Below are 44,465 nucleotides of genomic sequence, written 5' to 3' on the forward strand. Positions count from 1 at the left end.
TCAAGAATCGCTGTTCCCGGATATAGAGAATCTTCCTGCTGTTGCTGTGGAACTTGTGCAAGCGGAGATTGATCGGAAGGTGGCACTGCAGATCGCCGCTGCGGAGTGGGATTTCGTGACTCCCGAAAAGTTGCCGGTGCCGGGGAGTTATGCCGATTTTCTGGGGTATGTCTGTGAGAAACTTGAAATGTCGGTGGATGCGGCGAGTGTGAAGAATCGTGCGGGGTATATCGTTGAAGCGATCCGTGAGAACTATCAGGATCCGGAGCTCCAAAAGCAACGGCAGATACGCGCCGAAAGAGCCACAGAAAAGGAGTTGGAGGATCTGACGACAGAATTCACCGCCAAGCGGAATACGCTTCTCCGACAAGCTGTCCATGCGGAGCCAAAACTTGTTGAACGCGCCGCGGTGCGTGTCCACTCTTATATTGTCCGTCAACGTCTTGAAGCACACGATACGGCTCTGGCGGCGTATCAGAAAGGTGGTATGGTGACGGCAGAGATCAACGCTATTCTTGCTGCGGAGTTCTGTCAGGAGTTGCTTGCGCCGGTGGTTGCGGCGTATGAAGATGAGAGGGACAGGATATTGGGATAGTTGTCGGAAATCGTCGGTAGTCGGTTCTCCATCAGTTCTATTTTAGACCCCTGGCGTGTGGGTGTATAACCGCGTTAGAGTTTCAGCCACTGACGCACCGCATCCTCAACTGCGGATAACTGTTCAGGCTGAAGATTTCCCAATTTTCTCAAGAACTTCGCTTCCGAGACTGTGACCAGACTTTGTGCATCGAAAGCCCCGGTGTCCAGAAATCTCGTTTTTATAGGGATTTCAAACCTTGAGCCGCGGGTACTCGTTGTATGCGTGACAACGGTGACAAGGGCGCGATCCTGGAGGCGAGCAGGTGTGCTGATGACGAGGCACGGTCTGACTTTGGCTACCATCCCGAGATCAACGAGCCAGACTTCCCCTCGATTTTGTCTCGGCATCCTCTGCCTCCGTTTTGTCGTGTTCACCGAAAAGTGCGTCCGCAATTTCGGTGAGTGCCTCATCTGTCAAGGGTGGAATATCCAGCAGAACGACTTGCTTTATGATTTCAGAGGCGAGGGCATGTTTTTCTATCTCAGGAAGTTGGTTGAATGCTTCCAATATGTTTTGTGGGGTTGCGTGCATCCGGGACCTCCGTGTGGCAAGAAGATAAAGTTATCCAAATTATACGCCATGTTCTGACGAAATTCAAGTTTTTCTTTAGCGGTGTTTAGGATCATCAGATTTTGCTCTTCCGTTTATCCGATTTTGATTATATCCGGTTCGGCTTGAGTTTTGTTATCGCGTAGACTCGGGAGGTTGTACCCGCGGTGTGTGAGTTCGAAAAATAGGGTTTCGTCTGGCGTGTTTTTCAGCGAGTTATACGTTTTCTGACTTCTGTAAGACTCACCATCGAGCGTGATCGCTTCCACCGCAGCACGCGCATCGGCATAGTTGACACCCAAATAGGATTGCGTCGTCGCGACGTTGCGATGTCCGAGTAACTCCTTCACCAGATAGATGTCCCCGCTGTGTTCGTAAACCCGCTGTGCAAACGACTTCCGAAGGCTGTGCGTTGCGATCTTGCCGTTCAAGCCTGCCGCGATAAACGCCTTTTTCAACATCTGGTGAGCAGATTGCCGGTGTAAAGGCACACTCCCCGAATTGTGGCGAGACGGGAACAGCGGACGATCGGATTCAGTGTTTTTATACCGCTCACGATGCCAAGCGATAATCGCATCAATTGCGGCTCTGCCATCGGCGTTCACTGGAACGGCTCTCGATACCTCACCACCTTTGACGATGTTCTTCTCAAAAAGGAGGTCGCTGACCGCAGAGCCATTCTGCCATACATCTCCGATCCGAAGCGATAGCAACTCACTGATACGCCCGCCAGTCGAAACGCCTAACAGGAAAAGCCCGCGGTTGCGGACTTCAAACGTGTTTCCGGTAAAGCAAGCAGAAACAAGTCGTATTTCGTCGTTATCAAGCGGTCTTGTGCCTTTCATTTTTTAATTGTTCCTTGCGGGTCAGTAAAGCCAGTTTGAACTTTGGTATCCTATTCACCTAAAATTCGTGCCTTTTCGTCTTCATAGGCTTCGTAGACGGGGGCGAGCACCTCGGCACAGAAGTCTTCAGCAAGAATGCCTTTCAGGATACCGGCAATCATGCCTCCGGCTTGATACGCGGCTTGGACAGACGCATAGTCGTCAAGCCGTCGGCGTGCGAAGGCTGGCAGGTGGGGTGCGGCTTTTTCGAGAAGTTCTGGGGTCTGACGGACGGCTTGCTGGATCAACACCGCCACTTTCTCATCGCGTTCGGACTTGAGCGTGTTGAGAAGTGCTTGTTGTTCGCGGGCTTTCTCTGCTTGGCGGCGTGCCTCGGCTTCGGGGTCGATATAGTGTGCGCGGATGGCTTCGACGATAAACCCGCCTCGGTTTTTAACATCTCTGGCATGGTGTGAGAGCTGAATTTTTTCAACAACGTAGGTATCAAAGTCGGGGTATGTGCCGGGGGGTGGCACCTTTTCGGGCACAACGAACCCCCAGTCCCGTTCGGCGATGTGGACTGCCATGTTCCGATCAACGCCAGCTTGGACGAGTTCCAAGGCAACCCGTGGTAAATCTTGTATGTCGGGGTAGAGGGACTCTTGGATCGGTTCGGCCCCTGTTATTCGTTTGGGTTTAGAGATTCTGAACTTCAGTTCGCCGACCTTGCGTCCAATGCGTTTGAGTTCAACCTCAACGTGATAGTCTGTGAGTTTATTGATTTCCTGGATGGCGGGTTTGATGACCCATTGGTTCAGAGATTTGAAGGCGGGATATTCATCAGGTGCCATCCCTATGAGGTCCCTGAACTTATCGAGCAGGATGAAGGGGGTTTCACCTCGATTTCGGCTCATATCAAAGTAATCAAAACAGACTTCCCACAAAATCAAGGCGTATTGGCTCCTAAACTTATTTTGGAGACGGAGGTTCAACTTGGCGTAGATGCGGGGGTTGTAGAGTTTATAGCGAAGTTCGGGGGCAAAACTATAGGTACAGATACCGTCCCGTATCTTTGCGTTCGCCAAGAGGCTAGCAACGCCCCATTCCACTTCCTTGTCTTTCTCCAAAATGTTCCATTTCACTGTGCAATCGACGAGTGCTTCTAATACCTCTTTGAGGTACGCAAGGTTTCCGCTATTAAAATCAAGTTTTGCGGCGAGTTCAACCATACTCACACTATGGATGTCCGTGTGTGGAAGTTCATCGTAAGCATTTGCGAGCAGCACATTCCATGTCCGGTGCTGCAAAAGCATCATCTTGCTCTGGATTTGGATGGCCGGACTTGCCTTGATAAATTCTTTGCGTTCCATCAAGTCCACTCGTGTTCTCCTTTCTGGGTCGTTGTCTAAAGGTGTAGGTTTATGGGAAAAAAGGCGCGCGTTTTTGGGAATACCAATCAATATTCGGCTGTCCGAGAAACAAAAGCACAGAAAAATCAGGAATTCTGTCGCGGTTTTTGAGTTTTTTGCACTATTTTTCCATAAAATCAAATTTTATTATAATAAAATTTTCTTTTAATAACAAAAACCGATACCTTTCATACCATAAACCTATAACTTTCATACCATAAACCTATACCTTTAAATCCGAAAACGTAGGTGTGGCGTGGGTTTATAGCCCCCTTAAAACATTTAAAACTCTTAAAAATATTAAAATAGGTAAACAACATAGGCTCAAAGGGCATATTTGGAGAGAGGGCCCCGCTATTTTTGTAGCATAGACTGTTAGTCTGTGCATAAGGAGGGGCAACCATAGGTGTCAATTTATGGTGCATAAGGGTGCGCAACCTAACAAGATACGCTACAAAACCCGCGGATCCTCAACGACTTTCAATGAAAACGGTCTCTACATACCTAAAATCTTATACGCATCAACTCGGGTTATTGATAATTGTTTTGGAAAAAAACGATTTCCGAAATGAGAAACTTACACTATGAAAAGAATTTTATCTCTCACCACTACCTTTCTCCTCCTAATTTCAATAGCGCAAGCTGAACTTTCGATTAGGGAAAAGATCGAAACCAAAAGTATGCCCTCTATTTTTGCTGCATGGGCTAACTGGTTCGTCAACAAACCTAATATGGCATACGCAGAAATGACAGCTGCTCACGATCTTTTTTGGTCACCTTCATTTGGACTCCGTTTCGAGATAATAGATGGGAAGGTTGAACTTCTTGGAGATTTTCAAGAAGCAAAAAGACAACGAGATGAACTCCTTGAACTCAACCCGAATATGATCTTTTTGCTTCAAATAAATATGAGAGGGGCATCTCCAAAATCTTGGCATCTAAAGGGGCTTTATAAAGATGATTTCCCTTGGCTCAGGTCGAGTGATGGAAGTCAGGTGTTGGGCTCGCCTCCAGAGCAGTACGTCGACCTTCTCATAGATTTCACACACCCGAAAGCACAAGATGTCATTGTCGGACAGGTGGTTGCTGTTTATGAACGTGGGTTGTGGGATGGTATCTTCTTCGATTTCTGGACTGAGAAAGGCATCGTTCTTGGAGGGTATCGTACTCACGAAGAAGAACGACAAGCACGTATAGAAATACTCAAACGTATACGTGCTGCTGTCAGTGATGATTTTCTGATACTCGTGAATGGGTCGCCTACCGAAAATACTTTTAGGGCAAATCGTAACATTAAAAATTACAATTATGAAGGTCTCGAGGAACTGGGAAATAAGTTATTATGGGCAGAAGAAAGTCTACGTAAACCTCGAATCAATTGTTTGGAGGCGGAAGGGATAGGTAGCGAACTTCCTACAAGCCCAAATAACTTACGCGACATGAGACTCCTAACAACGCTCAGCCTTACACATTCTGATGGGTTTGTCCTCTACACAATGGGTGTTGGGTGGGATGAATCACATCCACATGATAGCACTTATTTGGATTATCAAGGAGCAGCTTTCCATAGGAATCCTCAGTATTGGATAAGACACAGAGAGCAGCATGATACATTATATCATATTCATCACCATGAGCATTACTGGAATGATTTTTGGGATGCCGAGCTGGGTCGTCCTATTGGTGAAAAAGCACAACTGTATGAGGAGCGAGAAGGTCTGTTTATCCGGGAATTCACCAATGGCTGGGTGGTCTATAACCGAAGGGGTACGGAACAGACAATCGAGTTCCCAGAAGAAATGTCAGGGGTTGCCAATGGTATCACCGCCAGACGACACATCCTCCCAGATTTAGATGGCGAGATCTATTTGAAAGTCCCTGTTGTGGTGGCGGATCTCAATGGTGATGGGGTGGTGAATATCCTTGACTTGATTATCATTGCTGGGGCGTTCGGGGTGGAAAAACACTCCAACGCAGATGTCAATGGCGATGGGGTGGTGAATGTATTAGACTTAATTTTTGTGGCACAGAAAATAGGTGAATAACGATACACAGTGAACAGAGTCGTAAGGAGATAAAGTTATGAGAAAGTTCTGTGCGAAATGTGTTTATATTTTGATATTAGAGTTCGTTTTAGTCGCCGTTGGGCTGGCAAACACTTTAACGCTGGGGGAACACGGCGAAGTTTTCGCGGAGACGGATCGGTATAGTGTCCGCTTTAGAGATGGCGTGCTGATACACTTCCATAATAAACTCACGCAGGAGACGTATACACTCCCACCGCAAGACGATCCAAGATTCCAACTCGAATCAAATGAGCGAAGTGGTATCTCAATACAATATAACGAAGGAGAATATGGAAAGGATATCCTTATAGATGAACATTGGGAAGTAGTAGAATCGAAAAGGTTGACACCTCTGAGTGTAGAAGTTGCGTATTATTCTGATTATAGAGTAGATAAAACGGTTCGGATCCGCATCAGTATAGATGCCGACGGCATTTCAGAGCGTGTTGTAAGCATTATGTGGGGGTGTGGACATTTGGATAGCCGTCAAATTGATGTCATTGTACCGGGCAATTGTGGTGAAATCGTTGATGCCGCCATTGATACCTATAAGAGGGGTTACGAGTATCCAGAGAGATGGGAGGCACAACTCGCCATCCTGCAGGGTGGAGACGGGGGCTTTTTTGTGCGCAGCACCGATACAACTTTTCGGTTCAAAAAACTCAGGTATGTACCGAGTGGCGAACATTTCGGCATCAGTTTTCAGACAGACAATCCCGCCCCCTTCGGCGAGAAAAAAGAGATTACATCTGTTGCTTGGCGGTTGAACGCATACCGAGGCGACTGGCAGGTTCCGGCACACATTTACCGAGACTGGATGGAAAACACTTTCCAACCCAAGCAACCGCCAACATGGGTCAAAGAACTTGAAGTAGTCATTTACCTTAATTTAGACTTAGAGGTTCTAATCCGTCAACGACCTTGATATATCTACTGGGTTGGCGAAATCCAAGTTCTGACGGAAGTGAGACGCTCCCGGATCACACACCCGGACCTGAATTCGGTACTTTTCTCGAAGTCGCGCACAGTTATGGATTTCGAGTCATGCCCTATGCCAATTTTGTAAGCTGTGAACCGAACCATCCACTGTATCCAGAAGTTGAGAAATTTAACCTTCGACATCCAATCAGAGGACACAAACTCGGCTATAGATGGGATGATCCCTCATACCCACATTCAACGGCTTATATTAATCCAGCATCAAGCACTTGGAGAAAATATGTCGTTGGGCAACTAAAAGAGGTGTATGAAACCTATCCGATAGATGGATTCCACTTGGATATCAATACACTTTTTAGAAATGATCCAAATGGGCTTGTAGAAGGATTAACCTTTCCAGAGGGAAACATCCTGATGCATCAGGAATTAAGGGAGGCGATGCCGGGGATTGTGCTCGGTGGTGAAAATGTTCATGAAGGCACATTCTTCAATACGAACTTAGCGCAACGGTGGAGTCATGGTAATAAACAGCCACATCCCATCAGTTCTTTTCTATTTTCACCTTGGATAACCCCCTACGGTTTTCATGTCCCAAACCCAGACGGAGAGCCTGAACTCTATCAAAAATTTCAGGAGGCTTACGTAGTATGGAATGTTTTACCAACCATTCGGATCCGCGCACCTTGGATGCTGAGGGATCCACTCTTGGTTAAAACACACGGTTTCTTAAAAAGCGTCCGAAAGGGACAGAGTTGGGAACAGACGTGGAACATAGATATAGTAGGTATAGAGGTCCTAGCCGATATCAATGTCGATGGCGTTGTGAATGTGCTGGATATGGTGATGGTGGCACAACATATTGGCAGAGAGAAACCCGGCAATCCGAGGGTCGATGTCAATGGCGATGGTGTCATCAACATTTTGGATCTGGTAATCGTCGCACAACATATCCAGTAAACAATGAGAACACTTCTGACACAACACAAAGGAGATAAAGTTATGAGAAAGTTTTGTGCGAAATGTGTTTATATACTGATATTACAGTTTGTCTTAGTGGCTGCTGGGTTGGCAAACACTTTGACGGTTGATGAAGCGGGCAATGTCCTCGCGGAGACGGATCGATATCAGGTGCGCTTTAGAGATGGCGTGCTGATACATTTTCACAACAAACTCACACAGGAAACGTATACGCTACCATCTCAAGGTCCTTCAAATACACGAAGGGGTCTATTAATACAATATGAGGAAGGACGCTATGGAAGGGATGAACCTATAAATGAGCAGTGGGACGTAGAAACCAGAAGATTAGCACCCTTGGCTGTAGAAGTCGCGTATCACTCTGATTATAGAACAGATAAAACCGTGCGCCTGCGTATAGCAATAGATCCAGGGACCCAAGATTTAGTGATCCATCAGACTGGCACCTCGGCGTTTGGTGGGCTTATAGGTGTTATGTGGGGATGTGAATATCTCAATAGCCAGCAGGTTGACGTGATACTACCTGCCCATGGTGGTGAAGTCATTGATGCCTCCACTGAGATTCGTGATTGGGGTTTTAAGTATCCAGGGAAGTGGGAAGCACAACTTGCTATCCTGCAAGGTGGAGATGGTGGGTTCTTTGTGCGCAGCGCGGATACAACATTTCGGTTCAAAGAGGTCCGTTATCGGCGGAGTGCCGAACATTTTGGTGTCAGTTTTCAGACGGACAATTTCGCCCCCTTCCGAGAAAAGAATGAGATCACATCCGTTGAGTGGCAGTTGAACGTCTACCGAGGTGATTGGCATGTCCCGGCAGAGATTTACCGCAAGTGGATGGAAACTACTTTCCACCCCAAGCAGCCGCCGGTATGGGTGAGAGAACTTGAATTGGTTCTTTACCTGAATTTGAACGTAGATATTCTACCGATAGTAGCAGAGCATGTAAATCCTTCAACGACCTTGATATATCTGCTGGATTGGCGGCAGTTAAATCCAGACGGGAGTGAGATTCTCCCTGAGCACACACCCAAACCCGAATTTGGTGATTTTCTGGAAGCGGCGCATAGCTATGGGTTTCGGGTCATGCCCTTTGCAAATCCTGTAAGCTGTGAACCGAATCATCCGCTGTATTCAGAAGTTGAGCAGTTTCACCTTCGAGATCCAATCACAGGAAACAAACTTGGCTATAGATGGAATGATCCCTCATACCCATACTCAATGGCTTATATCAATCCAGCGTCAAGTATCTTCAGAAAGTATGTCGTTCAGCAACTAAAAACGGTGTATGAGACCTATCCTATAGATGGATTCCACTTGGATATCAATACACTTGTTAAAAATGATCCAAATGGGCTTATAGACGGATTAACCTGTGCAGAAGGTAATATCCTAACGCATAAGGAATTAAGGGAAGCAATGCCGGGAATTGTGCTCGGTGGTGAAAATGTTCATGAAGTCACGTTCTTCCATACGAACTTAGCACAACGGTGGAGTCGCCATAATAAACAACCGCACCCCATCAGTTCTTTTCTATTTTCAACTTGGACGATCCCCTACGGCTACCATGTGCCAAACCCAGACGGAGAACCTGAACTCTACCAACCATTTCAGGAGGCTTACATAGTATGGAATGTTTTACCAACCATCCGCATCCGCGCACCTTGGCTGTTGAGGGATCCACATATGGTTAAAACACAGGGTTTCTTGAGAAGTGTCCGAGAAGGGCAGAGTTGGGAACAGACGTGGAACATAGATATAGTAGGTATAGAGGTTCTAACCGATATCAATGTCGATGGCGTTGTGAATGTGCTGGATTTGATAATGGTGGCACAACATATTGGCAGAGAGAAACCCGGCAATCCGAGGGTCGATGTCAATGGCGATGGTGTGGTGAATATTTTGGATCTGGTCGTTGTCGCAAACGCTTTTGACCAGTAAAGGATACAATCATTCACACTGGTATCAGTTTCAGGCTACACACAAGAAACCCCTGAACATCGGTATTGCCCTGCGGTACCTGACACTCACAGATTGCAAGTTGTGCCCTTTACGAATCTTTCAAATTCCCTAATAGGTCGGTTATTTCCTCATGAATCTGTTCTTCAACTGACGGCAACAGTGCTAACCGATAGGGACCACTGAGGGCATGGTTCCGAGGTCCCGCTTCATAACCTGCCTTCAGCCCCAACTCGTAAGCGGCTCTGGTCGCAATATAGACCTCACTGCCGTTCGTGTATCCAAAAACGAAGGTGTGTGAGAACGGTGAGGTTTCGTCCGCAAAAAGTTGATACTCGGAAAAGAGTTCATGCGATACGGATAGGAAACAGAGCGTATCGCCGACAGCAAATGCACTTATTGGGAAGGGTAAGGTGCGTTTGTCGCCACTCTTAGCGACTTCTAACAGGGCAACAAAGCGTTCATCGTCAGGGAATTCTTTGATTAATTGCTCGCATTCCTCAACGGATGGCGGATCCCGGAACGGTAAACTGACCAGTTTTGAACACGCTTTCAGGGGGGCAGCAGGAACTTCCGTTGCTGTCTTTAACGCTTGGTGTGTTGCGAACGCGAGTGTGAATCCGGCGACATCGCACGCATCGAAACCCCCTCGTAACGGATACCCGTTGATGTCTGCGGCGCAGCCTTGTGCGAAGAGTAAAATGCTTTTCGGCTTTAACGCCAAGAAATTGCGCAGATGTTCAACGGCATAGCCGGGAAAATCTGCACCTATCTCCTCGCTCGACCAGTGGACAATCACTGGGTGCGCCGCATGAGAGAACAGCACTGCAATGATGTCTCCATTTGCGTCGTAAGCCCCTAACACGTCAACCCACGGCACAACGGAACCTTCTGGGTTGGGTGCCATGGTAATATAGCCCTCGTCATTCATTATGCGACGGTTATAGCCGACTTGGACAGGCGCACGTCCAACGCGTAAGGTCGCAGGCTCAAGCTTACCCACCGCATCTTTCACCAATTCAGCGAGACAGGTCGCCAACCATGCCTCAGATGCCTCTCTCATCTCCCGTCCGTCAACCCCGGGCGCGTTATGCGTATGGCTACAGTTAATGACAACATGCTCTGGCGGTATGCCTGTGGCACCTTGGATTGCTTCAAGCAGGATTTTGTTGTACTGGAGTGTAAACTGACCGTAGTCCGCCGTTACGATAGCAAGCTGTTTTTCACCATCGGCGAGCACCAGCACGCGCGAATACAACTCTGCGTAAACCTCAGGTCTGTCCTTAATGGAGGTAATGACAGTTTCTGCGGCACCCGCCATTAGGGTAGTCATTAGAAGTCTCCAGGTTCTGGCTGCGACGAGTCGTAAAGGGCAACGGCACGCGGAGTGTGCCTACTACCTTTAAGTTTCACGGCACGCGGAGTGTGCCTGCTACTATGTCAGATCCGCCAATTGCGGCATCACTTCGTTCTTGAGGAGTGTCATTGAGTTCAACCACTGTTCCTTGGGTTCCCACTCGTGTCCCATGGCGAGTAATACTCCAAAACCACCGACTTCGTCGTAGAGTTCACGTAAACGGTTTGCAACGTGATCTGGACTTCCAACAATCCACAAGGTATCTAACAGATGTTCAAGGCTCATGTCGGCGTCGTCCATATCGGGATCCGGTTTGAAGTTTCCTGGGCTAAATAAGTTAAACCAATAGTCCCTAAAATCGCGTCCGAGCGTGCCTTCAAGCGCCTCTTTGCGCGCCTGTTCGGTGGTATCCGCAACGTAGACTTCGCGGGCGATACGCCATGTGGAACGAGACGGCGATAACCCCGCCTTTTCCGCTCCCTCTTCAACCGCATCCCAATGCGTCTTGATAATAGGAACATGTGCGAGATTAATACTCATGGGGATCCAACCGCGTTCGCCAGCAAGCACGAGCGTATCGGATTTAGCAGACGACCCCGCCATTGCGATCGGCGGATGCGGTTTCTGGTAAGGCTTCATGTGGACACTGACAATGTTCGGACGGTCTTGGGGAATTTTAAATTCCCAGAAATCGCTCTTGTAGTGTCCGGGTTCCGGGTCTGTCCAAATCTTGAGTACGGCTTCGATTCCCTCCCGGGTCGACTGCCGTCTGTCCCCGTCCGCCAAGAACATCTCCGCATCGCTGGGTGTTGAACTCGATCCAACGCCCCAATGAAAGCGTCCGTGCGTTTGATGGTCAAGTTGCGCGATGCGATGCGCGACAACTGCAGGATTGTGTATCGGCATACAAGTAATCCCGGTGCCGAAGACGATGTTCTCTGTCATCGCAGCTGCTTTTGCGATAAAAAGGTCTGGAGACGGAATATTCTCCCACGTGAACGTAAAATGCTCACCAACATAAGCTTCTTTATAGCCCAACTCGTCCAGGACCACCATCTGCTCAATATCATGATCAAGCGTCTTGGTTGTATCACTGCCGGGTGGATGCAAAGGCATTGTGAAAAAACCGAGTTCCATTTTTTAATTTTTCCTTGCGGGGCAGTAACGGCATTTTGAACTTTGACGGTTTTCGCGTTAGAGTCGCCTGCGCCGTTGTTGCAGGCTTTCTAATTTTTCCTTGCGGAGGAACAGCGTGCGTTTAGACGTTGACGGTTTTCGAGTTAGAGTTGAAGAAACACCCAAGCAATACGCAGAAATACCTATCAAAAATACCCTGCGCCGTTGTTGCAGGCTACGCGCTTTGGATTACTTTTTCGTATGTTTCTAAATTTGACAAAATTGGTAGTGTCTGTTATTGTTTTTATTGGGTAAGAGATTACCATAAACCCAAATATTTTTCAAATATTTTCTATTTTTTATCAAAAGGAGAAAACCTCAGTATGCATGCGAGAATTTTCGCTTTAACGTCGGTTATTCTATCCGCTCTTCTAAGTATTTATCTATTAGGTTGCGAGCGTATCAGTTTCAACCGAAACGACACTAAAAATTGGCGTAATTCAACCGTCAAACACTTTCACTACTTTCAGTCAAGGTGCTGAAACTGCCCGCGTTCAGATTAATGAAAAAGGTGGCATGCTCGGTATGCAGGTAGAATTCATCAGTCGAAACAACCAACCTGTTGCAACTGAACCACCAACACCGGAAGCAAGCGTTCATGCGGCGAAGGAACTCATTGAGATAGAGAACGTTTTCGCACTCCTCGGTCCGATTTATTCCACGAATTCCGTCGAAGTCGGTCCAATCGCGCAGCAGGCACAGCGGCTTATGCTTCCCGGCTCCAGTGGCGCAAATGTACCAGCCGCAGGAGATCACATCTTTTTAATCACCGTCCCTAACCCATTCCAAGGAAAAGTGATGGCGAGTTTTGCGATGAATCCTGACGAACTCGGTGCCACAACAGCAGCGACAATTTATGAGGAACAGGCGTTTGAGGCGGCTTTTCAGGAAATCGGTGGAAAAATCGTCCACAACGGTGCCTATTCCGTTGGTGCGACCACATATAATGAACTCCTCACAGAGATTCAAGAGGTCTCCCCTGACGTTATCTTCTGTCCGGGTTTTCAGCCAGAAGTTCCACTATTGATAAAGGAAGCGCGAGAGATTGGCATCACAGCGACGTTTCTCGGTGGCAGTGCTTGGGACGATCGGGAACGCTTTCTTAGCATCTTAGATGATAACACTATATTGGACGGCAGTTATTATCCGACGAATTTCTCTGTAGCGACACAAGACGCAGATGTTCAAGAATTTGTAGGAAGTTACACGGCACTGTTCGGAAGTCCACCGGATGGCATCGCAGCGTCAGGTTACGATGCGATGCGACTTTTGGCAGGCGCGATAGAAAAAGCGGGTTCACTCGACCGTGTTGCCGTTCGCGATGCGTTCGCGGCAGTCAGTGGGTACAAAGGTGCTACAACCATTTCACATTACGATGAAAACCGTCACCCTGTCAAAAGCCTCACGATCCAAACAATCAGTGGTGGACAGATAGAGCACTATAAGGTTATAGAACCGTAACGCCTGAAGGATACAATGCCGCAACTGAACCCAACACGCCCAAAGGCTTTTTTGATTGACATGGATGGAACGCTCTATTTTAAGGGAAAACCTTGCCCCGGAGCGATCGAAACCGTCAACTACCTGCGTCAGGAGAAGTATCAACTCCGATTCCTGACGAACACGACCGCTAAAACCCCAAAGATGCTTCACGTCTATGAAGACGAAATTTTTAATGCGACGTACGCGTGTCTCCTCCACCTACGCTCACAGCCTGAAGCAAAGTGCCACTTTATGGTCGATGATGCCGTCAAAGCGTTTTCAAGGAGATTCCTATAGACGACGAGACTCCCGATTTTGTCGTAGTTGGGGACTACGGTGAAGGCTTTGATTTTCACGCCTTAAATCACGCTTTTCGCCTGCTGATGAACGGCGCGGAACTCATAGCACTACAGAAGGGTCTTTATTGGTTCTCTCCCGAAGGGATACGCTTAGACTGTGGGGCGTTCGTGACGCTTCTGGAGGCTGCTGCCGACAAAACAGCGACAATCATGGGCAAGCCGAGTGAAACGTTCTTTAAAACCGCGCTCGGTAATCTGCAACTCATCCCAAAGGATGTAATTGTGGTGGGCGATGACATTACCACCGACATCGTTGGGGCGGAAGGAATGAAGACGCGGAGTGTCCTTGTAAAGACTGGAAAATTTAAACCTGATCATTTGGAAAATCCCACTGCGAAACCGACGTGGGTGCTTGATAGTATCTCAGAGTTGCCGCAACTGTTTTAGCATAGTGTTCATCGCTTATTCCAAAGGTGTATTGAAGGCAGAACTTATGAAGCATCAATGCGTTCTTATCTTTAACCAAAGCACGTAGCCTGTAATGAAATGGAGGGTGGATTTATGGAAAGTACGCCAAATTTGAGACCCACGTTGGGTAACCGCAAGGAAAAATTAAAGTTCATTCAAATCGGACTCGTTGGGTGTGGGTGGGCAGGTTGTCGAGCTATCGAAGCTGCTAATGCGACCTCTCGACTGAATGTTATCGCTATCGCGGACCGTGATCCAACCCGTCGCGAACAAGCAGGTAATGACAACGCCGTGCCACATCGCTATGCTGACTATCGTGAACTCCTTGACAATCCCGACGTTGAAGCCGTCTATCTCGCGACTTCTCCTGATGGTAGGCTGCAGCAAGTTCTGGATACACTCAGTGCTGGTAAACACGTCTTAGTGCAAAAACCGCACGCAATCCGCGCCCCCGAAATATTAGAGATGGAGATGGCAGCACAACACGCAGGGAAAACACTGCAATTCTGCTACTTTATGCGCCACTTCCCGAACAACCGAAAGATTCGGCGCGCTGTGCTGAACGGGACGATCGGAGACTTGTATCACGCTCGCGTCTTCGGGAAATATAACTTCATACCACAGTTCGATGCCAACAGTCGATGGCTACACGTTTACGGACAGAAAGGCGGTTCGTTAGGGCAACACTATTCGCACGAACTCAATCTCACGTGGTGGTGGATGGGATGCCCGAAACCGATGTGGGCGTTTGCTGCGAAGCACGTGCTGTATCCGCAATATGATGGACCGGAGGGAGCGGCAGAGGACTATTTCACCGGCATCCTCGGATGCGAAGGCGGAAAAACCATCCAGATCGATTGTTCTCGGATGAGCCACTCCGACTCCGCCAGTGTCGTTGAACTTTACGGGACCACCGGTGCAATCACAAACGGCGGCATATCCCGATTTAAAGATGGCGAATTCGTTCGAGAAACTGTTGATGAACCGCTTGACATCGATCACGGTGAACTCCCTGAAGAGGTCCACGTCTTCTACTATGAACTCAACCACTTCGCCATGGCGATAGCAGGCGAAGTCGCACCAGATGTCTCAGCACCCGATGCGTACACCTTTATGCAAATCTTGGATGCGTTTTACGACAGTGCGAAAAGTGGCGAGAAAGTTTATATCGTCTCTTAACAGCAATTACGGAAATCGGGGAATCATCAAACTGGGAGGACACCACTATGCTGGAGTTTTCTGCGAATTAGCCTATAGCACTCATCTACAAAACTTACTGTTTCTTTAAATACGCTGTTGCAAAAGGCCGTTAGTTCGGTATTCCCACGAGGGACATTGGCGGGAAAAAATTCAGGATTGAAATGTAACTTGAAACTTGAGCCCTCCAAGGGACCTGAGAGGTCAAAAATAGTCGGAAAATCCACCAGATCGTTTATGTGATCATGTGTTAATTGATTCCTAATTTGCTTCGCAACATTGAAAGAGAAACCTATTTGGTCCGAATTGCCACTCCGGCTCACCAGATGAAAATTGCGTAAATATCGAGTCAGAAAGCCATTTGGTATTTTGTTTCCTAACGCCTGACGTATTTTTGAACCGTCACGATCATTTTTAAGCAGACCATAAACGATGTTAATGACTTTTGCGACACAATCGTCGGAACCAACGATATTAGAAAAGAAACCATGCAGAAGAATAAAAACAACCAACGGAAAAGTGTCAGGGCTCAACAGGTTAATTTGAACATGGAGGTTGTTATCCGAAAAATCAATTAACGGTTTCTGCTCTGTGGATCGAGAAAATCTGCTCATAATATAGGGAGTATAGTCCATACTCGCCATCAGATCCAGATAAAATCTTGCAGCGTTGAGTCGTTGATGGGTTGTTGGAATCAACTTTTGAATTTTGGTTTCGGCATCTTGAGCGGTTAAACCTACCGAGTCTTGGATTTTTCCATTTGTAGCAAGTTCCTCAATTTTTTGAAGGAGACTGGCTTCGTGCGTTAAATTTACCATTCTTCCCCTTCAAGAAATTCTTCATCTTCTTGTGCTAACCACTCAATTTCCCGTTGGGTCATATCTATAAGCCCTTCAGCAAACTGTTTAACAATCGGTGAATCCGTTCTGTCGCGCCACGCCTTGAGGTCGTTGATGCGTTTCACAAGATGTGGTGCTGGTTCGCCGAGATTTCTCGTGGAGACCCCCGAGGAGAGTGCAGTAGTGATTTCACCTCTTACTTGTTCATCTTCGTTACTCTTTATGAGAGCCAACTTCGCGAGAGAATAAAAGACCATATCTGCGTCGAATCCTCTCATCAGATAAGTAGCTTCCCTTATTAGTTCTAGGTCTCCTGAGTCCATCCATTCCTCAAAGAGTTTCCGCATTGCCGGATTAATTTTGACTTTGCTGCTACGCGGATCATCTCCACCGACCATAGATGTAAGCAATCTGGGTGCCTCAAATCTCAGCAGATTTGAGGACGTAAGGACCCAATCTCTTACGCGTTTCAAAGCTGCCAGTGCATTTTGATCACTCCAATCCACACCCTCAAACAGATAGTGTGGGCGATGCGGAACAGCATCATACTTAAACGATTCAGTATTATACTCGAACTTTTCAGAGCGATTAGATGCCGCCACTTTATAAGCAATTCGCTTCTCAAAAAATTTGATAACCCAGATCGGATCGTTCTTGAAGATGGCGTGGAGTGCTTGTTCAGCACCATAATCAATGTGTTCTAAATGCACACAATTAAACATTACCTGCTTGTATTTTTTCAGGTGTTCTTGTGGTGAGAACTTGAATTCTTGGTGGGTGAGCGCGTGGACGACCTGCCTCATAACCATAGGTGATTCATCGCTTGATAGTTTCACCAAAATCTCAAGGACAGTGTTTGCATCAACAGCATAGAAATTCGGAAGACTTTTGGTTATATCCCCCCGCAAGAGTTCATCTGGCGTTTTAGACAATTGATCTAAAATAGACAGATCTTCTTTTCCAACGCATCCGTCTGTTTTAATTCTCGATAGATAACTCCTTGCAACAATGCGTTTACCAAAGATGGTGTCCCGATTCAAGAGACTGTGAGTTGCCTCACTCGCTTTACCTTTGTCGACGTGGCGAATACCGCTGAGCAGTCCAGAGGCACAATGCGATTTTTCTGTCTGCCACTCAACAATGGAGTCCAGTAGATCAGAACCATAGGTAGGGTCGAGTTCACCGATGGACAGAAGCAGCGATGTCGCAGTTCCCGGATCCCACCCTTTTTCTGCCCAGATGCTGTCTCTGGAACTGCGGTGCTCCTTTCCTTTTTCGGCAATCTGTATACATTCCTGCATTAATTTTGAGAGTTGTGCGGGTGTGTATTTCTGAATATATTTTCTCAAGAACGCTTGGTTTTTTTCACGACTTTCACTCAGATCCCAGTCAGGGAATTTTCCAGTAAATTGGCGATAGAAGCAGTACCTTTCGTAATTTTCATGTTCGTGGAATTTCGCACGTAATTCCGCTGCCCGTTCTTTTGGAAATTCATTCACATATCTGTTTTCTGCATATCCCCGGAGACACTGATCCATTGCATTAAGAACAGTAAAATCGGACTCTTCTGAGATCCGATTCGCTAATATGTTGAAGAGTCGCTCTTGTTCTTCTTGTAATAGATCCTGGTCATTTTTTGACATTTCTCGCCGAGATGTGATTTCCAAAGGATTTATCGCTCGATTAATAGAATCTATTGCCTCTACTCTAATGGTACTATGTTGAGATATTCTCAGGCAATGCTCGATTAGGTCGATCGCCTTCGCTCTGAGTTGACTCAATTCAGGTGTATAATTTAAATGGCACCAACCAAACTTCAAAGAACTGCCTTCACTGAAAGTTTCACTGAAGTCCAGCACGAGAAGCGAATCAAGCGCGTTGAGTAGTGCCAAACTTAGCTTCGGGTTATCTTCTGTTTCCCACACCTCAAACACTCCAAGTGCTTTCGTTTGGAATACACTGGGTTTGCTCGTTTGGAAGCCTGTCATCCTTTTTAATAACTCTTGCGGTGAGTCATAATTGGGAACCTCCAAATCATCCATCAGAAGGAGCTTTTGGACTACCTCCAGCGTTTTCATAAACCCAGATAGTGTATTGACTGTTTTCTGCGCTTCTTTGGCAATTTTCCTTACCACGTCTTGATGGGTCCGTGTGGAGGTCCACCCGGTATAATGCTTTACATAGTCTTTCTTAGGATTATCCAAGATAATATTGAAAATTTGAGTCGCATCATCCGGACGAAAGTAACTGATACCTTTCATCTGGTCAAGGATATCCTCTCGAACAGCATTATCACCTTCCTGTGCTCGAATTTTAAGAGAAGCGACATGCTCATCAAGGAGACTTTTTTCACCAGTTATATTTTCCACGCGAGCAAGATTGATCACTACTTTGATGGGAAGAAGAGGCAAAAAATCATCCAACAGACTTTTGTGGAAAGAAGACGGTCTCCCATCGGAGAGAAAACACGCTTTCCGTAAGATATAATCACTGAGCACATCGGGAAAGACACGCTGTTTTCGCCCAAACTGAAGAAGCAAGCCGTATGCTCGCAGATCATCACGGTATTGCTCTATCTCATAAGGCTCCACTTTTAAGATTTCAGCCAATTTATCGCGTATTCGGTTGTCTTCTGTGTCAATGGATGCAATCCCGCTAAGCCAGTCCAGCAATTTTCGGTGCCGCTTGTCGGATCTTGGCAGATGTTTGCTGAAGATATCATTAAGATAGGATTCAAACGTAAGTTCAATCAATTCGTCTTTTGTTAAGTTTCTCAGCTCGACTCCCATATTGAGTAGATCTATCACCATGACAGCAATTAATGGCGTATCCCGTCCAATCCGTGTTAATCCAGCCAAGAGGGATCCGTCGGGTATCTGCGCGTAAGTGCGGATAAATTCCTTGGTTTTCTCCAATGAAAGTTTCGTTATTTTGAGATCTTCAATGGCACCATCTGGTAAGGCAGCCAAGAAATTGCCCTTCAGAGTGGCTTTAAACGGCTCCCGTGTTATGAGAACGACTTTTGATTCGCTGTATTCAGAACTATTCATTACTATTCTGATACCACCGAGGTTATCAAGAAAATCGTGAGCATCATCTACAAAAAAGATGTACTTACGATTGGGCGGAATGTCCGCTAAGGCACTTTCAAAACTGTCCGCAGCCATTTGAACAAAGAGAGGCTCATAATCTATGTGCTCTTGTTCGACTGTCTTTGCAAACTCAATAGCGATCTTGGTTTTTCCAATGCCGCCGCTACCGTATACCATGAATAGTCTTTTCTCTGGATCTTGAACAAAGGTTTGGAATTGACTAATTTCATCCTCTCGTCCGAAAGTTTCATAGTCGTATCTTAACAGTTGATGTTTACCTGCAATTTGACTTCGGAACATGTCCTGCCAAGAAAGAAACACAGGTAGATGGGGATCTCGAAATGAATTTAAGAGGTATGAAAACTCATCGGTCATCGTGATGAGGTCTTCTGCATCCCAACAGATTAACGAAAAGGTGTATCCTTTCTCGTTTTTAATGTCCTCAATTTTACGCTTGTTACCAGCAGTAAGCAAAGTACTGGTCATGAGGACATAGTGATCACACTGCAACGCATCGGCTTTGTCAAGTTCGCCTTTTTTGTATTTGCTACCTTTCATTTGGGAAATGAGTTGGTTACGGGCACGCCCCTTATCCATCGTTGGGTCAAAGAATTTATACTGGAAGATCCAGGTACCATCTTTTTCCTTATAATGCCCAGTATAATCCGCGTCAATGCCACCATCGCGTCCCGGCGCGTCGTAGACTTTTACGAAGGAGGACACTTCCTTTTTCAGGAACAGGTTGCAGAATCGATCAAAGTCTGCTTTTGTTTTTATGTAGTCTGATAACACTTTTTTCATTGGAGTTCCCCCTTGATAGCGGCAGAAGGTTGAACAGCGGGACAAGTATGTTTTCTCAAAATCATTTTAGTACACCAACAATGCTTGATAGCAATATGTTAGCATATTTTATTGCAGAGGTCAAATTGTTTTCGCTGATGAGGTTCAAGAATTTAATAACATTTGACAAAAACGCACCCCTCTGATAATCTATGGCAAAACTGATGATAGATACCACTAATAGGGAACACTCCGATGTATAAAACAGCGATGTTAGGGTGCGGGGGGCGTGCCCGTGGGCACGCAGATGCGTATCGTTTCGTCAAACGCGGGAAACTCGCCGCAATCTGCGATATGGACGCAGAACGACTTAACAATTTTGGGGAGGAATTCGGTATCTCTTCACGCTACACTGACTTCGACGAGATGCTTGAAAAAGAGAAGCCCGATGTCCTCCACATCGTCACAAGCCCCGTGGTTCCAAATGGCAGCGAACGGATCCGGTATCCGTTGATGAAACAGGCATCCGACCACGGTGTTCCTGCGGCGATTATTGAGAAGCCCGTTGCTGTTGAAGGCGAGGATTGGAAACAGATTGCGGGATTAGCGGAAGAGACACAAACGAAATTTGTCGTCAATACACAACTCGACTTCCACCCGAAAAACTTGGAATTGAAACGGGATGTCGCGGAAGGACGTATCGGCGAAATTAAGTTTATTGACGCGAGCGCACGTAGTAGAACTGCCGAGCAAGGAGGACATGTACTACAGTTAGTGTCCTCATACATTGACAACTCCCGCCCCGTCCGTGTTCTCGGACAAGTCGCTGGAAGCGAGGATTTAGATTCTACCGCTGGGCATCCGTCTCCGACACATGCTGTCGGGCATGCTCTGTATGAGAACGGTGTCCACGTCTCTCTTGCATTTGGAACAGGGATGGCACAAAAGGTGTCCGACGATTCGGGTATCTACGGGCACAAACGTGTTTTTGTTGCTGGGACGAAAGGCTTTGTGCATTGGCGGTTCAGCAGTTGGGAACGCTCAACGTTGGAGGGTGGTTATGAGGGCGGTCCGCTTAACTATGGAGAACAAGATGTTGTTGCGCAGGGTAACTTCACCGAAGCCATTTTTGATTGGTTAGCCGATGAGAACAGTGTGCATCCGACGCATCTCAAGCAATCGCTCGCTGAGTCTAACCTTATCTTAGGGATGTACTACAGCGGGATAACAAACGAGATTATCGAACTCCCGTTTGAACCGCCCGATGGACTCATGGACATGCTTCAAGAAAAGTTGTAATTTTGAAATAAATTTGTACTGGATGGGTCGAAGTTTCCGTGCTTTGTCCCGCCTTATGTTTTGGTGCGCTGCTGGCGTGCCATCGTTAAATATTAGAGGAGACAACCTCATGTATAAAACTGCGTTCTTAGGGTGCGGCGGTCGTGCCCGTGCGCACGCGAGTGCTTACCGCTACGTCAAACGCGGCAAAATCGCCGCGATTTGTGATATGAACACAGAGTTGCTCAACAATTTTGGAGACGACTTCGGTGTCTCTTCACGCTACACCGACCTTGACGAAATGCTTGAAAAAGAGAAACCCGATGTTCTCCACATTGTTACGGCACCGGTGTTACGGGGCACCAGCGAACGGATCCGGTATCCACTGATGAAACAAGCCTCGGATGCCAGGGTGCCAGCAGCGATCGTTGAGAAACCGATTGCCGTTGAAAGCGAGGATTGGAAACAGATCGCAGGTTTGGCAGAAGAGACAGAAACCAAATTCGTCGTCAATACACAACTCAACTTCCATCCACAAAACCTCGAATTAAAAGCGGATGTCTCGGCAGGTCGTATTGGTGAAATTAAATTTATTGATGCCAGCGCACGCAGCACGCCGGTCGACCAAGCACCCCACGTGCTTCAGTTGGTATCCTCATATATCGACAATTCGCGCCCCGTCCGCGTCCTTGGACAGATCGCAGGGAAAGAGCAGTTAGATTCGGCACAACCTTCTCCGATGCATGCCGCTGGCCACGTTTTGTATGAAAACGGGTTGCATGTCTCTGTTGCGTTTGGCACGGGTATGGGCACATTAGCGTCCGACAGTGAGAGCACTGTCGCACACAAACGGGTCTTCGTCGTAGGAACGAAAGGATTTGTGCATTGGCGGTTCAGCAGTTGGGAACGCGCAACACCGGAAGGTGGTTATGAAGGCGGTCCACTCAACTACGGAGAACAGGACATCGCCGCACAAGGGAACCTCACCGAAGCCGTTTTCGACTGGCTTGCTGATGAGAATAAGGTGCATCCGACGCATCTCCAGCAATCCCTTGCGGAATTCAATCTGCTTCTGGGTATTTACTATAGCGGAATAACAAACGAAATTATCGATCTACCTTTTGAACCCCCCGACGGATTAATGGATTCCCTCCGGGAAAAATTGTAAACCCACTCCGAATTCAGACGGAATCTTTAGAGGAGACCTTTCCATGTATAAAACTGCAATGTTAGGCTGCGGCGGTCGTGCCCGTGCGCATGCAGATGCCTATCGCTTCGTCAAAAACGGCAAACTCGCCGCAATCTGTGATATGAACACAGAGTTGCTCAACAGTTTCGGTGAGGATTTCGGTATCCCTTCACGCTACACCGACCTCGATGAGATGCTTGCAAAAGAGAAACCCGATGTCCTCCATATCGTCACGGCACCGGTGTTACGGGGCACCAATCAACGGATTCGGTACTCGCTGATGAAACAAGCCTCGGATGCCGGGGTGCCAGCGGCGATCGTCGAAAAACCGATTGCTGTCGAAAGCGAGGATTGGAAGCAGCTTGCAGGCTTAGCAGAGGAGACAGAAACCAAATTCGTCGTTAACACACAACTTAACTTCCATCCGAAAAACTTGGAGTTGAAACGGGATGTCGCAGAAGGTAGAATCGGCGACATCAAATTCATTGATGCCAGCGCACGCAGCACGCCGGTCGACCAAGCACCGCATGTATTGCAACTCGTCTCTTCCTATATCGACAATTCGCGTCCGGTGCGGGTACTCGGACAGGTTTCTGGTGCTCAGGATTTAGACTCTACTCAGCCTTCACCTATGCACGCTGCTGCTCAGGCACTCTATGCAAACGGTCTTCACGTCTCTCTCGCATTCGGGACAGGTGTAGGGCAGAAAGTGCCGAAAGAGCCGGATGCGGGGAATCACACCCACAAACGGGTCTTTGTCGTCGGCACGAAAGGCTTCGTGCATTGGAGATTTAGCAGTTGGGAACGCGCAACACCAGCCGGTGGTTACGAAAGCGGTCCATTGGAGTACGGGGAACAGGATGTCGTCGCACAGGGTAACCTCACCGAAGCCGTTTTTGATTGGCTCGATGATGAGAACAATGTGCATCCGACGCATCTCAAGCAATCCCTTGCAGAGTTCAACCTACTTTTGGGAATTTACTACAGCGGGGTAACGAACCAGATTATTGACCTCCCGTTTGAACCGCCCGATGGGTTGATTGATATACTCCGAGAGAAACTATAATCAGATGATTAAAATTTCATTTATCTTGAGTTGACTTTAGAATATTAAAGGAGACATTTTTGTGTATAAAACCGCAATGTTAGGGTGTGGTGGCCGTGCGCGCGCACACGCAGATGCCTATCGCTTCGTCAAAAACGGCAAACTCGCCGCAATCTGTGATATGAACACAGAGTTACTCAACAAATTCGGGGATGACTTCGGCATATCATCTCGTTACACCGACTTGGACGAGATGCTCGAAAAAGAGAAGCCCGATGTCCTTCATATCGTCACTGCGCCAGTGCTACGGGGTAGCAACGAGCGTATCCGCTATCCGTTGATGAAACAAGCCTCGGATGCTGGGGTACCAGCGGCGATCATCGAAAAACCGATTGCCGTCGAAAGCGAGGACTGGAAGCAAATTTCGGGGCTTTCCAAAGAAACGAAAACGAAATTCGTTGTCAACACGCAACTCAACTTCCATCCACAAAATCTGGAATTAAAGCGGGATGTTTCAGATGGTCGCATCGGCGATATCAAGCTCATTGATGCGAGTGCAAGGAGCACCCCTGTCGATCAGGGGCCGCATGTGCTGCAGTTGGTATCTTCCTATATCGATAACTCCCGTCCGGTGCGAGTTCTCGGACAAATCTCCGGTGCCGAACACTTAGATTCAGCGCAACCCTCTCCGCAATATGCGAGTGCGCGTGTCCAGTACGAGAACGGACTTCATGTCTCCGTTGCGTTCGGGACTGCCATCGCACCGACTGCCTCCGACGATCCGGTTGTCTTTTTCCACAAACGCGTCTTTGTCGTTGGAACAAAAGGTTTCGTGCATTGGCGGTTTAGCAGTTGGGAACGCTCAACTCCAGAAAATGGTTATGAAGGGGGTCCACTTAGCTACGGAGAACAGGATGTCGTCGCACAGGGCAATCTTACAGAGGCAGTCTTTGATTGGCTCGACGACGAGAGCAAGGTGCATCCGACCCATCTTGAGCAATCCCTTGCAGAGTTCAATCTGCTTTTGGGAATTTACTACAGTGGTATCACGAACGAAGTGATTGAGCTTCCCTTCGATCCACCGGATGGGCTCATGGATAAACTGAGAGCCAAACTATAAGGCAGATTTTGTCCTTTTTGGCACCTCATGCTCCTTTCCACGCGAAGGCGAGGCTTTGTGCCTCGCCATACACTCGCTAAACGGAGGCATAACCATGTCCCTTTCAAAAATTGTGTGTCTAACCTATCTCCTGTTTGGCATCGTCAATCTCACAGCAAATGCCGAATTGGTAGCCTACTGGTCTTTTGACAAGGCAGACGGTGTAGATGACCTAACCGGAAACGGTCACGACGGCAACATCCACGGGAATCCGAAGGCAGTCGCCGGAAAGTTCGGTGAAGCGTTAGCGTTTAACGGTAGTACCGACTACGTTGAGATTCCCGACGCGCCAGCAATCTCCGAACTCGAAGCGTTGTCTATGGCTGCGTGGATTCAGCCACTAAAACTCGGTTCATGGGTCGCGGTTGCTGAGAAGGGTATTCACCTTAACTGGAGTTACGGATTCTTCATTGAACCCGACGGGACACTCTCCTTTGAAGTCTCTACCGGTCCCGGCAACAATCTCGTCTGTTGCGTCGGCAATGTCGCCCTTGAAATTGGAAAATGGCACCACATCTTCGGTTCATACGACGGCAAATCCGTAAAGGCTTACGTTGACGGAAAACTGGAAGGTGAGATGCCGGGTGCTGATGCCGTCCATATGACTGAAGGGTTGCCTTTCACCATTGGCAGTCGCAACGGTCAGAACCATTTTGGCGGTGCCGTTGATGAAGTGGCATTCTGGGACGAAGCCATCTCTGTTGAGGACTCTATGGACCCGCTCCCTGTGAAACCGGGACGCAAACTCACAACGACTTGGGGAGTAATAAAAAGACTCCGTTAAAAACAATGGAAACGAATCCTGAAAAATTTGCGGAACAGGGTTACCTTGTTGTTGAATCAGCACTACCTGAATCAGACCTTGCTCCGTTAATCACTGCTGTCTCTGAAGTCGTCAATACACGAGCCATCGAACTCTATAAAGAAGGGGTTATCTCGGATACTTATGAAGAGATGCCTTTTGAACGTCGTTGGCATGCTGTTCTAAAGGCGTGCGGCAGAGAAAATGAGGTATTTGGTTGGCATACACTCGTTTTTAGCGAAGCACTCTTCAATCTGATAACCCATCAGAAAGTACTGGATGTCTTGGAATCGCTCATCGGAAGTGATATTCAGTTCAACGGCGATTTTTGGGTGCGTCCGAAACTCCCGAACGAAAAACTGACGACGCTCCCTTGGCATCAGGACAGCGCGTATATGCCCGATACCGAAAACGACACACATTTGACTGTTTGGCTCCCGCTCGTGGATGTTAAATTGGAGAATGGTCCCCTACAATTCCTACCGGGAAGCCATAAGTCAGGCTTACAAACCTATCACAGGGTGCCGGGCGAGACATTTGCTGTCCCAGTCCTCTCTCCCACCTCATCTGATACCGACATCGATACCTTAGAGATGCAGAGAGGTGATCTGCTCGTTTTTAACAATCTGGTCTTCCATCGGTCATTAGTCAATCATAGCGACAGCATCCGCTGGTCGACAGATTTTCGGTTCAGCCGCACTGGTACTCCGCTAAACGGACTCTGGCACGAAGCGATAGCCTGTTCAGTTCGCGAGCGTGAAAGCAGACAGTGCCCTACGTCATGGCAGATGTGGCGCGCCCAATGGGTAGTCAGTCCCCACAAAGACAGATTCGTTTAATTCTCCGATCAAGATTTCCAGTCTTAAAAAAATGAGGTTGTTTCTCCAGATTTTTTATGCTATAATTTAAAGTATACACAGAGTAAGAAATGTCTTGGAAGAATCGGGAATACCTAAGGCTTATCGGTTCTTCTGGCAACACATAGGAGGTTGCTTTGTTCAATCCAAGAGTTATTACAGTTATCCTCAGTGCGCTGCTCATATTGGGTAGCAGCATGCTGAGTTACGCAGAAATCACCGAAGATATGATTGCGGCAGCATGGCTGTTTGAGGGCGATGCCGCAGATGTGTCTGGAAACGGGTTTGATGGTGAGGTAGAAGGTGGAAACTTTGTCGGCGGGAAATTCGGTGACGCAATCGAACTCGACGGCGCAGGCGACTGGGTCGAAATCCCGAAACGGATCGGTGAATTTGAAGAAATTACCTTCGCACATTGGGTCAAATCTACTGGACGTGAGGGAGCATGGCGTGTTTTCTTCAACGTCAACGGTTGGAAAGCCGGGGACATCCACTACCAGATGCACCCGAATAATAAAGTCGAGTTCTCGATTCACAGTAATCCGGGTGGGAACGATACCTTTGCAAACTATATGTTAGCAGGCGATGAGATGGACAAATGGGTCCATATCGCAACCGCCTACAGTGCAAAGGAAAAGAAAATCCGCTTTTTCGTTAACGGCGAACTCGATATTGAAAACGATTGGGGTGGAAACCCGGGTGTACTCGATCCTGCCCGAATCGGCGACTGGAACCAATCCCGGCAATGGGAAGGGCTGCTCGACGAGTTCATCATCTTCAATACTTTCCTTGACGAAGATGACGTTCAAGCGGTCATGAATGATGGATTTGAAACGACGCTCGCCGTAGATGCCAAACAGAAGTTGGCTATCACGTGGGGCAGTCTGAAAAAGTAGGGGAGAAGCGATCACTGAATCGCGCCTCCTAAAAGGAAATAAATATGTTTATGGCAAAACGGTATCTGAATTACACACTCACTGCAATTATTGCCATAACGCTCAGCTTCGCGATGACAACAGCAAGCTATGCGGCGTTTGATGAAGGCGATATTGCGGGGATGTGGACCTTTGAAGAAGGTAAAGGTAAAGAGGTAAAAGATCTTTCCGGTAACGACACCCACGGTGAATTTGTCGGCGATCTGAAATGGGTGGATGGCAAATTCGGCGGTGGATTGGAATTTGACGGGGCAGACACTTGGGTTAAACTCGGCACGAAGGGCGAAGATAAAACATTAGCCGCCTTGGATTTCAAAGACTCCGATGGGTTCTCAATCCATTCTTGGGTCTACGCAGCAGAGGACCCGACTGGCAAATGTGTGGTATGGAAAGGGCTTGGTTGTTCAACCTGGTCGCAGTTTTTACTTGGAACAGGTGCCCATGAAAACGGTGAAAATAGCACGCAGGCAGCGTTCCACATCCGTGTTGCCAACGGTGGCGCGAAACTTGAAGTCCTCGGAGATAAACTTCAAGGTAGAGAGTGGATCCACCTTGTGGGTACATGGGACGGATCGCAACTGCATGTCTACGTCAACGGTAAACTACAGAACTCCGAAGATGCAAAAGGACCGCCGTGGGCATCTCCCGAAGAGGTCTACATCGGTGCGGACCCGGGCTGTGGCAAACGCTGTCAGTGGAACGGTATCATTGACGAAGTTGTTATCTTCGACACGGTGCTCTCTGATGATGACGTGACAAAACTCGGTGAAGGCATTGAAGGTGCGTTAGCCGTTGATGCCGCTGGAAAAATAGCGACGACTTGGGGTTCACTCAAATCCTCCCAATAGATACGCCTCGAAAAGCGCACTATACACAGTAGATTGAACATGAGATGTCCACCAAGCTGAGGTGGGCATCTCCTCCTTCGTTATATCCCGAAGGAGAATCTCAATCTGAAACCCTCATTGACGATGTGGAAGTCTTTGATACAGGTGGTTCAAGTCTCGCCATCGAACCACGCGACAAGCTTACGATCACATGGGGAAGGTTGAAAGCACCATAGTAGTTTCCCATACCCCATTAAAAAACCAGAGACAGCGTAAAGGACGCACGAAACATGGATTTAGGATTGCGTGGCAAACGTGCAATCGTTACCGGCGGTAGCCGAGGCATAGGTAGGCAGTGTGCCCTCGCACTCGCACGAGAAGGCGTTCACGTCTGCATTGCTGCCCGAACTCACGACGCACTCAATCAAACACTCTCGGCACTTGAGCAGGCTGGATCCGAGGGACATGCTGTCGCAGGCGATCTAAATATACCCGCGAATTGTGAGAAGGTGGTGCAGGAGACAGTGGATCGCTTTGGCGGTATTGACATCCTCGTCAATAATGTCGGTGCCGCTCGGAATGCCGATATTTTGGAACTGACACCTAACCTGATTGATGAAGCTCTTTCACTGAAAACCTATAGTTACCTTCGAATGTCTCAATTGGTTATTCCTTACATGAAGGAAAACCGATGGGGACGCATCATCAATGTCGCAGGTTCAGCCGGTACAAGCCCGACTCGTGGCAACATACCGACTGGGGCTGCTAACATCACTATTCTTAACATTACACGTGCGCTCTCTGATGCTGTCGCAGGTGACGGCATTTTGGTAAATACCGTTTGTCCGGGATTGACGAACACCGGTCGAGCACGCACGCAGCAAGGTGTAAGAGCGGAGCGTGAGGGACGCGATGTTGAAGCGTTGTTGGCGGAACTCGGACAAGAACTCCCTGCGGGGCGGATTGCAGAACCCGAAGAGGTTGCAAATGTTGTAACCTTCTTAGCCTCTGACGCCTGCTCCTACATGTTTGGGAGCGCGCTTTATATGGATGGTGGTAAACGCCGTTCAACACCATAAGGGTATCAAAATCTGGACAGAGACGATTGCTTTCCCGACATCAGGTCAAACAAAAAAAGAATTACTGTGAAGGAGGTTGTTGAAATGAAAACTGTTAAGAGTTTATCAACCCACAAATCTCTCCTCTCCATACTGGTGTGTGTTGCTATTTTCGCATGGACTTCCACCAGTTTTGGCGAAGTTTTATACCTCGACGATTTTGAAGACGGGAAAATTGACGGAAAATATGAATTTAAAAACCATGACGGCGATTGGGTAGAAAAAGGGGGCGTTATCAGTCAAACGCATGAAGCACCTGGAGATCACACTTATCTCGTTCTTGATGGTGGTTTTCCAGAACCACATACCGGTTTAGTGATGATTCGCGTTGATGATTGGGGAGACGGCGACCTTGCCCGGTGTGGACTCGGATTCCGTCTTGATCCAGGAGATGCCTCCGGTTACGCCTTCCTGATCCATCATTTTCTCAACAACATGGAGTTCCTCAATGACCATCTCGCCTGGAAACAGAATGACACCGAACCGCCTTTCGGAGAAATAGAACTCGGTACATGGTACTGGATGAAGGCTGAGATATCCGATAAAGGGTTTACCGGTAAAATCTGGGAAGAAGGCAAAGATGAACCCAAAGACTGGCTTCTTGAAAGTAAACTTGACTTTGGAAACGTCAGACCTGAGAGCGGGCAAGTTGGGCTCAACGGTGGTTCAAGCAGAGGCGCGCCTGCGCTGACCATTGTCTCATTTGACAATTGGGCTATCTGCGAGACTGCTGACGAGTGTACACCGGACGAAATCCTCGCTGTTCAAGCCACTGGCAAACTTCCAACCGTTTGGGGCGCGCTCAAAGCACGCTACTAATATAATTTACTGGTTATCGGTAACAAGAGGGTTCTGTTAACCAGAGTCCTCTTTAACTGATAACTGACAACCGAAGACAATTAACGCTGGCAACTACTTATAACGTGGATTCATATCCACATACACACTAATGTATGGGAACAATTTTACTTGTCATTTTCGGGATCGTCATCTTTGTTGCATGTATCCTGATTTTCTTCCAAATTTTGCAAGCAATTTTCGTCTTCCTATTTTCCGTCGCCTTGTTCATCATTGTTGTTGGCGGCGCGTTTCTGATTCTCAGGAAAATCTACAGAGGATAGAAGATACTCCCACGTAAGGAGACCTCGCTTGCACGTTTCCCACACATAAAAGTATCAAAGGAGATTCACTAATGCTGAAAAAGGTTCTTCTTTTTTCACTAATTCTGACTATCAGTTTTATCGGAACTCACCTCTCCGCTCAAATCGTCGAAGATGGACTGGTCAGTTATTGGAGTTTCGATGCCAACAATGTTGACGGAAAAACCGTTAAGGACGGAACCGGCAATTATAACGGCTCTATCAAGGGAAATGTGAAAAAAGTCGCTGGTAAAATCGGCGATGCATTGGAGTTCGACGGAAACGAGACAAATTTTGTCGAAATCGACAGTCCAGAAGCGTTTGATTTCAACGCCGATTTCACTTGGTCGGCATGGGTAAAAACCGATAATTCTGGTCCCGGCGTCATCTTCGCCAAAACAGGCGGTCCCGGTACTGATGATAAGGGTCCCAAAACCTTATGGCTTCGCAATAGCGTCCTTAACCTCGACACCGGCTGGGTCGGCAACGTCGAAGACTTAGGAAATACCATCGACGATAACAAATGGCATCACATCGCTGTCGCAGGGACACCCGAAGATAGTAAGGTTCAATTTTTCGTTGATGGCGAAGCAACGACCGAGGGCGTGCTTAACCTCGCCCAATTCCCAGAAGATGAATGGGCAAGTATTCACATGTTTATCGGTTTAGATGGGAGAGCCGACGGTGAATTCGGTGTTTTCACCGGTATCATAGACGAATTCAGCATCTATGATCGAGTCCTTGACGAAGCCGAAGTCGATCAGAATTTTAAATCTGATACGGGACTTGCAGTTGAACCCAACGACAAACTTGCTGTGACATGGGGGACTCTCAAAGCACACCGATAAGACACTATACACTTCGTAGGCACGTCTCCAGACGTGCCTACCCGACTTTTTTATACAGGCAGCAAAATGAATGTCGAGAACCGAACCATCTTTGAAGGTGACAATTTGCATGTGCTTCGCGGTCTTGACGCTGATACGATTGATCTGATTTATCTCGACCCACCTTTCAACTCCAACCGAACTTTTGAAGCACCGACAGAGAGCGAAGCAGCAGGCGCAGCATTCAAAGACTCCTGGACGCAAAATGATTTAGATAGCGCGTGGCACGGTGAACTGGCAGAGAAAGCACCCGATCTTTACCACGCCATCAGTACCACTGAATTCACTCACGGAAAGTCCATGAAAGCCTATCTGATTATGATGGGTATCCGGATGCTGGAGATGTATCGAATCCTGAAACCGACAGGAACCCTCTATCTCCATTGCGATGACAACGCCAGTCACTACCTGAAAATGATGATGGATGGCATTTTCGGGAGAGACAATTTTAGGAACGAGATCGTTTGGCAAAGGGCTGTAACCAGCAAAGGGAATCTCAAAAAAGGATTGGCGCGAGACTCCGATCTTATTCTCCGGTATTCAAAAAGCAACGATTTCGTGTGGAATCCTGATGCTGTCACGATCCCCTACGATATGCGGGACCTCGACGAAAAAACCAAACGTCAATATTATTACGTTGAACCCGGCACCGGACGCCTTGTATCGCATACTTCTATCACCGCTCAGACGCAGGACCCCGATTCTCATCTCACCTATGAGGTGATGGGCATCACCCGAACATGGCGGTGGGCAGAACCGCGGATGCGAAAGGAGATCGAAGCCGGACGCGTCGTGCAAACACGCCCCGGAAACGTTCCCCGATACAAACGGTATCTTGATGAACAGAAAGGTAAAACGCTGAATAATATCTGGGTAGATATTCCTAACTTAACGGCACGAAATAAAGAACGAATCGGGTATCCCACACAGAAACCTATCGCTTTGTTGGAGCGAATTATTCGTGCCAGCAGTAATCCGGGGGACATGGTGCTCGATCCTTTCTGCGGATGTGCTACCACATGTATTGCCGCAGAACGACTACAACGCCACTGGGTCGGTATCGATTTAAGCCCTAAATCTTTCAAACTGGCGAAAACTCGTCTTGAACAGCACGGTATTATCAAGGAGATCATCCACCAAAAGGGTGCTCCTAAACTTTACCAGCAGGATCGAACCTGTAAACACAGGCTGTTTGGACTTCAGGAAGGCAAATGCAACACCTGTCAAACATTATCCCCTTTTCGCAATATGACAATCGACGCTATTGTAGCGCAATCCAAAGGAGACACTGATACTCCTGATAACCTTCAGTTGTTGTGCAGCGCGTGCAAATGGATGAAGAGGCGCGGCACACAGGATTAACTGGTTCAGACATTGAAAAACGAAGGAATGTTACCATGAAAAAACTTATGAATTTCGGTAAGGTTGCAGGCAGATTGATAGCAGCTGCTACGCTGATATTCTTCTTAACGCACCTTACAGCGGTTGCAAAGCGTGATAAACAGTACGTCGCCAAACAAATCACGAACCTTAAAGTAGACGGCAATCTCGGTGAATGGGAACGTGCCGAAGCCGTTGCCTTTGATGAACTGAAAGATGTGGGGGCAGGTCTTCCTAAAGCCAGTGATTTCACGGGACAAGGCAAAGTCGCGTGGAGTGCCAAAGATCCAACCCGTATCTATTTCGCTGTTGAAATCACAGACGACAAACTCCAAGATATTAACCCCCCTGATGCCACCTGGTGGAACGATGACAGCGTCGAATTTATGTTTGATTTTGACAATGGTATGGTCAGAGAGAGCCTCGTTCAGTGGACGCTCGGCGCGAATGGCAAGGACTTATCCGCTGCAGCAGGCAAGGAAAATACCGAATGGGTGCTGGTCAATAAAGGAAACGATTACATCTATGAAGTTGCTATCGATCCGACGAAGCCGCGGGGTAACCCGCAGTTTGCTAATCCCGGGAAAGGTAAAGATTTCAAAGCGAAAGATGGATTGACCATCGGACTTAGCTTCCACGCGAACGATTGTGAGGGCGGTAGCCGCGAACATCAGATCGGATGGATGCCGGGCGGTGCCTGGGATGCCCTCTTCTACGGCGACCTAATTTTTGACGACGAAGTATTAGCCGTTGAACCTTCAGGTAAACTTGCTTTAACGTGGGGTGCCTTAAAACAGTAAGGTTACAAGCGGATCAAGTGTACCTACAAAGCATCCGTATCAACACTCTAACTAAGACACCGAGCCTAATCAGAAACCGTAATTCTTTCTAATTGCTTGGACCACGCTTGGCGACATATTAAATATGCCAAAACCTAACGCTTCTTTTACATCTGGAATTACGTTCCGCGCGCTCCTGATTGGCACCCTCCTCGTTATCGGGAACGCCTACTGGCTCGCCTACGCGGCGGAAATGATCCAGCCGCAGTTCCTCCTCAACTTCGTCTCGCTTTTTTTTAACGCGCTTTTCACTCTTTTCGCCGTTATCGCTTTCAACCTCGTTTGGAAAAAACTTTCGCCGCGCAACGCGCTGACTGCACAAGAACTCCTCGTTATCTATATTATGGTCGTCATGGTATCAACGATCGGCGGTCATTCCATGATGACGTTCCTGATCGGCACACTCGCCCATCCGTTCCGGTTCGCTACTATCGAAAACGAATGGTCATCTCTCTTTTGGCGTTACATTCCGACATGGTTTGTGCCTGAAGACTATGCACTGGATGCCTACTTTAAGGGAGGCTTGAGTTTTTATCTTCCAAAGCATCTACGCGGCTGGATGGTTCCGATCCTCGTCTGGACAGGATTTGTCGCGCTCCTCTGGTTCACACTAATATGTCTCAATAGCATCATCCGCGTTCAGTGGACGGAGCGCGAAAAGTTGGCATACCCGATCATCCAACTACCGCTTCAGATGGCGCAGGGTCGGAAAAGTTTTTACAGAAACAGCACGATGTGGATAGGCTTTTCGGTCGCTGCGTTTATTGAACTCCTTGCAGGATTAAGCCACCTATTCCCTCAAGTTCCCGCTATTCAGTTGAGTTCTTATTCTATTACGCACTTGTTCACGGACAAGCCTTGGAACGCTGTCGGGTGGGTGCCTTTATCTATCTATCCGTTTATTATAGGACTCACATTTTTTGTCCCGTTGGACATCTCGATGTCCGCATGGTTCTTCTACCTGTTTGGTAAAGCGGAACGAGTGGTTCGCATGGGGATGTTAGGTGAAGGTGAACTCTATTTTGCAGAGCGGGCAGGTGGCGCATGGCTTGCAGTCGGTATCTTGGCACTGTGGGGAACCCGGAGACATCTCCGTGACGTTATCCTGAATTGCTTGATGACCAAAAAAGCGTATGATGATTCAAACGAACCGATGCCTTACCGTGTTGCTGTCGCTGGATTAATCCTCGGAAGCATCGGACTCACCCTATTTTCGGTAAAGGCAGGTATGTCCTTGGGCGGTGTACTCGGCTTTATTGTCATTTTCACCTTAATGGCACTCGGTGTTACCCGCGTGCGTGCCGAATTCGGTCCGCCATCACATGAGATCCTCGCGCTCGATCCAGCACGATTGATGGTGGTCACCTTTGGGGCGCGATTCGTCGGGACGGGTAATCTCACAATCATCTCCTTCTACTACTGGCTCAATCGACTCAACGTTTCCCATCCGATGCCGAATCAATTGGAGGGATTTAAACTTGCAGAACGTGCCGGTATCAACAGTCGAAAACTGGTTTGGGTGATGATGTTCGCGATTATCATCGGTACACTTGCTTCATTTTGGGCGTTCCTCTATCTCCTTTATGAGACCGGGGCATTTGCTGTACACGGTTACATCATCGGTATCGGCGAGGAGGTATTCGGTAGACGTTTAGAACGGTGGCTCAACAATCCGACCGGCCCGAATTGGGATGGGACACAATCCATGAGTATCGGCGCAGGGATGACGTGGATTCTCTATTTTCTGCGGCATAAATTTATCTGGTGGCCCTTCCATCCGATCGGATACGTGATGACAGCTGCAACGTGGGGTGGGCTCGCTGATTTCTGGTTCTCCGTGTATATCGGTTGGATGATAAAAGCCATTATTGTTTCAATCTTCGGTCTACGTGCACATCAACGCGCTATTCCGTTCTTTCTGGGATTGGTAATGGGCGACTATGTGTTCGTAGGGGGGTGGGCACTCATCGGCACCCTGTTCGATATGCCGACTTATGTGCTCTGGTCGCCTTGAGGCGGACGCAAAACCACATTATAGTAAAGTTTAGAATTAATGAGACACTCTAAAGAGGCGAAGATACAATCCTCGCCAGCAGCGGGACGGGTTGTTTCGCTATGCAACAGTCTACATATTTTTCGACTTTACTATAAATGACACAGGTTAGGTAAAGGAGTTATATCTGAATGTACAACTTAAATGGAAAAGTCGCCTTAGTGACGGGAGCAGGCGGCAAAAACGGTATCGGACGTGCCACTGCGACACGCTTGGCGAAAGAGGGTGCCGATGTTGCCGTCAACGACATTACCGAACACCCCTACGCCGCAGACCAAGCGGATTGGCAAGGCGTATCCGATGTCGTTCGTGAAATAGAGGCGATAGGACAACGCGCCATCAGCGTTGTTGCAGACGTTTCAGATGCGGCACAGGTAAAAGAGATGGTGGACCAGACCGTCGCACACTTCGGCAAAATCGACATCCTCGTCAACAATGCCGGGACGATGGCTGGTAAGGATCGTGTGCCTGTCGTAGATCTGGCTGAAGAAGATTGGGATAGAGTCCAGCGGGTCAATGTGAAAGGCGTATTCCTCTGTTCACAAGCAGTGGCACGTCATCTCATCGCACAGGGAACCGGAGGCAAAATTATCAATATGTCTTCTGTCACTGGGAAACGGGGATCGGCGCGCTTCGCTGCCTACAGTGCCTCGAAATTCGCTGTGATCGGCTTCACACAATCGCTCGCGTGTGAACTCGCACCCTATCAGGTGAATGTCAATGCTATTTGCCCTGGGCTTGTCGACACGGAGCGATTTGGACATCTTGCATCTGTGCTAATGCCTGAGAATCTTTCCGCTGATGAACAGCTCGCGGAATACGCACGCCGCTCTGAAGCAGCCGTACCCATCGGGCGACTCGCCGAGGGAGCAGATGTCGCCAAGATGGCTGCTTTCCTCGCCTCAGACGAAGCCGCCTACCTATCAGGGGTTTCCATCACCGTCTCAGGCGGGACAGTGATGGATTAAGCATTAACGCAAGATGCGTTGATCACTGAGATCTTTCCCACCGACACTCTTGACGATAGATGCCCCACGCCACTCTTTGACTTCCAATTCGTGGAAGGCGTTAACAATGTTATACTGCGTCGGAAGGTCTTCCCAACGCGCTTTGTGGAATTCGACGGTGCCCTCGCCGCGCCACTGCTCCTGCACAACTCTGTTCGGTGTATGCGATGGCGTTAGCACGGCATAGGCGATATCCTCGGTGCCCCATACACCCGTTCTCGGCATATATTTATAATGTAGTGTGCCAGTGAGCGGTTGTTCATCACTCGCCTGCGGCGGAGGCGACGCGGGGGGTATCGTGACCTGTTCCGTCGCTCTCACGCGCATGTCCATGAACTTAAAACCGAGCCAACTGGCGGTGCAGTGTGTCTCACCGTTAAAAGTTATCGGATCTGGAAGTGCGCAATAGATTTTGGAGAATCCTAACTCCTCACGTCCTGTCAAAATCGGATCTGTCAGATTTTCCCACAGCACCGTCAACAGAGACCCCGTCGCTCTGTCTACTTCACCTTCATATACCACTGGAAAACTAACGCCGAGGGTATTGTAACCCCGTCCTGCGAGCCACTCGATTTCCTTCATATAGCCACCAGATACAGACACAACCGGCTCGCCGTTGAGTGCGAAGCCTGGCGGTAGAAAAGCCTCAAGTTGCTCGCTATTTGTCAGGAAACTCACCGAAACTGACGTTGATTTCGGGTTATCCTTACACTCAAATTTTCTACCATCGGGTCCGTATCTCGGTCCCGTCCTCGGTCCAAAATGTGTCGGCATCCGATACATCGCGTTCGGATCTAATTTATAGCCCATCTCATTCCCTCCATGTCTCGGATAGTATGTCTCTATTGTATCAATATAGGACGGAATGTCAAGTCCTAATCGCAGTTTTTGAATCGTGAGACTTGATTGATTTCAGGACTAAAGTGTAATATAATACTTTCAATGCCACGTTGAAAGGAACAATTTGACCTCTATGGACTTTAAACGCGACATGTGCAAAGTAATCATAACTTTTATCACCGCTACATGCCTTGTAACGGGTTGCGAAAAAATTCCAACCCAGATGATTACGACGGAACCTATTGACAAAGTCGCTGTTGCGACTATTTCTGAAATAGAGGGTAGTGGTTTGACCGGCACAGCAACCCTCACGGAAACGGATGGAGTGGTTCACGTTGTCATCGAAATTCAGAACGCCACTCCGGGTCTACATGCTATGCATCTTCACATCGGTAGCAGCTGCAATGACATAGGACCGCATTGGCATCCGATGGGAGTTCCAGCAGGGACGCCCGGCATCCCCGTTGTTCAAGCAACACTCGATACGCCACCTATCGGCGTAGGCGAAGTCGGGAACATCTCTGTCGGTGAGGATGGCACGGGTATTCTGGAATTTAAGACCCCATTCTGGTCCATTGGAGGAGATTCAGAGACTGACATCCTCGGTAAACTGATTATGGTTCACGAAACCGGAGACACCTTCCTAACCAATCCGCATGCACAACACATGAACATACAGATGGATATGAATATGGAGACAGTCCAACCGCATTTCCACCCAGCGGGGACACCCCCACACTCCCATGCCAACCCACAGACGACGACACCTCCAATCCAACCGGGAGGCGGTGCCAAAATCGGCTGTGGCTTGATAGAACTTATGAAATAAACTCCGCCGTAAGAGCGAACTGTGCTTGTGATTCCACTAAATGGTAGATGCGATTTCATCAAGGTTTAGAATTTAATTAGGTAATGTGGAATGGTAATTGTCTGAATCAGGATTTTCAGGATTCAAGGATTCTCAGGATTGCAGACGCGTCTCGGTTGAGAATTCTCCTGTATAGAATTACCGAAATATTTATTGAAACTTCATCCAACCACACCTATTTATTACACTTCACCTGCTTCTCTTAACGCATAAGCAATAAGCGATTCATTTAGATATATCCTGTTTTCCTGCAACACAATACTTCTATATAGAGATCTCGCAACAAGGAAAGACGGTCCAAGTGCCAAAGTGCAACAAGTGGACTATTATTACTGATGACTGGCTTTGTGGGCATTCTCAAGTTCCTCTTGGAGATCTTCAGCTGTACCAAACAGAGAAAGCCCGTAATCCGCCATCAGATACCAGAAATCTTCACGCGACACACCTGCAAGACGGGCAGCGAGGCCGCTGCTGAGTTCTTCGTTTTCGTAATACTTCATCGCCAGCGCGACACGCGTTTCCTTATCAATTTCAAAGGGTTCTTGCCGTGGAGTCAGTAGTTCTACGATGCCTTCCGGCAATTTGACACCTGTTTTCTTTTCAAACGCCTCAATACTGCCGTATGTATTATGAAACTTATCTGCGATGTCTACACCTTGAAGTATAGCAGCGGTCAGATCCCGTTGTGCTTCCTCCCATTTTTCAATGCGTAACCACGCTTTACCCCGCGTATAGTAGGACTCGGCGACCTTTGGTTTCAGGCCTATCACTTGACTATAGTCAGCAATCGCCTTTTCCATTTCGCCTTTGTAGCGATAGGCGTTACCGCGATGACTATACGCCTCTGTATAGTCCGGGTTCAACTCTATCACCGTAGTAAAGTCTTTGATCGCTTGGTTAAAATCGTGCTTTATAAGGTAAGTCCCACCGCGATTGTAATAAGCACCGACATGGTCAGGTTTACGCTTTATCGATTTGTCAAAGTCTTTAATGGCAAGATCAGTTTTGCCTTTGATGCCGTAGGCAGCACCGCGATTATAATATGCTTCGGCGTAATTAGGCTTTTGATTAATGGCTTTGTTATAGTCTTTAATTGCCCGGTCCCGATCACCCTTTAGGCAGTAAGCAAGCCCACGATTGTTGTAAACTACAAAATGATCCGGATTTAACTCTATCGCCCTGTTATAGTCGTTGATTGCAAGGTCATATTTTCCTTTGTTGTGGTATGCTACACCACGATTGACATACGGACTGGAATAATTTGGAGCCAATTGTATTGCAGTGCTGTAATCCTCAATTGCTATGTCAATCTCATTTTCGGAGTGAACAAGCCCACGATTGTTATAGGCGTTAGCATTGCATGGGTCAAGGGCAATCGCTTTCGTGAAATCTTCAATTGCCTTATCATGTTCCCCTTGACTACCATAGGCAGCACCACGGTCATTATAGATAGTAGCATAGTTTGAATCATGTGGAGTCTCTAAAGCCAGAGTCAGTTTAATCGCTTCATTATAGTCCTCAATTGCTTTTTCATACTCGCCTCTGTAGAAATATGCAATACCGCGATTGCAGTAAGAGCCTGCATACTCTGGATCCAATTCTATCGCTGCGCTGAACTTGTTGACAGCAAGATTGTACTCGCCATTTTCGGCGTGCTCAATGCCAGAGGCATTGAGCAACTCAACACTGTCCTGCTTTGGGGATAGTGTATTGTCGGTATAAGCAGAACTGGAGTTGTAATATACAAGAGTAGGTTCTTGACTCAGTTGTTGCCCCACTTTTTACCTCCACAATGCTGGTTACTTGAGCGTAATGATAACATACTTGATTAGTAGATGTCAAATGAAAAACCGAAAATTGAGAATTAAGGAGCAAAACGAAATAACCCGTGTTGCTTCCATCAAATCCCTTGAATTAAACACAGAATCGCGGTATCATGCGACAAACCTCGAACGGAGCCAGATGATGAAAATCAAAGACATACAAACAGTCCGAATCAACGTACCACCGCGTGATATCAAACGGACGGAACCTCGCCGTGAGCCGTGGAATGTCCACGCCGAAGTCGCCAATCCGATGTCGCGCTACCCACAATACAAGCGCCACCGTTCCAGTTGGATGCCGAAGACATGGGATCAGGTCTATGTCAAAGTCACCGCTGAGGACGGCACTTGGGGGATAGGAGAGACCTCTTTCGGCACACCCGTCGCTGCAATCATTGATGAACACTTCGCACCGATGCTGATCGGTGAAAACTGCTTTGCCGTTGAAAAGATCTCGGATATGATGTTCCGTATGTCCAAACCTTACGGTTCACAAGGCTTAACGAGTTGCGCGATGAGCGGCGTTGACATCGCTTTGTGGGATCTGAACGGCAAAATTAAGAACCAACCCGTCTATGAGCTGCTTGGCGGACCGTTGCGTGAAAAAATGTTCGCTTACGCCACCGGCAACGATACCGATTGGCAGTTGGAACTCGGATTCAAAGCCGTGAAATTGGCGTGTCCCTACGGACCGGTAGACGGCGAATGGGGCTTGAAAGAGAACGAAAAACTGGTCGCGAAGACCAGAGAGACAGTCGGTGACGACGTTGAAATTATGCTCGACTGCTACATGGCTTTCGATGTCGATTATACCATCCGCTTAGCACATCGCCTCCGTCCGTATCGTCTCAAGTGGATTGAGGAGTTTCTCATTCCAGAGGATATTGATGGCTTAGTAAAAGTCAGAGAGGCTGTCGATTGGGTAAGCTTAGCAAGTGGCGAACACCACTACACCCGTTTCCCATTTCAGCAGATTATCGAAAAACGGTGCTTGGATATTCTGCAACCCGATACCTTCTGGGTAGGTGGAATCACAGAATGCGTTAAAATCTGTCATCTCGCAGATGCCGCTGGACTCACCGTTATCTTCCACGGAGGCGGACTTCGGCAATCTGGACTCCATCTTTCCGCTGCTATGCCGAATACGCCTTGGGTAGAATACTATCTCGGCACCCCACCGGGTGTTCCGTTAGAGGAAACAAAACTATTTGAAGGCGAATCGTTCCCAACGGATAGCTACATTTCTCCAAACGACGGTCCTGGACTCGGTTTGCACATTGAAGAGGCGTGGCTAACGCCGAGGAATCCGCGATAATATGATCCGCTACATCACCTTTCTGATCTTATTCTGTATCGGTGGTAACGCGTCTGCCCAAACGCTCATTGATTCTATCATCGCGGTCGTCAACGAGGATGCGATCACACGCAGCGAACTCGAAGATGAATTTCGGATCGCTACAGTCTTTTTGGGAACACGCCCGGATGCGCCACCAAGTGCTGGCGAGAAACGCGCGACACTCAATACCATTATCAACCGCAAATTCGTCCTACAAGAAGCCGAACGACGCGGCATCGTTGTAACCGAGCGTGAAACACAAGTCGCCGCAAAAACAGCAGAAATTTCCGCCAAATATGCTTCGGAGACAGCGTTCCAAAACGCTTTGGAGCAGTCCGAATTGGAAAAAGCGGCAATAGAAGCATGGGTCTACGAGCAGTTGATTTACGATGAATTCTTTCGCCGCATCTTCTTCAACGCCATCAACAGCGAAGAGGTGGCGAGGTTAGCCAAGTCATATTACAATGCCAATGGTTCTGAGTTTATTGTGCCACCGACAGTTACCTTCAAATCATTACTTATTTCTATCCCGAAAGATGGATCCGAGGTAGAAAAACAGGCGGACGAGGACCTGGTGCGAAAACTCAATGAACGTTTACAACAGAACGAGACCTTTCAGGCAGTACGTGAAATTTATGAAAAACAGTTAGAACTCAGATTCGAGGTCGCAACGCTTGAAATTGATACCCCCTTAGGGGCTATCGTAACGAAATTACAAGTTTCTGAACGGAGTACACCCCTCCGCCTCTCGGAGGGATACCAAATCGTTGAACGCATTCGGAATAACTCAGCGTATCAAAAAACGTATGAAGAAGTCAGTGAGGAAATCACAGAGCGGATTCGGCAGAATTTGGCAAACGAACAGTTTGAGGCGTGGTTAATCAGACGGAAAGAAGAGGAAACTTGGCATATTTTGGATGATGAACTTGCCCAGGAAGAGAGCGAGGAGAGGTAAACGGATGCGGTGCAATCTACCTCGAAAACGTGATACAGGGAGAAAAAACACAACTGGATGGGGACCTTTTGTCATTGTTACGCTTCTGTTTATGCTCGCTGCGTTGGCATCTGGAGACGATATAGCGGACTACCCTAAAGAATTCCAGAAGCAGTTGAAAGATGCCCAACATGCATTTCAAGCGGAGGACTGGCACGAGGCACTCCGTTTATATCAGGCACTCGCCAAAAAGGCACCAGATTTTCCGATTGTCTATATCGGCGCGGGAGATGCTGCCGCAAAACTGCCGGATTATCCCTCCGCTATCACTGCTTTCCAACATGCCTTGCGACTCCTTTCAACACACCCCCAAGGTGATATTACAATATCCCGCCTACAACTTACAGTGCAAGGCAAACTCGCTGCTGCATATCATCGCAATAAACAACTCGATGAAGCCGACACATGGTTCCAAAAAGCCGTTAAAAGTGCAGGCGAAGATGCCCCCGTGGCATGGTATCTTGCCTTAGGACAGATTGAAACTGAGCGTGGAAACTTAGAGCAAGCACGCAGATACTATATCGTTGCTGTGCAGCTACATCCAGAAACGACCGCTGCCTACAATAACCTTGGGCACATTCTTCTCAAACTCAACCGTATCGACGAAGCCGATGCCGTATTTCGGGAAGCACTCACGCAAGACGAGACACTTGCAAGTGCCGCCTTCGGGCGCGGTGAAATTGGTGCCAGACGCGGACACTACGCCGTCGCCCAACGTTTCTATGAACGTGCCATCCGATATACCCCAGATGAACCTATCTTTTACAAATCGCTCGCAGATGTTCTCCGTAATATGGGGAACAATGGAGACGCTGAAGTTGCCGAAGCACGTTATCGCCGCACGCTGGCGGAACGCTACCGTCGCCAAGCACACTGGTTCCTTGAAAAAGGACAACCACAGAATGCTTTAACACCCTTACAAAAGGCATTTGAAACGGATGAAACCTTTAGTCCCGCTTTGAAAGATTACGCCTACGTCCAGATGCAACTCGGCAAGTTCGCAGATGCAAAGCAAATGTACCAACGTGTCCTCACGATAGAGCCTGCTTCACGTCAGGCACTTCTGCACCTCGGCATGATAGAAGATAGACTCGGAAACCAAGCCGCAGCGGTTTCACACTATCTCTCGCTTATCCGACACGAACCGGATTTTATGGACACCTACGTTCAACTCGCAAACTTGCACGAGAGGTCGGAGGACTTACAAGCTTCCGTAAACGCGCTCACGATGGGGATACAACACGAACCGACATGGGCACCCGGATACTTGTGGCGTGGAAAGATTTACCAAAAACAGAATGAATCCAGCATAGCAGAAACCGATTTCCGTCGCGCCATTCAACTCGCGCCAGATGTCCCGTTTCCGAAAGCGGCATTAGCGTCGCTACTTGCAACGGAAAATAGGGAACTTGACGAGGCACTCACCCTTGCCGAAATCGCCGTTAAAAGCGAAGACCAACCGACACATCGCGCCACACTTGCTTTCGTCTATTATCGTCTCAACCGAATTTCTGATGCGCGTCGTGAAATTGAAACTGCTTTCGCACAAGCTCCGAAAAACCCCTATATTTTGAGAATTCGGTCAGAAATCCTAAAAGCCGATCCATAGAATCAACTTCCAAATAATGACTCCTGCGTTTTTTTCTTGAAAATTAAAGCAGAAAATAGTATAATTCATCAAGATTGTATGGTACATGAACTTGGAGAGTCATATTCTAACCTGAACAGGCTTTATTGTCTCGAAGCTGCATCATGAGATTCATGGCTCTTCCATAACTATTTACTTTAGTATATAGAATAAGGAAGTATTCAGTATAAGGAGCACTAACAATGTTAAAGTTTCAGATGATTTTAATCGCCATTTTGGTTTGTTGTTTTGCCTTTGTATCCTGTGACAGAGCTCAGCAGATCATGACACCGGTTACGGATGACATGATGACAGAAAGTGACTCGGAAATGATGGACGGCACCATGATGGATGACGGCACCATGATGGATGACGGCACCATGATGGATGACGGCACCATGATGGATGACGGCA

40 protein-coding genes are annotated in these 44,465 nt (G+C 47.8%); 30 read left to right on the forward strand and 10 right to left on the reverse strand.

Annotated elements, in window-relative coordinates; genetic code table 11:
• On the forward strand, nucleotides 1-595 hold a 595-nt coding region (locus tag J4G07_05635), incomplete at its 5' end, for an initiator RepB protein (GenBank protein MCE2413466.1).
• 74 nt (nucleotides 596-669) lie between these two features.
• On the opposite strand, the gene J4G07_05640 is transcribed toward J4G07_05635, so the two are convergent.
• From J4G07_05640 to J4G07_05655, 4 genes are all read right to left on the reverse strand, one after another.
• Nucleotides 670-984 (reverse strand): type II toxin-antitoxin system PemK/MazF family toxin, encoded by a 315-nt coding sequence (locus J4G07_05640; GenBank protein MCE2413467.1) that lies wholly within the window; start codon nucleotides 982-984, stop codon nucleotides 670-672.
• On the reverse strand, nucleotides 947-1,168 hold the full coding sequence (locus J4G07_05645; protein ID MCE2413468.1) for a hypothetical protein: 222 nt from the start codon (nucleotides 1,166-1,168) through the stop codon (nucleotides 947-949). The genes J4G07_05640 and J4G07_05645 overlap by 38 nt, the downstream gene beginning before the upstream one ends.
• 113 nt (nucleotides 1,169-1,281) lie before the next feature.
• Nucleotides 1,282-2,031: a tyrosine-type recombinase/integrase gene (locus J4G07_05650; protein ID MCE2413469.1), complete on the reverse strand. Its 750-nt coding sequence runs from the start codon at nucleotides 2,029-2,031 to the stop codon at nucleotides 1,282-1,284.
• 50 nt (nucleotides 2,032-2,081) lie between these two features.
• Nucleotides 2,082-3,380 (reverse strand): replication initiation protein, encoded by a 1,299-nt coding sequence (locus J4G07_05655; protein ID MCE2413470.1) that lies wholly within the window; start codon nucleotides 3,378-3,380, stop codon nucleotides 2,082-2,084.
• Between the two features lie 623 nt (nucleotides 3,381-4,003).
• Here J4G07_05655 and J4G07_05660 point away from each other — a divergent pair.
• From J4G07_05660 to J4G07_05675, 4 genes are read left to right on the forward strand one after another with little or no spacing between them, the layout of a single operon-like run.
• Nucleotides 4,004-5,464, forward strand: coding sequence for a hypothetical protein (locus J4G07_05660; GenBank protein MCE2413471.1), 1,461 nt, complete (start codon nucleotides 4,004-4,006; stop codon nucleotides 5,462-5,464).
• 37 nt (nucleotides 5,465-5,501) lie between these two features.
• Entirely contained in the window at nucleotides 5,502-6,410 is a 909-nt protein-coding gene (locus tag J4G07_05665) for a hypothetical protein (GenBank protein ID MCE2413472.1), read from the forward strand.
• A complete protein-coding gene (locus J4G07_05670) occupies nucleotides 6,407-7,381 on the forward strand; it encodes a hypothetical protein (protein ID MCE2413473.1) in 975 nt (324 codons plus the stop codon). The genes J4G07_05665 and J4G07_05670 overlap by 4 nt, the downstream gene beginning before the upstream one ends.
• 42 nt (nucleotides 7,382-7,423) lie before the next feature.
• The gene (locus J4G07_05675; GenBank protein MCE2413474.1) at nucleotides 7,424-9,340 is read left to right on the forward strand and encodes a hypothetical protein; all 1,917 of its coding nucleotides are present in this window, start codon (nucleotides 7,424-7,426) and stop codon (nucleotides 9,338-9,340) included.
• A 109-nt stretch (nucleotides 9,341-9,449) separates the two neighbouring features.
• Here the strand turns inward: J4G07_05675 and J4G07_05680 are convergent, their stop codons facing one another.
• Entirely contained in the window at nucleotides 9,450-10,691 is a 1,242-nt protein-coding gene (locus J4G07_05680) for a hypothetical protein (protein MCE2413475.1), read from the reverse strand.
• A 102-nt stretch (nucleotides 10,692-10,793) separates the two neighbouring features.
• Nucleotides 10,794-11,852 (reverse strand): LLM class flavin-dependent oxidoreductase, encoded by a 1,059-nt coding sequence (locus J4G07_05685; protein MCE2413476.1) that lies wholly within the window; start codon nucleotides 11,850-11,852, stop codon nucleotides 10,794-10,796.
• Nucleotides 11,853-12,320: 468 nt separating this feature from the next.
• Here J4G07_05685 and J4G07_05690 point away from each other — a divergent pair, with 468 nt between their 5' ends.
• From J4G07_05690 to J4G07_05705, 4 genes are all read left to right on the forward strand, one after another.
• A complete protein-coding gene (locus tag J4G07_05690) occupies nucleotides 12,321-13,352 on the forward strand; it encodes an ABC transporter substrate-binding protein (GenBank protein MCE2413477.1) in 1,032 nt (343 codons plus the stop codon).
• A gap of 15 nt (nucleotides 13,353-13,367) precedes the next feature.
• Nucleotides 13,368-13,670, forward strand: coding sequence for a hypothetical protein (locus J4G07_05695; protein MCE2413478.1), 303 nt, complete (start codon nucleotides 13,368-13,370; stop codon nucleotides 13,668-13,670).
• Nucleotides 13,671-13,756: 86 nt separating this feature from the next.
• Complete coding sequence (locus J4G07_05700) at nucleotides 13,757-14,119, forward strand: HAD hydrolase-like protein (GenBank protein ID MCE2413479.1); 363 nt, start codon at nucleotides 13,757-13,759, stop codon at nucleotides 14,117-14,119.
• 114 nt (nucleotides 14,120-14,233) lie between these two features.
• Nucleotides 14,234-15,319 (forward strand): Gfo/Idh/MocA family oxidoreductase, encoded by a 1,086-nt coding sequence (locus J4G07_05705; GenBank protein MCE2413480.1) that lies wholly within the window; start codon nucleotides 14,234-14,236, stop codon nucleotides 15,317-15,319.
• Between the two features lie 26 nt (nucleotides 15,320-15,345).
• Here the strand turns inward: J4G07_05705 and J4G07_05710 are convergent, their stop codons facing one another.
• The gene (locus J4G07_05710; GenBank protein ID MCE2413481.1) at nucleotides 15,346-16,155 is read right to left on the reverse strand and encodes a hypothetical protein; all 810 of its coding nucleotides are present in this window, start codon (nucleotides 16,153-16,155) and stop codon (nucleotides 15,346-15,348) included.
• Nucleotides 16,149-20,069, reverse strand: a complete 3,921-nt coding sequence (locus tag J4G07_05715; GenBank protein ID MCE2413482.1) for a hypothetical protein — start codon at nucleotides 20,067-20,069, stop codon at nucleotides 16,149-16,151. The genes J4G07_05710 and J4G07_05715 overlap by 7 nt, the downstream gene beginning before the upstream one ends.
• A gap of 234 nt (nucleotides 20,070-20,303) precedes the next feature.
• Here J4G07_05715 and J4G07_05720 point away from each other — a divergent pair, with 234 nt between their 5' ends.
• The 16 genes from J4G07_05720 (at nucleotide 20,304) to J4G07_05795 (ending at nucleotide 36,524) form a co-directional block, all read left to right on the forward strand.
• Nucleotides 20,304-21,347 carry a Gfo/Idh/MocA family oxidoreductase gene (locus J4G07_05720; protein MCE2413483.1) on the forward strand — a complete coding sequence of 348 codons (1,044 nt, stop codon included), beginning with the start codon at nucleotides 20,304-20,306 and terminating at the stop codon, nucleotides 21,345-21,347.
• Nucleotides 21,348-21,456: 109 nt separating this feature from the next.
• Entirely contained in the window at nucleotides 21,457-22,494 is a 1,038-nt protein-coding gene (locus tag J4G07_05725) for a Gfo/Idh/MocA family oxidoreductase (GenBank protein MCE2413484.1), read from the forward strand.
• A gap of 43 nt (nucleotides 22,495-22,537) precedes the next feature.
• Nucleotides 22,538-23,581, forward strand: coding sequence for a Gfo/Idh/MocA family oxidoreductase (locus J4G07_05730; GenBank protein MCE2413485.1), 1,044 nt, complete (start codon nucleotides 22,538-22,540; stop codon nucleotides 23,579-23,581).
• 61 nt (nucleotides 23,582-23,642) lie between these two features.
• Complete coding sequence (locus J4G07_05735) at nucleotides 23,643-24,680, forward strand: Gfo/Idh/MocA family oxidoreductase (GenBank protein ID MCE2413486.1); 1,038 nt, start codon at nucleotides 23,643-23,645, stop codon at nucleotides 24,678-24,680.
• A 94-nt stretch (nucleotides 24,681-24,774) separates the two neighbouring features.
• Nucleotides 24,775-25,503 (forward strand): LamG domain-containing protein, encoded by a 729-nt coding sequence (locus J4G07_05740; protein ID MCE2413487.1) that lies wholly within the window; start codon nucleotides 24,775-24,777, stop codon nucleotides 25,501-25,503.
• A gap of 5 nt (nucleotides 25,504-25,508) precedes the next feature.
• Entirely contained in the window at nucleotides 25,509-26,360 is an 852-nt protein-coding gene (locus J4G07_05745; protein MCE2413488.1) for a phytanoyl-CoA dioxygenase family protein, read from the forward strand.
• A 155-nt stretch (nucleotides 26,361-26,515) separates the two neighbouring features.
• Nucleotides 26,516-27,274 (forward strand): LamG domain-containing protein, encoded by a 759-nt coding sequence (locus J4G07_05750; GenBank protein MCE2413489.1) that lies wholly within the window; start codon nucleotides 26,516-26,518, stop codon nucleotides 27,272-27,274.
• Between the two features lie 44 nt (nucleotides 27,275-27,318).
• Nucleotides 27,319-28,161, forward strand: a complete 843-nt coding sequence (locus J4G07_05755; protein ID MCE2413490.1) for a LamG domain-containing protein — start codon at nucleotides 27,319-27,321, stop codon at nucleotides 28,159-28,161.
• Nucleotides 28,162-28,205: 44 nt separating this feature from the next.
• Nucleotides 28,206-28,376 (forward strand): hypothetical protein, encoded by a 171-nt coding sequence (locus J4G07_05760; GenBank protein MCE2413491.1) that lies wholly within the window; start codon nucleotides 28,206-28,208, stop codon nucleotides 28,374-28,376.
• A gap of 54 nt (nucleotides 28,377-28,430) precedes the next feature.
• A complete protein-coding gene (locus tag J4G07_05765) occupies nucleotides 28,431-29,219 on the forward strand; it encodes an SDR family oxidoreductase (GenBank protein ID MCE2413492.1) in 789 nt (262 codons plus the stop codon).
• 84 nt (nucleotides 29,220-29,303) lie between these two features.
• Complete coding sequence (locus J4G07_05770; GenBank protein MCE2413493.1) at nucleotides 29,304-30,077, forward strand: hypothetical protein; 774 nt, start codon at nucleotides 29,304-29,306, stop codon at nucleotides 30,075-30,077.
• Nucleotides 30,078-30,450: 373 nt separating this feature from the next.
• A complete protein-coding gene (locus tag J4G07_05775; protein ID MCE2413494.1) occupies nucleotides 30,451-31,245 on the forward strand; it encodes a LamG domain-containing protein in 795 nt (264 codons plus the stop codon).
• A gap of 66 nt (nucleotides 31,246-31,311) precedes the next feature.
• The gene (locus J4G07_05780; GenBank protein ID MCE2413495.1) at nucleotides 31,312-32,646 is read left to right on the forward strand and encodes an HNH endonuclease; all 1,335 of its coding nucleotides are present in this window, start codon (nucleotides 31,312-31,314) and stop codon (nucleotides 32,644-32,646) included.
• A 35-nt stretch (nucleotides 32,647-32,681) separates the two neighbouring features.
• Nucleotides 32,682-33,464 (forward strand): hypothetical protein, encoded by a 783-nt coding sequence (locus J4G07_05785; protein ID MCE2413496.1) that lies wholly within the window; start codon nucleotides 32,682-32,684, stop codon nucleotides 33,462-33,464.
• Between the two features lie 124 nt (nucleotides 33,465-33,588).
• The gene (locus J4G07_05790) at nucleotides 33,589-35,517 is read left to right on the forward strand and encodes a hypothetical protein (protein ID MCE2413497.1); all 1,929 of its coding nucleotides are present in this window, start codon (nucleotides 33,589-33,591) and stop codon (nucleotides 35,515-35,517) included.
• Between the two features lie 170 nt (nucleotides 35,518-35,687).
• A complete protein-coding gene (locus tag J4G07_05795; GenBank protein MCE2413498.1) occupies nucleotides 35,688-36,524 on the forward strand; it encodes a 3-oxoacyl-ACP reductase FabG in 837 nt (278 codons plus the stop codon).
• 3 nt (nucleotides 36,525-36,527) lie between these two features.
• Here the strand turns inward: J4G07_05795 and J4G07_05800 are convergent, their stop codons facing one another.
• Nucleotides 36,528-37,373, reverse strand: a complete 846-nt coding sequence (locus tag J4G07_05800) for an acetoacetate decarboxylase family protein (protein MCE2413499.1) — start codon at nucleotides 37,371-37,373, stop codon at nucleotides 36,528-36,530.
• Between the two features lie 163 nt (nucleotides 37,374-37,536).
• Between J4G07_05800 and J4G07_05805 the strand changes: the two genes are divergently transcribed.
• Nucleotides 37,537-38,232, forward strand: a complete 696-nt coding sequence (locus J4G07_05805) for a superoxide dismutase family protein (protein ID MCE2413500.1) — start codon at nucleotides 37,537-37,539, stop codon at nucleotides 38,230-38,232.
• A 368-nt stretch (nucleotides 38,233-38,600) separates the two neighbouring features.
• Here the strand turns inward: J4G07_05805 and J4G07_05810 are convergent, their stop codons facing one another.
• Nucleotides 38,601-40,049 carry a tetratricopeptide repeat protein gene (locus J4G07_05810; GenBank protein ID MCE2413501.1) on the reverse strand — a complete coding sequence of 483 codons (1,449 nt, stop codon included), beginning with the start codon at nucleotides 40,047-40,049 and terminating at the stop codon, nucleotides 38,601-38,603.
• Nucleotides 40,050-40,113: 64 nt separating this feature from the next.
• Between J4G07_05810 and J4G07_05815 the strand changes: the two genes are divergently transcribed.
• From J4G07_05815 to J4G07_05830, 4 genes are all read left to right on the forward strand, one after another.
• Nucleotides 40,114-41,409 (forward strand): L-rhamnonate dehydratase, encoded by a 1,296-nt coding sequence (locus J4G07_05815; protein MCE2413502.1) that lies wholly within the window; start codon nucleotides 40,114-40,116, stop codon nucleotides 41,407-41,409.
• 1 nt (nucleotide 41,410) lies between these two features.
• Nucleotides 41,411-42,385, forward strand: a complete 975-nt coding sequence (locus J4G07_05820; protein MCE2413503.1) for a SurA N-terminal domain-containing protein — start codon at nucleotides 41,411-41,413, stop codon at nucleotides 42,383-42,385.
• 4 nt (nucleotides 42,386-42,389) lie between these two features.
• Nucleotides 42,390-44,033, forward strand: coding sequence for a tetratricopeptide repeat protein (locus J4G07_05825; protein MCE2413504.1), 1,644 nt, complete (start codon nucleotides 42,390-42,392; stop codon nucleotides 44,031-44,033).
• A 221-nt stretch (nucleotides 44,034-44,254) separates the two neighbouring features.
• The coding region (locus J4G07_05830) for a hypothetical protein (GenBank protein MCE2413505.1) at nucleotides 44,255-44,465 on the forward strand (211 nt) is incomplete at its 3' end.

The organism is Candidatus Poribacteria bacterium (genome assembly GCA_021295715.1).
Taxonomy (GTDB): Bacteria; Poribacteria; WGA-4E; order WGA-4E; family WGA-3G; genus WGA-3G.

Bases quoted from the DNA above. Each gene is read 5' to 3' on its own strand.
- J4G07_05640 (MCE2413467.1), bottom strand. From the start codon at position 984: ATGCCGAGACAAAATCGAGGGGAAGTCTGGCTCGTTGATCTCGGGATG.
- J4G07_05645 (MCE2413468.1), bottom strand. From the start codon at position 1,168: ATGCACGCAACCCCACAAAACATATTGGAAGCATTCAACCAACTTCCT.
- J4G07_05650 (MCE2413469.1), bottom strand. From the start codon at position 2,031: ATGAAAGGCACAAGACCGCTTGATAACGACGAAATACGACTTGTTTCT.
- J4G07_05655 (MCE2413470.1), bottom strand. From the start codon at position 3,380: ATGGAACGCAAAGAATTTATCAAGGCAAGTCCGGCCATCCAAATCCAG.
- J4G07_05660 (MCE2413471.1), top strand. From the start codon at position 4,004: ATGAAAAGAATTTTATCTCTCACCACTACCTTTCTCCTCCTAATTTCA.
- J4G07_05665 (MCE2413472.1), top strand. From the start codon at position 5,502: ATGAGAAAGTTCTGTGCGAAATGTGTTTATATTTTGATATTAGAGTTC.
- J4G07_05675 (MCE2413474.1), top strand. From the start codon at position 7,424: ATGAGAAAGTTTTGTGCGAAATGTGTTTATATACTGATATTACAGTTT.
- J4G07_05680 (MCE2413475.1), bottom strand. From the start codon at position 10,691: ATGACTACCCTAATGGCGGGTGCCGCAGAAACTGTCATTACCTCCATT.
- J4G07_05685 (MCE2413476.1), bottom strand. From the start codon at position 11,852: ATGGAACTCGGTTTTTTCACAATGCCTTTGCATCCACCCGGCAGTGAT.
- J4G07_05695 (MCE2413478.1), top strand. From the start codon at position 13,368: ATGCCGCAACTGAACCCAACACGCCCAAAGGCTTTTTTGATTGACATG.
- J4G07_05700 (MCE2413479.1), top strand. From the start codon at position 13,757: ATGAACGGCGCGGAACTCATAGCACTACAGAAGGGTCTTTATTGGTTC.
- J4G07_05705 (MCE2413480.1), top strand. From the start codon at position 14,234: ATGGAAAGTACGCCAAATTTGAGACCCACGTTGGGTAACCGCAAGGAA.
- J4G07_05710 (MCE2413481.1), bottom strand. From the start codon at position 16,155: ATGGTAAATTTAACGCACGAAGCCAGTCTCCTTCAAAAAATTGAGGAA.
- J4G07_05715 (MCE2413482.1), bottom strand. From the start codon at position 20,069: ATGAAAAAAGTGTTATCAGACTACATAAAAACAAAAGCAGACTTTGAT.
- J4G07_05720 (MCE2413483.1), top strand. From the start codon at position 20,304: ATGTATAAAACAGCGATGTTAGGGTGCGGGGGGCGTGCCCGTGGGCAC.
- J4G07_05725 (MCE2413484.1), top strand. From the start codon at position 21,457: ATGTATAAAACTGCGTTCTTAGGGTGCGGCGGTCGTGCCCGTGCGCAC.
- J4G07_05730 (MCE2413485.1), top strand. From the start codon at position 22,538: ATGTATAAAACTGCAATGTTAGGCTGCGGCGGTCGTGCCCGTGCGCAT.
- J4G07_05740 (MCE2413487.1), top strand. From the start codon at position 24,775: ATGTCCCTTTCAAAAATTGTGTGTCTAACCTATCTCCTGTTTGGCATC.
- J4G07_05745 (MCE2413488.1), top strand. From the start codon at position 25,509: ATGGAAACGAATCCTGAAAAATTTGCGGAACAGGGTTACCTTGTTGTT.
- J4G07_05755 (MCE2413490.1), top strand. From the start codon at position 27,319: ATGTTTATGGCAAAACGGTATCTGAATTACACACTCACTGCAATTATT.
- J4G07_05760 (MCE2413491.1), top strand. From the start codon at position 28,206: ATGTCCACCAAGCTGAGGTGGGCATCTCCTCCTTCGTTATATCCCGAA.
- J4G07_05765 (MCE2413492.1), top strand. From the start codon at position 28,431: ATGGATTTAGGATTGCGTGGCAAACGTGCAATCGTTACCGGCGGTAGC.
- J4G07_05770 (MCE2413493.1), top strand. From the start codon at position 29,304: ATGAAAACTGTTAAGAGTTTATCAACCCACAAATCTCTCCTCTCCATA.
- J4G07_05775 (MCE2413494.1), top strand. From the start codon at position 30,451: ATGCTGAAAAAGGTTCTTCTTTTTTCACTAATTCTGACTATCAGTTTT.
- J4G07_05780 (MCE2413495.1), top strand. From the start codon at position 31,312: ATGAATGTCGAGAACCGAACCATCTTTGAAGGTGACAATTTGCATGTG.
- J4G07_05785 (MCE2413496.1), top strand. From the start codon at position 32,682: ATGAAAAAACTTATGAATTTCGGTAAGGTTGCAGGCAGATTGATAGCA.
- J4G07_05790 (MCE2413497.1), top strand. From the start codon at position 33,589: ATGCCAAAACCTAACGCTTCTTTTACATCTGGAATTACGTTCCGCGCG.
- J4G07_05795 (MCE2413498.1), top strand. From the start codon at position 35,688: ATGTACAACTTAAATGGAAAAGTCGCCTTAGTGACGGGAGCAGGCGGC.
- J4G07_05800 (MCE2413499.1), bottom strand. From the start codon at position 37,373: ATGGGCTATAAATTAGATCCGAACGCGATGTATCGGATGCCGACACAT.
- J4G07_05805 (MCE2413500.1), top strand. From the start codon at position 37,537: ATGGACTTTAAACGCGACATGTGCAAAGTAATCATAACTTTTATCACC.
- J4G07_05815 (MCE2413502.1), top strand. From the start codon at position 40,114: ATGAAAAACCGAAAATTGAGAATTAAGGAGCAAAACGAAATAACCCGT.
- J4G07_05820 (MCE2413503.1), top strand. From the start codon at position 41,411: ATGATCCGCTACATCACCTTTCTGATCTTATTCTGTATCGGTGGTAAC.
- J4G07_05825 (MCE2413504.1), top strand. From the start codon at position 42,390: ATGCGGTGCAATCTACCTCGAAAACGTGATACAGGGAGAAAAAACACA.